Here is a 41,545-nt window from a genome sequence, read left to right on the forward strand (position 1 = left end):
AGAGTTGATATAAAAAATCTTTCCGTGTTTTGTTTAAATGCCTGTTTTTAGTGCTTTTACGCTCTTTTTTGGCGCAAAAAAATCATCACTTCTTTGATCTTGAAATGTGAAAATTAAGAAAAATTTTTATTTTTAGTTTGTGTTCTATGTGTTTGTTTTGAGCGTTTTTTTCTCTTATTTAGCCATTTTTATATTTTATATTTTACTTTTATTCATTTTCCCCCCTTGCAAAAGCCGGATTGTTTAATTACTAATGTAATGGAGAGTTTATTTCTTTTTACATTTTATTTTCTTCTCGGAGTGATCGATGTCGGATGCGTGGCAGGACAATATTGCTTATGCAGAAAGGTTGCGTAAGCATTTGCATGCTCATCCAGAGCTTAGTTGGCAAGAACAAAATACAGCTTCATTGGTTCGTGCTCAACTGGATGAATTGAATATTCCTTGGCGAGCTTGTGCGGCTACAGGCACCCTCGCTTGGCTCAATGGAGAAGCTAAAGGGGCGGCAATTGCACTTCGTGGGGATATGGACGCCTTGCCCATTGATGAGAAAACTGGAAAAGAATGGACGTCGTTAAATACAGGCTGTATGCATGCTTGTGGGCATGACGGCCATACAGCGACTCTATTGGCAACGGCACGTTGGTTGAAGCGGTTTGAGCATGAGTTACCTCAGCCCGTTGTTCTCATTTTTCAGCCTGCGGAAGAGGGCTTTCATGGTGCTCGTGAAATGATCAAAGAGGGAGCATTGGACAACGTTGGTGCGATTTATGGTTGGCACAATTGGCCTGCCTTGCCCTACGGTACCCTAGCTTGCCCAGACAATATTGTGATGTGCGGTAACGGGACTTTCAGCATGTCGTTTAACGGCCATGGAGGTCATGCTAGTCAGCCTGAATTGTGTGCTGATCCACTGTTAGCGGCCAGTGCCGTCAATCTTGCATTACAACAAATTGTGAGTCGACGTCTTGCGCCGCAAGCAACGGCGGTGATTAGTGTGACGCAAATGAATGCCGGTACGGCACCGACGGTGATACCGGAAACCGCTACATTAAGTGGCAGTATTCGTGTACCGGATGAGGCGACTCGACAGCTTATTAATGATCATATAACTCAGGTTGCCACGCAAACCGCCGCTGCCTATGGCGTGGAATGCGTCGTGCAGCATGAGACTCGTTATCAAGCCACTATCAATCACAAAGAGCAGGCAACTCAGGCGAGACGGGTTTGGCAGTCTCTTTATGGCGAGCAAGCGCTGAATCACGGTCAATCCTTACCCATTATGGCCTCAGAGGATTTTAGCTATTACTTACAGGCTGTACCTGGGGCATTTGCCTTGATTGGCAGTGACGACGGCGAAGGTCACAACGTGTCATGTCATAGTCCACACTACGATTTCAATGATCGGTTGATTGCCGATGTCTGTCGTTGGTTTTGCCAACTGGTAGGCCTTGCTGATCAATCACCACCAAAGCGGTAACGCATACAACTCAACACCAAAGCAATTGAATACAGGGTTAATTAGGAGACGTTATGAGTATTTTTGAACAACGAGAATCCAACATTCGAGCTTATGCTCGCACGTACCCAACGGTTTTTGTTACGGCAAAAAACTCACGTCAGGTAGACGAGAGCGGTAAGGAGTACATTGATTTTTTTGCCGGCGCTGGAGTATTGAACTTTGGCCATAATAACCCGCGCATGAAGCAGGCAATGATTGATTACATGGAAAAAGACGGCGTGTTGCACAGTCTTGATATGCAAACGCAAGCCAAATCGGAGTTTATGCAAAAATTTACTGATGTCATTCTTAAACCGCGAAACATGCCACACCGTATTCAATTTATGGGGCCAACAGGCACGAATGCAGTAGAAGCCGCGATGAAGCTAGCTCGAAATGTCACTGGGCGGCATAACATTGTAGCCTTTAGCCAAGGCTTCCATGGCATGACATTGGGGGCATTAGCTGCAACAGCCAATGAATATTTCCGTCAGGCTTCTGGTGTGCCTTTATTGCATGTAAGTCATGAACGTTTTGATCAAGCTCATGACGCTAAAGCCGCCCTTGAAGCATTAGATTCATTGGCTAGCCAATATCGTGATTCTTCCAGTGGCATTAAGCCTCCAGCAGCTTTTATGGTGGAAACCATTCAAGCTGAAGGCGGGGTGAATGTTGCCAGTAAGGAATGGATGCAAAAGCTTGAAAAGCTAGCGAAAGAGTTTGGTTCTGTACTGATCGTCGATGATATCCAAGTTGGCTGCGGTCGCACAGGGTCGTATTTTAGTTTTGATGACATGGGGATTAAGCCAGACATTATTACCCTAGCGAAAGGTATCGGCGGGGTTGGTACGCCAATGGCCATGAACTTGGTGCATCCTGATTTGGATAAGCATTGGTCCCCAGGTGAACACACTGGTACATTTCGGGGCCAGAACTTGTCCTTTGTTGCGGGCGCGGAGGCACTTAGCTATTTTGAAAACGCAGACCTAATGAAGGAAGTGGCGCAAAAAGCCGAGCAAGTTCGCTCTGCTCTAGAGCCATTGGTCGCTGAGAAAAGTGCCCATGAGTTACGTGGCAAAGGGCTAATTTTAGGATTGGATATGGGCAAGGGTGAACTGGCGGCTAAAGTTGTACAGCGCTGCTTTCAACATGGCCTGATGATTGGCGCTTGTGGCAGTGGTGGGCGAGTATTGAAAATCATCCCGCCGTTGACGATTCCTGAAGCAGATTTAATGGAAGGTCTCGATATTCTGAAAAGTGCTGTACGTTTTGTAATGGAGGAAGCCGCATGATTGAACGCGATGATATGACGTTTACCTTTGCTGAATATCAGCGTCGACTAGCAGAATTACGAGCTCGTATTGCTGAGCGCCGTTTGGACGCCGTGGTAGTGACCGATCCGGAAAACATTACTTACTTAACGGATTACCAGACGACAGGCTATTCCTTTTTCCAAGCATTGGTGATTCCTCTTGAAAAAGAGCCCTTTATGATCACCCGGGCATTAGAAGAGTCCAATATATTTGCTCGTACTTGGGTGGAAGTGACAAGGCCTTACCCAGATACGGGGGATGCCATTCAAATGCTGGTGGATGCACTACGTGAGTTTGGTTTAGGTGACAAACGTATTGGCTATGAGCGAAACAGTTATTTCTTTCCTGCTTATCAACAAGATTGCATTCATACCACCTTGAGAAATGCCAAATTGATGGATTGCTTTGGTATTGTCGAGGAAGGGCGTATTTGTAAATCGCAAGAAGAAATTGCGGTCATGCGTCGTGCGGCAATAGCGACAGAAGCTGGTATGAAGGCGGGCATTGAAATATGTCGTCCTGGTATCACAGAAAATGAAATTGGCGCTGAAATTGCGGCAGCCATGTTTCGAGCTGGTGGTGAGACACCTGCGGTTATGCCCTATGTCACGTCTGGGCCAAGAACCATGATAGGTCATGCTTCATTTGAAGGTCGAACCGTACAACCTAATGAACACGTCTTTTTAGAGGTAGGAGGTTGCTACCGCCGTTACCATACCGCGATGATGCGTACGGTGATTTTAGGCGAACTATCGGATGCGATGTATCAATCTCAAGAAATCATGAAGCGGGCATTAAATGAAATTCATCGCCTGGTTCAGCCTGGGATGACCGTCTCAGATGTGGATAATATGGTGCGTAATATCATTATGGATAACCAAGTTGGAGCGAGTTTGATTACTCGTTCCGGTTACTCAATCGGGATTGCGTTTCCACCAAGCTGGGATGAAGGGTATATTATTAGCTTGAAACAGGGAAATTCTGCAGTACTTAAACCGGGTATGACCTTTCACATGATTCCTTGGATGTGGGGGATCGAAGGCAATAAGACCTGCGGTATTTCAGATACAATCGAAATTACTGAAGACGGCTGTCGTTCATTTTTTAGTTTGGATCGTGATTTTACCGTCAAACCAGGCAAGGCAGAGTCTAAGTCGGAAACAAAAACGATAGAGTTATCTGGCACGCCAGCTAAAGAAGACGCGAAAAAGCCCAAAGCGAATGCGAAATCAGCTGACAAGGCCGTCAACGAATAAGAGGTGCGTAATGTTAGAAGTGATTAATCCAACGACAGGCCAAGCTTTGCCTCCTTCTCCCGCATTGACGTTAGAACAAGCCAATGCAGTTATAGACAAGGTGTCTGATGGCTTTGTTTCATGGCGAGGGAAAAGCATGGCAGAACGAGCTGCATTGCTCAACGCCGTGGCCGCTGAACTTCGAGAAGACAAAGCTGTGCTCGCAGACTTTATGGCATTGGAAATGGGTAAACCCGTTAAAGAAGGCCTTGCAGAAGTAGAAAAGAGTGCTTGGTGTGCCGAATATTACGCTGAGAATGGAGCGGCGTTTTTGGCGCCTGAGACACTAGAATCGGATGCCAGCCACAGTTATGTTCAGTATCCTCCTCTTGGTACCGTTTTAGGCATTTTACCTTGGAATGCGCCTGTTTGGCTGGCTCTGCGTTTTTTAGCCCCTGCTTTAATGGCAGGTAACACCTGTGTTATGAAAGCCGATCCAAATGTGCCGACAACGGCAAGTAGATTGGTTGAATGTTTCTATCGAGCAGGCGTGCCAGAAAACGTTGTGGCGAACTTAGCCGTTGCCAATGATGTGGCCAGTAAAATGATTGATCACCCGAAAGTCAAAGCCGTGTCTTTTACTGGGTCAAGTCGAGCTGGACAAACCATTGCCTCTCAAGCTGCAGCAGGTTTAAAACCAGCAGTATTAGAACTTGGCGGGTCGGATCCATGTATTCTCATGGCGGATGCGGATCTCGAGAAAGCCCTTGATGTGATTACTCTGTCCCGGATGATCAATGCTGGACAGTCGTGTATTGCGGTGAAGCGATTATTTGTGGAGCAGAGCATCTATAATGAGGTATGTGAAGCACTTCGTGAACGCTTTAGTAAACTGAAATGTGGTGACCCAAGGGACGAAAGCAATAATCTAGGGCCTTTGGCAAGGGCAGACTTACGGGATCAGCTTCATCAGCAAGTTTCAAAAAGTATTGAAGCGGGGGCTCGCTGTTTAGTGGGAGGAGACTTACCCTCTCGTTCAGGCTTTTTTTATCCACCAACCTTATTAGTCGATATGCAACCTGGTATGGCGGCGTTTGAAGAAGAAACCTTTGGCCCAGTGCTAAGTGTGACCCCCATACAAAGTTTAGAGCAAGCGCTTGAGCTGGCAAACGCGACAGAGTATGGCTTGGGAGCGAGTATCTGGACGCGTAGCCAAGCGTCCATTGATCTGGCTGTCAATCATTTGCAGTCGGGACAGATAGCCGTCAATGGGATTGTGAAAAGTGATCCCCGTTTACCCTCCGGTGGTATTGGCCGCTCGGGGTACGGGCGCGAACTTGGCCCTCAGGGCATTCGTGAATTTGTTAATGTGCAACAGATTTGGATTGCTTAGCGTAAGTTTTGTTATTAGCAAGGGGCCTTATTTGGCCCCTTTTTATTATCTGAATTTCCATCTTCTTTATTCGTTACGTCTTTCAGCTGGTTTAAAAATGTGCCATCGGCACGAAACATGCCTCCTGAATATATGTCCAAATGTATCAATGGTAAAAATATGGACTATTTTTAATTTCTGGGTTGCGTCATACCAGAAAAAATGTGGCTTAAAAGCCACATTAAAAGGGAATGACTGTAACTTAGTAAGTACTTACCACCATGCTTCTACTTGAGCACCAATGGTGAATTGTGAGTTGGATTGTCCGTCATCAAATGGTTTCTCATCATTTGCTTTTAGGTAGGTGGCATAAAAACGAACTTCAGGTCGAACAGTCAGCATGCTTTCGCCAACAGAGATCACTTGTGCAATGGTGAGTTTGCTCCCCGTCAAAGTGGTATTGTCGTTTTCACGTTTGAACACAGATGCTTCAAAAGTGGTTTTATTGTATTGATCCCAAATGTATCCAGGTCTAACGGCCAATGATATCAAGCGCTGATCTTGTACATGGGCACTATTTCCCTGACGAAGATCCAGTGCTCGACTTTCTGGATTAGACAATTTGTAAGCTTGTGCGTAAGTAAATGCGTGGGCTATGATTACATGAGAACTTGGGTAGAACTCCCCTGTGTTGATTAAGCGATAGCCAGTAGCTTGTGAAAAATCTGAGTTTGTATTTAAATCAATACCTAGCCCCGTCATATTAGCCGCCCAACCTTTCGACGCAAATTGTAAGTCAGTCTCATTAAAGCCGTTTAAAAACGGAGTAGTGAAAATCCCAGTTAACATAACGGGATTGTCCACTGGATGAGATAGTCCTCTCGATACATTGGTATCCTGGCTTGTAGTGGTGCTTGGAATACCGTAGTCAGCAATCCACTCAAACTTACTCTTGCTAAAAATAGGGAAGGAGTAGCGAGCGTCGAAGACATTAACGTCTAGTCCATCATTAGTGGTCGATGATGTAGAAGGGCTAATGGCTTTGCTTAGGGATGAGTCAGATCGCACCCAGCTTAACGCTAACTGCCCATCGCCGACTTTAATATGGTCAACACCTACACCAGGTCCGCCAATAGCGACGATTTTGTAATCCATGAATTGGAGTTCTTTTTTGTCGTAATTTCGTTTTCCTATCCAAAGGTGCGCTTTTGGGGCAAATGGTAAAAAATTGATAAAATCAGCGTATAAGTTGGTGAAGGAGTTATAGCTTCTGTCCTGAGCGCGAAGGTTGCCTTGATCTTGTGGTAAACCGTTAGGTTCAAACGCTTTTGTTAACCCGGTATTTCCTTCTAGACCTGCAACTACGTTTACACTACGATTATCTTTATTAAAGACCTCATCGCCTAAAAATAAAGTATACCAGCCTGTATTTTCATTACCATAGCGTCCTAAATCATTGACTCTATAGTCGACTGACTCCCCTTTGTTTGTAGTATCGACACCCGCTCTAAAATAGCCATGAAACTCAACACCCCAAGAAAGGCTGCTGCTTAAAATTAAAGTGAGAGGTAGTGCTTTATACTTGAAAAGATTCATGAAGGTTTCCTTTTGTTTTACTGAAGTATTTTTTTTGAGTGCTTGCCTTTCCCATTTAAAAGCTATGAAAGGTGCTGTAAGCTAGGGAAGAAAGCGCTTTCATTTTTAGTTGTTCTTTTATAATCTCTAGTCTGCAGATATGTGCAGATGTTGTCATACCCGTGCAAAATCTTGATTTTTCTTGGAGCATGCTTTATCTATGACTGCTACATCTTATAATGTGTTTTCTGTAAATTTTTGATTATTTACTTCATACTTTTTGATTATTTGTGTCATTCTTTCTTTTAAAGAGTGGGTCTTGGAAATCGATGTCGTATCATGAGTGGCTGAGAATGAAAAAATATTTTTGGCGTTTACTTTCCTCGCCAACAAAAGACTGTCTCATTAGTTGATAACGATTTACCAACTTGTTCATACTGTTATCTTGTGAGTGTTTGGGGTTGTTTTTGCTTACTAAACCTAGTTTATTAATTTTATGGAGAACCAATGAAACAGCATATTTCTGTGGATGGGCTTTTAGAAAAACATAAATTGGATTTTTGGCGGCAGGTCGTCTGTGATTATTTTGTTCAAGTTTCTTTTGACAAATATCAGCGAAAAGAAATCTCTTTTCACTCTGAACTTATCTACTCTAAGCGCTGTGATATAGATCTTATTCAAGTATCAGGAACGCCACAGCTTGTTGAGCGTACTTCCAAAAAATATCGAGACGATGACTACCTGATTTTCACCATGTTAAAGTCAGGAAGTATGGAGGTTTTACAGGATAATCGTAGAGCTATATTGATGCCCGGGGACATGGTGGTTTATGACAGTCGTCGTCCTTATCAGGCATATCTTAATGATGATTTTGTGAAATATAATATTCGTATTCCTTTTGACTTAATTAGTCATCGTATTCCGAATACACACTACTTAACGGCTAAAAAAATTGGAAAAGAGAGTTTACTGAACAAAATGTTAGCAAATATCGTTGAGAGTAACTTTTTAGAGGAAGGTTGCTTATCTTACACTGAGGAAAGGTCCATTTCTTCAATCTTAATGGACGTATTTTGCCGAACTATGTCGATGTCTGTCTCTCCTGAACAAACGTTTGTCGATTCACGACAAGACATTTTGATCAGTAAAGTGAAAGGTTTTATAGAAGTTAACCTTCGTAAATCCGATTTAAACATTGACTACATTAGTAATGGACTGAACTTGTCAAAAAGCACCTTATACAGACTTTTTAAAAATGAGTCGATGAGTATCAATGAATATATTTGGCATCTGAGGGTAACACGCTGTCAAGAAGAAATTAGTAAGCCTTATAGTGCTTATAAAACACTCTCTGAGGTGGCTTTTGAATGGGGGTTCAATAGCAATGCGCATTTTAGTCGCTTGTTTAAGTCTGAAGTGGGCCAAACCCCTAAAGAGTTTAAACACTCAGTGTTGTCTCAGGGCTTGTGTCCTAAATAACAGGCAAAGACTTTTGCTAAAAGGGTTTTGAGTGTAATAAAATCCAATTTTTTATTCCTAATTTTACCACTTTTTTTAATTGAAAAAGATTAACCTCTAACTTAGCTTTAATAAGAGGTTGATTATGCTTACACAATATAAAGTGGCTGCTGTCCAAGCCGCCCCAGAATTTCTTAATCTCGATGCGGGTATTAAAAAAACCATTCGATTTATTAAAGAAGCTTCCGAATCCGGTGCCAAGTTAGTTGCTTTTCCTGAACTATGGTTAACAGGCTATCCTTGGTGGATTTGGCTTGATACGCCTGCCGCAGCACTTGCCTCGGGTTTTGTGTCCCGTTACTACAAAAACTCCCTATCTTACGATGATCCTCGTGCTAAATTAATCAGTGATGCCGCTCGTGAATACAAGATTAACGTTGTTTTGGGCTTTTCTGAGCGCGAGAACGGCTCTTTGTATATCTCACAATGGTTGATTGATAGTAACGGCGCCACCATTGGGAAACGCCGCAAGCTAAAACCGACTCATGTTGAACGTACTATTTTTGGCGAAGGCGATGGCAGTGATATGGTCGTGCATGATACAGAACTCGGCCGCTTAGGTGCTTTGAACTGCTGGGAACATGTATTGCCCCTCAATAAATTTATTATGTTCTCACAAAACGAGCAAATTCATGTGGCGTCGTGGCCAAGTTTTACAACCTATGAATTTGCTAGTGGTATGTCTTGGGAAATCAATAATACCGTCACTCGTTCCTATGCGGTGGAAGGGGCCTGCTTTGTGGTCGCCCCATCGGCATTGGTTTCACAAGCCATGGTTGATGAACTCTGTGACAAACCAGAAAAGCACGAATTGATCTCGGTTGGTGGTGGCCACTCGGTGATTTATGGTCCAGGTGGCGAACCACTCTGTGAAAAGCTTGATCCGAATGAGGAGGGCATTCTTTACGCCGATGTTGAGCTCGATGCCGTCGATATATGCAAACATTTCTTAGACTGTGCGGGTCATTACTCCCGTCCTGATGTGTATCGAGTATTGTTTGATAAACAGCGAAAACGTTGTGTGGTACCCATTGATCTGGAAGATGAAAGTCGCGTAGAAAACGCAGCATCAGAGTTTGTTCGAGAGGTATCCTTTTCAAAAGACCAGTAATGAATGGCTAATAGATGATATTTTAAAAACCATTCTACTGTTGATTGAAAAAGACGATCTCTTTTCTAGAGATCGTTTCTCATCTTATTATGCTTTATCTAATATTTTTTCTTTCTTTAATGTTTTCATAAGAACTCATTTTTCCTCATAAGAGCGAAAAAATTTTAATAAAAATCTATCTGTGAATCTATTATAAGGTTCTGATCTTATCAATCAAGTTAGATGGCACTATCAGTCAAGACTGTTTTATTATTCTCATTATAATTAAGATTGTAATATATGGTTTTATGATTTTTACACTAATTAATAACGTAAAATAAAAAGCACCTGAACTAATCAAGGTTATTAAAAGGCTCTTTGGAGACAAGGTATGGAGAAAAATCTAGAAATTGATGTTAATAATGTTCCATTTAAAAATAGAATAGGGTACGGTGCAGGAGATTTTGCTAGCAATCTTATTTTTACTGGTTTTTCTTTTTTTCTAGTATATTTTTATACGGACATCATAAACATTCCAGCGGCGATTGTGGGAACGATCATGTTGGTATCCCGTCTCTTTGATGGTGTGACGGATATTATTATGGGAGTGATTGTAGACAGAACCAAAAGTCGCTTTGGTAAAGCAAGACCTTGGCTTCTTTGGATGGCGGTTCCATTCGGGGTTTCGGCAGCGTTGGTTTTTTTTGTACCTGAGTCAAATAACTTAACACTACAAGTAGCGTATATTTTTATCACCTATAACTTAGTGAGTCTATTCTATACCGCTATCAATATTCCTTATGGTGTTCTGAATTCTTTGATTACTAATAATCCATATCAGCGTTCATTACTAAATATTGCTCGTGCCTTTATGGCAAATGTGGGTGTGATTGTAGTGGGTCAGCTCGTGATGCCGTTGGTCGGTTTTTTGGGTGGTGGGAAAGAAGGTTGGCAATATGCGTTTATCATTTTAAGTATCATCAGTACGTTGTTGTTCCTTATTACGTTTTTATCATCCAAGGAAAATGTACAGCCACACAACGCCCAGCAACATGAGCTAAAGCCAGCTCTTGGCGCGTTAGTGCGCAATAGATATTGGTGGCTGGCGCTTTTGTTTGGCATCCTGCTTTTTGTGATTATGGGGTTAACCTTTAACTCACCCGTATATTACGGTAAATACATATTAAAAGATCCAAGTAGCATTGGAACCTTGATTATGTGTCTTATTATTCCACAATTCCCAACGCTGTTTATAATGCCTAAAATTGTTAAGCGATGGGGGAAGCGGCTAACTTGCCAGTTCGGTTTGATTTGCTTGGCTATAAGTTATCTATTAATTCAGATCGACCCCTATAACATGGATTTGGTTTTTGCTTCAAATATTATTAAAGGCATTGGTTTGGCTCCATTAATTGGGTCTTTTTTTGCTATATTGGCAGATACGGTGGAGTACGGTGAATGGAAGACAGGATTGCGTACAGAAGGGTTAGTGTATTCTGCTGGTAGTTTTGGCTCCAAAGTTGGCATTGGCTTGGGGACTGCAATGGTTGGTTGGATTTTAGGTATTGGTGGGTATGTTGGCTCTAGTGCCGCTCAGCCAGAGAGTGCACTCAATGCCATTTTGTCAGTGTCTATTTACTACCCATTAATCATTACCGTATTGACCTTTATTGTATTATGTTTCTATAAATTAGATAAAATTTTCCCCAAGATTTTAGCGGATTTAGACAGTGAAAAAATGGGCTCTTAGTATGGCTTATTAGCTTCATATATACAAAGGCATCGATTAACGGATGCCTTTTTTATTTTCCCAATAAAATACTAAATAATGTTTTAATAGCGGCTTTTCTCTTATCTGTAATGGGATGAAGATAGCTCAATCGCATAAAATTTTTATATTGTCCAGAGGCTGAAAAAAGGGAACCTGGGGTGATAATAATGCCTTGCTCCAATATCTTTTTATAGCTTTGTTGGGTATCAATGGATGCATCCAATTCAACCCACAGGGAAATACCTCCTTGTGCATGGGTGTAGCGAATATCATTGTGCCAGCTTTTCTTCAGTAGATGAATGAGGGTGCTTTGTTGCTGTTTAAGAAGATTGATTTGATACGAGAGATAACGGCGATAGTGACCTTCTTTCAGAAAGGTAGACAATCCTTCTTGGATGGATTCGCTTGAGGCCAGTTGTGTGACTAATTTAAGCTGAGTGATCTTCTCATGCCATTTACCGCCAAGTACCCAGCCAATTCGAAGGTCTCGAGATAAGCTTTTTGAGAAGGAGCTACAAAGAATGACTTGGCCATGAGTGTCGAATTTTTTGAGCGGCTCAGCCACCAATGGTGGAAAGGCTAAATCTCCATAAATATCATCTTCTATAATACAAAACCCTTTTTCTATGGCTAAATTGATTAAAGCAATTCTCGCCTTTTCTGGCATAAAAGCCCCAGTTGGTGTGGCAAAGTTGGGTGATACCACACAGGCTTTAATGGGCCATTCTCTAATTTTTTCTTCTAGATCTTCAAGATTAATGCCGTCTTCAGGATCAGATGCCACCTCAATGATTTTCAGTTGAAGTTGTTCCATGATTTGTAGAACACCATAAAAAGCAGGAGACTCTACGGCAATGGTATCGCCAGACTCGCAAGTTGCCATTAGAGATATAAATAAACTGTGTTGGCAACCACTGGTGATGCATATTTTTTCAGGATCTTGATTTAATCCACGATATTGATAATGCTCCAGAATAGCTTCTTTGAGACGTATGTCACCACTTAAATTATTGTAGTAAAAAGCTTTTTGAGTAGGTTTAGAACGTAAGGCTCTGCCTAGATGTCGGTTAAGTGTTATCAGATGGTTTGAATCATCAGAAACCCCATCACTTGGTAACATATCGAAGGCTGCACTGCGCGACATAATATCTTTTAAGATAGCAGGGACTGTTACCGCTCTAGGAGCCGCTGGGGTTTTCACCTGCTGGATTGGCCGGTCAATTCTTTTATTACTCGTCACAAAATAGCCTGATTTAGGTCTGCAAAAAACTAACCCTTCTGCTTCAAGTCTATGTAGTGCATGCATTACGGTGGCTTTTGAAACCCCTAGTGTGCGGCATAATTCCCTTATAGAGGGTAATTTGCCACTTGGCAAAAAATGGTTTGAGGCAATGTCCTTGCGCAAAATAGCTTCTAGTTCTAAGTACTTATATTGATTCATTAGTTCACCTAACGTGACAATCTGTCCCTATTCTAAATTATTTTTTTGTGCCTGTTCTGTTTTTTTCTAATTAGTAGACTAGAAGAGTGATTTTTCAAGTTTTGCTAGCACTGAGAGGGTAGGCAATACACTATGTTTGATTTTTCCGCTATTGATTTAGCACGGGTACAGTTCGCGTTTACCGTGTCTTTTCATATCATTTTCCCTGCTATTACCATTGGTTTGGCAAGTTATTTAGCTGTGCTGGAAGGGCTATGGCTGTACACAAGAAAACCTATTTATATGACCTTGTGTCGGTTCTGGATGAAGATATTTGCTGTTAACTTTGCTATGGGAGTGGTTTCAGGCATTGTCATGGCTTATCAATTTGGTACCAACTGGAGCCAGTTTTCCAATTTTGCTGGGGCGATCACGGGCCCCTTACTCAGCTATGAAGTAATGACGGCTTTTTTTCTCGAAGCGGGTTTCCTTGGGGTCATGCTGTTTGGCTGGAAAAAAGTTGGAGAACGACTGCATTTTGCCTCAACTATTTTGGTGGCGATCGGTACTTTGATCTCTATGACCTGGATTTTGGCATCTAACAGCTGGATGCAAACCCCGCAAGGCTACGACATTGTTGATGGCCGTGTGGTCCCCGTCGATTGGTTTAAAATCATCTTTAATCCTTCTTTTCCATATCGTTTAGCTCACATGGGGTTAGCAGCATTCTTGGCGACGGCTTTGTTGGTGGGGGCGTCTGGTGCTTGGCATATATTAAAGGGTACTCACGTAGCGGTTTCGAAAAAAATGCTTTCTATGGCGATGTGGATGCTATTAATCATTGCGCCTATGCAAGTGCTTGTTGGAGACCAACATGGTTTGAATACTCTAGAGCATCAGCCCATCAAAGTCGCGGCAATGGAAGGTCATTGGCACAACAGCAAACCGGGTGAAGGTGTTCCGCTTGTTCTATTTGGTTGGCCGAATATGCAGCAGGAAAGAAACGATTTTGCGATTGAAATTCCTCATGGGGCGAGTTTGATTTTAACTCACTCTATGGATGGCACCATCGCACCATTAACGTCTGTTGCACCAGAAGATCGTCCTTATGTTCCGATTGTTTTCTTTAGCTTTCGTATTATGGTAGCGCTCGGTATGTTGATGATCGTGCTGGCAGTTTCCGCCTTGATATTGCGTAAAAAAGGCAAAATTTACGAGAAAAAATGGTTTCTTAAATTTTGTGTGGCCATGGGGCCTGCTGGATTAATCGCCATGTTAACGGGCTGGTTTGTCACAGAAGCAGGACGACAACCTTGGGTTGTATATGGCTTGCAACGCACGGTTGATGCTAACTCGCCACATACGGTTAACGCGATGACCTTATCTTTACTCAGCTTTGTGGTTATCTATATTTGTGTGTTCGGTATTGGGGTGCGTTACATGTTGTCATTGATTAAGAAAGGTCCAGCAGAGAACTACTCTGATGAGAAGGATGATGACCTGAACAAACGTCCATCTCGCCCATTGTCCGCCGCTGATGGCGTAGAAATTTAGGAGACATTGCCATGCATTTTGATTTACCGACTATTTGGGCCTTGGTTATTGGTTTTGGCTTAATGATGTACGTGTTTTTAGATGGTTTTGATTTAGGGATTGGTTTGCTTTTTCCTTTTATTAAAGGCAAACAGGATCGCGATATCATGGTGAACTCCGTTGCTCCTGTTTGGGATGGCAATGAAACTTGGCTGGTATTGGGAGGAGCTGGTTTATTAGCGGCTTTCCCTATGGCTTACTCTGTTATTTTATCCGCTTTATATGGACCGATTTTGCTCATGTTGTTTGGTTTGATCCTTCGCGGTGTAGCATTTGAATTCCGTTTCAAAGCAACCGAGTCTCATCGGCCAATGTGGGACAAATTGTTCTTTGCTGGTTCATTAATGGCGACTTTTGCTCAGGGGGTAGCAATGGGGGCTGTGATCGTTGGTTTTCAAGTGAAAAATGGTGAATTTGCGGGTGGCGGATTGGATTGGTTGAGTCCATTTAGCATCTTCACTGGTTTTAGCTTGTTATTTGCCTATGGCTTGCTTGGTACTACTTGGCTGGTGGTAAAAACCGAGCATGATTTACAGAAAAAAATGCGACGTTTGATTAAGCCATTAACTTTATTGCTAGGGCTTTGCATGCTGGGAATTAGTTTCTATACGCCGCTAATCAACGACAGAGTAAGAGACTTATGGTTTAACTGGTCAAATATTATCTATCTGGTGCCATTGCCTGTTTATACTGCCCTGTTTGCGTTTTTATTAATCGGCTCGGCGCATTCTAAAGAGGATGGTCGTCCTTTTATTTTTGCTTTATGTATGTTGTTTATGGGCTATTTAGGATTATGTGTCAGCCTATGGCCCAATATTATTCCACCTGGTATCAGTATTTATGAGGCGGCTGCACCAGAGTCTAGCCTGATGTTTACCTTGGTTGGCGTTATCTTTATTGTTCCAGTCATTTTGCTTTATACCTTTTGGTCTTACCGGGTATTTCGCGGTAAAGTCCTCGACACAGAGGGTTATCATTAGAAAAAGATGGTAGGACTGGCGCTTACAGAGCGCTAGTCATTCCTATTAGCCAGTAATATTGGAGGGAAGTACGATGAAAAAAAGTCTTCATCGGTTTAAATGGTTAATCATTTATTGGTCTCTAAGTGTTGGCGCTTTATTTTTGGTTTCTTTGGTCATTCACTATGCAATGGACCTAGCAGGAATGAAAAGCCACTAATTAGGAGGCTAAATAGAGTCGCTTATTGTAAAGCTATATTCTGTTTAGGATGAGGCTAGAAAGGTTCTAGCCAGCTCTCTATTTATTAGGGACAGTGTTTGCTAGAAGGCTATTTTGGTTAGATGGGCTGGCTGGCTAATCATTTCATATAGGATAGTCATTTGTTCTTGGCATTCTTTGCGTGACGATGGGCCTCCAAAACAAATTCGTAGTGCTTGTGGCGGATGATTATCTGTCGCAAAGGCCGCGCTAGAAACCGCATTAATCCCTAATGAACGTAATTTAGTCGCTAAGTCCGATGGATTCCAACCTAGGTGTTTCGGCAGTTTTATCCAAAAATGAAAGGCGTTTTCGTCCATCGATACATTGTGTGTTTTTAACGTTTCTTTGATTATCAACTGTCGAGCATTGGCTTCTCTTTTTATCGCTTGGATCATGTGATCTAAAGTTCCTTCATTTATCCATCGACAGACAATGGTATGTGTAATAGGGTTTTCCATCACATTTAAGGAACGTAATGCTCCAGCGGTGTATTCTGCTTTGCGATGGGTTGGACATAATATGAAGCCTGTTCGCATTCCGGGACCAAAGCACTTAGATAAGCCACTGATATAATAAGTTAATTCAGGTGTAAGTGTGGCAAAAGTTGGAGCCGAATCATGGCTGATTAAACCATAAGCATCGTCTTCGATAATGGGAATACTAAAGCGTAAGGCAACGTCTGCTAATGCTTCTCGGCGACTTTTTGAAATACTGGCTGAAGTGGGGTTTTGCATAGTTGGGTTGATGTACAAAGCGGCAACGTCATAGGTTTTACAAGCGTCTTCAAAGGCGTTTACTAATGGTCCATCACTGTCTCTTTCCAAGGAAAATAGGGTTTTACCAAGTTGAGCTGCAATGCTTTTAATGCCTGGATAAGTAAGGCTATCGACACAGATGATTTGCTGATTACTGCACAATTGGGTGACCAGAGCGACTAATCCACTGTGGATGCCAGGGCAAGAAACAACTCTATCTAAGGTGGCATTCATCACGCGTCGTTTTATCAACCCTAAAAAACATTGTTTTGTTTCTGGGCTACCACCAAAATCTTGATAACGAATACTGGTTAATAAGTCTGCTGAGGCAATGCTGCTTAACGCGCCGTCTTTTATCTCTTCTAATAGCGTTGGAATCGATGGCTCAATCACCAAATTCATGGTCATTTCATAGGGTGCAAGGCTCGGTTTTACGGCGGGTACTTTGCCTTTAATGAAGCTACCAGCACCTGTTGTGGTGTCGATGAGTCCACGCTTTTTCGCTTCGCTATAGGCTCGAGAAGCCGTCGAGTAATTAATTCCCAAGGCTGCCGCAAGATCTCGCATAGGCGGCAACTTATCTTGGGGTTGCAGTTTTCCTGACTCGATACTTTCGTTAATCAGCTCGGCAATGCGTTTATAGGCTGGATACTTGCCTTTGTTATCGAGTTCCTTTTTCCATGTAGCCAGAAGTGAGGTTGGCATAGTGACCTCTTGAAAATGAATGAATTGATTGGGTTTTATTATGCAATCAATTTTGTGAGTGTCGCAAGTATTTACTATTTTCTTTGTTAAGACAAAATGCTTTCAAGCACACTTTTTATCGAAGTCACAACGGTTTGAATAAGCGGACTTTGGTCGTCTTTTGCTCGCCAAGCCGCTTCAACTGGGTAGCTTTCTAGCTCAAGAGGGCAGGCTAAAACAGTAAAATCATTCAGTTGTTCTAGAGCGTTTGCAGCGTGGGTTGGAATTGTTGCGATACGATTTTCTTGTTGTAGAAAAAAGGGCAAGGCAGCGAAATGTGTGGTTGAAGCAATGATATGGCGCTTCAAATGATTTCTTGCCAAGGTATTATCGACAATGCCTACGTAACCAGCAGACGACACCAAAACATGATCAAGGCTAAGATAGGCTTCTAAGCTTAGAGGTTGAGATTGCTGAGTATTATAGTGCTTTATAATGCAGCTGTAATGACTTTTTCCCAGCAATTGACGACGAATAAAGCGACTATTGCCTGTGCCAGAAGTGATGGCGACATCAATAACGTTGTCTTGCAATAAGTCCGGCACAATAGCGCTATAGGCTTGGCGAAAAATAGGGCGTAAATACGGCGCATCCAAGGACAATTTTTCAATCAATTTATCAGCTAATGCAATTTCAAAGTCGTCGGATAAGCCAATTGCTATGGTGCGGTTTTGGTAGCAGGTGGTGTTGTGATTGACCAATTGTAGGGTTTCACGAATTTTATCGAGAGCATCAAAAATCAGCGGTTTTAGCTGATGTGCCGTAGTTGTTGGTGCTAATCCCTTGCCTTCTCTTACAAACAGGCGATCGTTATAAAGTGTTCTTAATCGGCGCAAAGAGGAACTCACCGTTGATTGTGTGAGGCCAAGTGTTTTCGCCGCCCTACTGGCACTGCCTTCCATATACAAGGCCTCAAATACCTTTAACAAATTAATGTCAGTCGATGAAATATTGATGTCATTCATAATGCTTAGTCACGGATTGGGATGTTGGAGTGTATCAAAAGACTTTACCCTGCATAGAGGTTTTGTCTCCAATACTTTCATCAAGAAAATGTCGTTAACGAGGTAGTGTATTTATGTCTGTGTTTGTTGTTTCTGCATTACAAATTGGTTCTCATCCAGAGGGTAAAGCTCGCACTTTAGAGCATATCTTATCGTTTGAAGGGCAAATCATCGCATCTCAATCCAAACTGGTAGTGATGCCGGAAGCCTTACTGGGGGGTTACCCAAAAGGAGAAACGTTTGGTACTTACTTAGGTTATCGAATTGATGAAGGTCGTGAAACGTTTGCTGCTTATTTCGATAATGCAGTGACTGTTCCTGGCGAAGAAACAGATGCCTTAGCTGAGTTATCAGCAAGAACCAAAGCGGCGATTGTGATTGGTGTGATTGAGCGCAGTGGCAGCACCGTTTATTGTACATCTTTGTACTTTACCCCCGAGAATGGCCTTGAAGCGAAACATCGTAAACTCATGCCTACTGGGACAGAGCGTCTTATTTGGGGGCAGGGAGATGGCTCAACCTTACCGGTAGTTGAAAGCCAAGCAGGGCGATTGGGCGGCGCTATTTGTTGGGAAAACCATATGCCGTTATTGCGTGCTGCCATGTATGCCAAAGGTGTAGATATTTGGTGCGCGCCTACGGTGGATGAGCGGGATATCTGGCAAAGTACCATGCGACATATTGGTCACGAAGGCCGTTGTTTTGTGGTGAGTGCGTGTCAGATTCAGCCTTCGCCAGAAGCACTTGCTATTGATGTCCCTCATTGGGATAACCAACGCCGTTTAATTCGTGGGGGCAGTATTATTGTCGATCCTATGGGCAATGTTCTTGCTGGACCATTGCAGGATAAAGAAGGTTTGCTCAGTGCGTCGATTGATCTCGGGGATATTCCTAAGGCTCGTTATGACTTGGATGTGTCCGGTCATTACTCGCGTCCAGACATTTTTGAGCTTAAGGTGGATGAGCGCCCAAAGTTCGGTGTGGTGTTCCAGAAATAGTCTAATCAACAATGTTCATTGAGAGGTGGGTTCTGTGAATCTGCCTTTTTTTACTCCTTTCTAACTCTTCTTTGAAAGTGTTTACCACTTCTTTTTATACCGTTTTTTTGGCAAATACCTCTACCAGTGTTTCGCTTCTTGATGAATTGATTGTTGTTTGTTTTTCGCTTTTTTGCACTCAATTGGTGACTTTCTAGACATAATGAAACTTTATAGTGCGAAGCAGGAGCCAGAAATAATCAAGCCTAAAGCCTATTTTTGTCTATGATAAAAAAAATTCTCGCGATTTTTGTCAATCATGTTTTGCTTTATCGCATATTGATTGCTTTTTTAAAAGCAATCATTGGCACTCCGGTTGCAATACTCAAGTTGAAATTGAACACATCGGTTTCCTACGCACAATAACTTGAACGGAGAGAATAACATGCCAGAAGTAACACACGCACTGAACAAAGATGGTGACTTCTTAGTTGATTACGAAGAGAAAGTGTTTGAAGACGTAAAAGCAGAAGCGGGTGAAAAAGCTTTAGTGACTTTTCATACGGTTGCGTTTGAAGGTTCCATTGGTTTTGTGAATATGCTGCAGGCCACTCGTCTACTTCGTAAAGGTTACGAAACCAGCATTCTACTTTACGGCCCTGGGGTGAATTTGGGGGTACAACGTGGTTTTCCTACTTTGGGTGATGAAGCGTTCCCAGGCCACATGAACTTCAACAATCAGTTGAAAAAATTCATGGCAGAAGGCGGGAAAGTTTACGCGTGTCGTTTTGCTCTGCAAGCGCTTTATGGCCACGGCGAACGCTCTTTAATTGAAGGCATTAGACCGATTAATCCATTGGATGTATTGGATCTTAAACTTCTGCATCGTCGTGATAATGCGTTGATCATTGATACCTGGACAATGTAATAGGAGCCGCGGCGATGAGTGATTACCCAATCGTTCGTGCCGCGGCCGCCCAGATTTCTCCTGATTTGGAGAGTTTGGCCGGTACGCTGCGCAAAGTACTGAATATGATTGATGAAGCGGCTGAGAGCGGTGTAGAGCTCATCGTTTTTCCTGAAACCTTCATGCCTTATTACCCTTATTTTTCGTTTGTGCTACCGCCTGTTAGCCAAGGCCCAGAGCATCTACGTTTGTACCAAGAAGCCGTTGTTGTACCAAGTGCGACAACAGAAGCCATTGGTCACAAAGCCAAAGAGTGTCAAATGGTGGTCGTCGTCGGTGTGAATGAGCGTGACAACGGCAGCTTATACAACACTCAATTGGTGTTCGATAAAACTGGCGAGCTGATTCTGAAGCGTCGCAAAATCACACCGACTTATCATGAACGCATGATTTGGGGGCAAGGTGATGCCTCTGGTTTAAAAGTGGTTGATTCTGCAGTAGGTCGAATTGGTGCTTTAGCGTGTTGGGAGCATTACAACCCATTGGCGCGTTACTCATTAATGGCACAGCATGAACAAATTCATTGTGCGCAATTTCCTGGATCATTAGTTGGCCCTATTTTTGGTGAACAAATGGACGTCACCATTCGTCATCATGCCTTAGAGTCTGGCTGTTTTGTGATCAATTCCACCGGCTGGCTCACAGAGGAACAAATTCAAAGCATCACTCCAGATCCAGCCATGCAAAAAGCCCTAAGAGATGGCTGCAATACCGCGATCATTTCTCCAGAGGGCAAGCACCTTGTTCCACCCATGACTCAAGGCGAAGGTTTTATCTATGCGGATTTGGATTTTCGTTTGATCGACAAGCGCAAACGCATGATGGATTCCGTTGGGCACTATGCGCGTCCTGAGCTTTTGAGCTTACAAATGAACGCTCAAGTATCGCAATACGTTGCTGGTTTGCCCCAGTCTATGTCAGACACTTTTCGTACCTCAGTGTTACCTGAATCATTCAATGGAGGAGAGTTACATGACGACACAACTGAAAATGAAAGCATCTCAATTCCTAACTGATTTACAAACTAAAGGCTTGCGTTTGACCTCGTTGGATCAGGAGCACGTTAGCCGACGTGGTGGTGCGGGTCCATCCGATCATCAAGCGATCACAGTGGATGGCACGACGTTAATGGTGCCGATTTATACCCAAACTGCATGGGCATCACCGTTTACCTTGTCTGATGAAAGTATGGGTAAGGTAACCGATGCAGCACAGAATAAGCCTGTCTCTCAATTGTTATCGAACAGTATTCCGCTGGCCGATGTGACCTTTGCCATAGACCCTGAGTTTTACAAATTATCCACTGCTGATGGCATTCCCTATTCACATATTGCTACCTTGCACAGCACCGATGTGCTTGCCACCACGGTATTACAAACGTGTATTCGTTACGAAAGCCGTCGTAAAGCATGTCAGTTTTGCTCAATTGGTCAGTCGCTAAGAGCAGGGCGCACCATTGCTCATAAAACACCGCAACAATTAGCCGAAGTGGCAAAAGCGGCGGTGGAATTAGATGGTATCAAACATATTGTCATGACCACAGGTACGCCAGCGAGTGCAGATCGTGGGGCAAAAGTCATGTGTGAAAGCGCCAAAGGTATTAAAGCCGTGGTTGATGTGCCCATTCAAGGTCAGTGCGAGCCACCGAAAGATCCTGTTTGGTATCAACGCATGAAAGACGCGGGCATTGACTCGTTAGGTATGCATTTAGAAGTGATTACCCCTGAGTTACGCAAAACCATCACACCGGGTAAATCTGAAGTGTCTTTGGAAGAGTATTTTCAAGCCTTTGAGGACGCAGTGGCGGTGTTTGGTCGAGGCCAAGTGAGTACTTATATTCTGGCAGGCCTTGGTGACACGGAAGAAACGATTATCGGCACCTGTCGCAAGCTGGTTGCTATGGGCGTTTATCCTTTTGTGGTGCCCTTTGTACCGATTTCCGGTACGCCGCTAGAAGATCGCCCTGCGCCTACGGCCGCTTTTATGGAAGCGGTATTGCAACCTTTAGCACAAGAATTAGTGAGCCTCGATATGACTTCTGACAAGGTGAAAGCCGGCTGTGCCCGTTGTGGTGCTTGCTCGTCTCTCTCTCGATTTGAAAAGGAGGCTGCCGATGTCACTGTCTAAACAAGGTCGTGTATTCCAAGTGAAATGGGCGACGAATGCTTGGGAAAGAGAGCAAGCCAATCGCATTCGTCGTGAAGTATTCTGCGAAGAGCAAGGCCTGTTCAAAGAGCATGATCGAGATGATATTGATCGTATTGCGCAGCCATTGATTGTCACCACGTCAATTTTAGGGATGCCAGAAGAAGTGGTGGGCACCGTGCGGATTCATCAACCTGAACCAGGACTGTGGTGGGGTTCTCGTTTGGCAGTGAAAAAAGCCTTTCGTCGGCAAGGAGTGTTGGGCGCGAGTTTGATTCGCCTTGCTGTGTCAAGTGCCAATACTTTAGGTTGTCATACTTTTCTAGCAGCGGTGCAAGAACAGAATGAAGTGCTCTTTAAACGGCTGCACTGGGCAACGACAGGGTATCAAGATATTCATGGCATGAAGCACGCCAAAATGCAGGCCGATCTTGAGCATTATCCACCATTGAGCCAGCCATCTTTAGGCTTTTGGGTTTCTGGTCGACCAGTTAAGGCGACAGAAGTCAGCCCGTATTTGTTGGGCTTAGAGCCAAACCTGATCAAATCCGATCTAGCGCACGGTGTTGGGGAGGCGTCTTATGCTTCAACAACTTATTGAGACCGTTCGTAACTACCCTGGTGTGGTATCAAAGGTTGCTTTAGCGCCTGTTATATCTTCATTTGAAAAGCGCAATGAGTCGGGTTTTTCAAATGGCGATGATACAGCGGTGCTGAAAAGCGCCAACGGTTATGACTTATTTGCGATAGAAGGTTTTCTGCCAGATTTTGTCGCAGAGGACCCTTGGTTTGCAGGTTGGTGTGGCGTCATGGTTAACGTCAGCGATATTGCTGCCATGGGCGGTCGAGCAAAAGCGGTGGTGAATGCCTTGTGGAGTGCGCAGGACGAAGTCAGTTCACAAATTTTTGCGGGTATGAACGCAGCATCTACGACTTATGGAGTGCCCGTTGTTGGAGGTCATACCAGTCATAACAGCAAAACCACACAGTTAGCTGTTTCGATTTTGGGTCATGCCAATCAAGTGTTAACCAGTTTCGATGCCAATACAGGGGATGCCATTGTGGTTGCGATGGATCAGCGGGGCGCTTTTCGCGCGCCGTATCTTAATTGGAATGCCACGACGAACGCCCCCGCTGACCGTTTGCGAGGCGACCTTGAATTACTGCCGCGATTGGCTGAAAAAGGCTGGATAACAGGCTGTAAAGACATCAGCCAAGCGGGACTGTTGGGCACCTTAGCTATGTTTATGGATTGCTCACAAAAAGGTGCGGATGTGTTTTTAAAGCAGATTCCCAAACCTGATCAAGTTAGTTGGTCAGATTGGCTGTGCGCTTTCCCAAGTTTTGGTTTTGTTATGACTTGCCCAGTAGACAAGGTAGATGATGTGGTGACGCTGTTTCAGTGTCGAGACATTCATGCTGCCGCGATTGGCCAAGTAACAGATCGACCCTCCATAGAGGTGATAGACGAAGGTCAAAATGTCACCTTTTGGGACTTTAGACAAGCGGCCTTTTTAGGTTTTCGACAAGACAAGCAAGATTCGCGTGAAGAAGAGAGGATGTTATGCCTGTAGTGCAATTTGAAGTGGTTTGGCCGGATGGTAAAACCGAAGCCTGTTACTCCCCATCCAGTGTCATTAAAGAGCACTTTAGTGTGGGAAAGGATTATCCATTAAACGAATTTTTAGCGACCAGCGAAACAGCGCTCAACGCGGCGAGTAATCGTGTTCGTGAGCGTTTTGGCTATGCCTGTTCCAGTGCCATGGATCAGCTCGGTGTCATCAAGACACGCTGCGCCAGCTATGAAACAACACCTAATGCATCTGTGAAAGTTACACGATTTATCGATTAGAGGAAACTATTATGTCTACTGCACAAAACAGCCAAGCCACTCATTATTCCGTATTAATTGTCGGCGGTGGTCAAGCCGGTTTGTCCATGAGTGCTTGCTTGCAAGAGCAAGACATTGACCATCTGATTTTTGAAAAAAATACCATGATGCACAGTTGGAAAACCCAACGCTGGGATTCCTTCACCTTGGTGACACCTAACTGGCAATGTGAACTGCCAAACCATCCTTATGATGGAAATGATCCAAAAGGCTTTATGAAGCGAGAAGAGATTATTGGCTATTTGGATCGTTTCGCGGCCAAAGTTCAACCACCGATTTTGGAAGGCGTGAGTGTTGAAAAAGTCAGTAAACTGGATAACGGTCAATTCCATGTAGTTACCACAAAAGGGGAGTTTACCAGTGACCAAGTGGTGGTTGCCTCTGGTGGTTACTTGAAGCCGATTATTCCTCGCATGGCAGAACGCATTCCAGAAAGCGTACTTCAGATTTACTCCAACCAATATAAAAATTCACAGCAATTGCCTGATGGTGCGGTACTGGTGGTAGGGTCCGGTCAATCCGGGGCGCAAATTGCTGAAGACTTGCATATTGATGGTAAAAAAGTGTTTCTTGCAACGGGCAATGCTCCGCGTGTGGCACGCCAATATCGTGGAAAAGATGTGGTGGAGTGGCTTGATGATATGGGCTACTACAAAATTTCAGTGGATGATCACCCATTGCGTGAAGGGGTTCGTGATAACACAAATCACTACGTCACAGGACGCGATGGCGGCCGAGAAATTGACTTGCGTAAATTTGCCTTGGAAGGTATGGAGCTGTTTGGTTTGATGGAAAACTATCAGGACGGTCAATTGATTTTCAAACCAAATCTAGTGGCGAACTTAAACGCTGCTGACGATACCTACAAAAACATTAATGCACGCATCGATGCTTATATTGAGAAAAATGGCATTGATGCCCCCGTTGAATCTCCATTTCAGCCTGTTTGGGAACCACAAGAGGAGCGTGAAAACTTGGACTTAGCCGCTTCTGGCATCACCAGTATTATTTGGTGTATTGGCTTTTCTCCCGACTTCTCTTGGCTTGATTTGCCTGTTTTCAACGGCATGGGCGCGCCAGTGCATCGCCGTGGTGTGACAAACGAAAAAGGTGTGTATTTTATCGGTTTGCCTTGGTTGTACACTTGGGGGTCAGGACGATTCTCTGGCGTGGCGGCCGATGCGGCGTATCTTAGTAATGTGATTCGTCAGGCTGTAGAAGAAAAAGAATTGACTGAATCTTTGTCTGAGGTGTCTTGATATGACAGAAAAATCAATGGATTTCGTTTCTGTCTTGCAAGACTACTTTATTGGCATGCCACAGCTATCCTTGGGTGGTTTAAGTGAAAACTGGCTACTCAAAGAATGTGGTCATCAACATTGGCTTGCGTTGGCAAAGCGCCTTGATTTACCTGCTCCAAACTTTGTCGACCAACAAGGTCGGCATATGTACGCCGCGTTTCTAGTGGTAAAAATCAGTAATGCGGCATTACATCTAGTGACTGAAAACAGCCGACTATGGATAAAGACATATCTGACGCGCGTCTCACTGTCTCGTTCTTATAGTTGTCATGATCTTTATCTTGAAGGATCTGATATCGAAGAGCAGTGCATTGCTCAAGTGGAATTGTTATCCAGTTTTGTGAGTCGATCCGAGCTTGGCAATAATCAAAGTGCCGCTCGTGGCGAAATGGCGAAGGGCAGTTGGTCTGTCTGCGAGGTGGCAAGCCAAATGATGTCTCTGCACAAAGCTGGGAGAGCCCTGCCTGATGACGCCTTATCAATGGGTAATGGATTTTTTGTTTATCAACCTTGCCCTTATGCGGATTTTAATGGCGCGGATTTTTTATATTTCGCGCAATTTCAAGCCGTAATGGATCGCGCAGAGCGCTTTTTTCAATCTGATTTGCAAGGGCAAAATCATCCTTCTAAACGAAACAGCCTGGCCTTGTGGCAAACGGTTGAGCGCACCATTTGCTACTATGGCAATATCAATTTAGATGATGGAATAGAAGCCAACTTGTATGCCAGGCCATCTACAGATAGAGAGACATCGGTGCTGAGTCATTATGGACGACTTTATCGTCAATCAGATCATGCTTTGATCGCCAATGTCCTCACTCGAAAACGTTATATGGATCATCCTCTCGCTAAGTTTCAAGAGAAGCAAGGTGGCAGTCAATCTTTAGCCGATAAACGCTCCACAAATGTGGGGGCAGAATCATGAAAGTGGCTTCATTTGAAAAGATTGAAGGAGTGTATTCGGTGGCACCCGAAACGGCTGGCTCTTGGCGTAATGCTCATGGCAAAGCACCATTTGTGCGTGGATCTTATGAAAAAATGTATCAACAAAAACTTTGGACGATTCGCCAATATGCAGGGTTCGAAGGAGCTCTGGAAACCAATGCATTTTTTAAGCGCGCCTTGTCACAAGGGCAAACGGGCCTATCGGTGGCGTTTGATTTGCCCACGCATTTAGGCTTTGATTCGGATCATGCTCAGGCCTCTGCTGACGTGGGCAGAACGGGCGTTGCCATTGATTCAGTCGAGGATATGGCGGTGCTATTTGATGGCATTGATCTTGGCAAAGTCAGTGTGTCGATGACGATGAATGGTGCCGTGTTGCCTATTATGGCGTGTTTTATTGTGGCTGCTGAAGAACAGGGTGTTTCACCGGATAAGCTTAGCGGGACCATTCAAAATGATATTCTTAAAGAATACATTGCTCGCAATACATACATCCACTCACCGGATTTTTCCATGCGTGTGGTCTCCGATGTGGTCGCCTATTGTGCTGAACAAATGCCATGCTTTAACAGCATGTCGATTTCGGGTTATCACTTTCAAGAAGCGGGAGCATCACCAGAGCTTGAGCTCGCCTTAACGATGGCCAATGCGCGGGCATATTTAACTCACTTCCGGCAGCAAGGCATTGACCTTGAATTCATTGCTAAACGCTTGAGCTTTTTCTTTGGTCTTGGCATGAGTTTCTATAAGGAGGTCGCAAAGCTAAGAGCGGCGCGCTTATTATGGAGCGAATTATTAGACGAATTTGGCATTCATTCTGACAGTGCGAAACGCTTGAAAATGCATTGCCAGACCTCGGGTGTATCACTGACCGAAAGCTCACCACTCAATAATATCGTTCGCACTACTGTCGAAGCGATGGCGGGCGTGTTTGGTGGGACACAATCCCTACATACCAATTCTTATGATGAAGCGATTTCTTTACCTTCGGATCAAGCCAGTAATGTGGCTCTTGATACCCAGCTAATTTTGCAGCATGAAACGGGCATTGGCGATGTAGTTGATCCTTGGGGAGGCTCCTACATGATGGAAAGTGCGACCCAAAGCATGATCGAGTATGTGCGAAATTTACAAATCAACATAGAGGCTGAAGGTGGTGTTTTGGCGTTGGTGACATCTGGCCAATTAGCCGATTTTATCCACCAACAAGCCTTACAAGCTGCCATAGATGAAGAAGCGTTAAACAAAAAGATTGTGGGTAAAAATTGCTATCTAAGTACGCTAGCATCTTCCCAAAATGTACGAGTGATTGCATCAGATAAAACGCGCGTGCAACAAACAAAAAAACTCGCTCAGTTAAAATTAAAACGAGATGATGGTGTTGTTAAACATGCTTTGCAGGCGTTACAAGCCGCGGCGAGAACTCAGCAAAACCTGATGCCTTTTACTATTGCTGCAATCAGAGTCAGAGCGACAGTTGGGGAATGTATCAAAGCACTAACAGATGAACAATCTCGCTATAAAAAATCAGAACATATCGAAGTGGTCTCATTTTGTACTCATCTTGATATTGATATAGTTGAGCGCTATCAAACCTTGTCTAACCAGTTAGGTCGACCACTCCGATTTCTGATAGCTAAAGTAGGGTTAGACGGCCACGATCGTGGTGCAAAAGTCATTGTCTCACTCCTTCGAGATCTTGGTATAGAAGTGGATTACCTGCCAGTTTTCTCAAGCATTGACGACATTATCCAGCAAGATTCGATGCACTTATACGATGGGATTGGCTTGTCGATTTTATCAGGAGCACATATCCCTTTTATCAGACAAATTAGTCAAACTGTCCGCGATGATTGCCCCATTTTTGCCGGTGGCGTGATTCCTATCTCAGACAAAAACGTCTTAGAAAAGATAGGTGTTGATGCTGTTTTTACGGCAAGGAATAGTCTCAATGATATCGCTGCTAAGCTGTTAACGATTCTTATTAATTCGTTAAAAATCAATGTCAGTCTTAGCTCGCAATGTAGTGTTAGAGGATGATAGATATGAAAGTAAACTCTTTTTTTCATCAAGCTCTTGGTCATCAAGTGATTGAAAACCTATCGTCTCCCGCTTTTATTAATTGCTTAGGGTCAGGCCGAAATAAAGGTTTAGCCTTTGTGAACAGCGCCATGTTGAAGGCATTGGGCTATACATCGGCTTCTCAGTTAAAAGGTAAACACCTTACTACGATTTTAAACGAGGTTCAGCCAGGGGGCAGAACCCGTGATGAAATGATGGAAGAAGGCAAAGTCCAGCTGAAAAAATATCAATATTGGCGGGGAGGCTTAACCTATAAAAAAGCAGATGGAGGCACTTTTACTACATCCGCCATTGTGACGTTAAGTATGGTTGGAAAGACACCGTACACCATTTCAATTTTGGAAAATAAAGAACTGCTGGAAGGTTTTACCAATCAATTTAAAGACGATGTAGAAAGTGTTGCCAATGATATTAATGATTCTGCAGCCAACCTCAATGCGTCATCTGAACATTTAGTGACAGCGATTCAAACAACACTAAAAGAGGCCCAGCGAACCTCACAGATAACCGACACCTCAGCACGTAACATTCAAACGCTTTCAACCTCGGTTAGTGAGCTTTGGGAAGGGTCGCAAGTGATCTCTAACAAAATCTCTCAAGCAACGGACGCTTCTTTAACGGGGGTCGAAGAAGCTGAGCGTTCTGATGCCTTGATTCAGAAAATGTCGTCTGCGGCAGTAAATATTGGTGAAGTGATTGGCTTAATAAAATCCATCGCGGATCAAACTAACTTATTGGCCTTGAATGCGGCGATTGAAGCAGCCCGAGCTGGCGAAGCAGGGCGCGGTTTTGCTGTAGTGGCGTCGGAAGTAAAAAATTTGGCGTCACAAACATCACAAGCCACCGACAGTATTTCGGATCAAATTGAATTGGTTCGCATCACAATAGAGCAAACAATAAAAGGGTTAGAAAGTACTTCGGTGATTATTAATCAGATTAATAATATCTCTCAAGAAGTAGCTGACGATGTTCAGGTTCAAAGAGAGTCGACTAATAATATCCGAGATAGTTTAAAGAGACTGGTTCATCAAGCTGAAGATGCTAAACAGTGTTCCAGTGAAATTTTTCATCAAGCTAAAAATGTCAATGATGAAGCGTTACAGATGAGTAGATCTGTTAAATCTCTTAACAGTCAAGCTAAAAATCTAAGGGATAAAGCAACAGTTTTTGTTAATAAGATTTTGCAAAGTTCATAGGTGTGTGTTTATAGAAAATATTAATTAAAGTAATTTTCTAATTTCATTTTCATTTCTTCGATCAATAATTGAGTCAATAGCGCTAGAAATTAAGGATATGATGGATGGTATTTCTGTTCGATTTTTAGTGCTTTTTGACCATATAAAATACCTAGTTAATCTGATACCTTCGAGCTTATGGAAAACTATGTTTTCATTTTCGAAATGTTCATAAGCGATAGAGTAGGGTAACACAGACCGGGCTAGGCCATTCTTTATTAGGGTGATAATATTTGGAGCTGAATATATTTCATGGTTAGGGGTACCTTTATCTTTATATACTCTGGCGTTATTTTTAATTATATCTCGAATTAAATGGTCTTGAGAGCTGACAATAAGAGGTACTTCTAACTCTTTATTAGTAGGATATATATAATAGAGTGGCTCATCCCATAACCTAACTGAATCATATTTAGCAGGGCTTATGTACCCTGATATTAACGCACCAATAATTTCGCCATCGTCTATTAGATTGCTTAACCCTAAAGTCGTGCCCTCTTGAACCTTCATAGGAAACCTTGATTGGTTATCTCCTATAAGTTTGAACAGCTCTGGTAAAATTAAATTGCTTAAAGATGGTGCAATACCAATACTGTATAGATCTTCTTTTACTGAAACTGTGTCACTTTGTCCATGTTGAAGACCAGAGAACGTACCACTAATCGCATAAGCAAGTTTAAAAAGTTCATTGCCCGAATCTGTCAGCTCAATTCCTTTGGGGGATCTGATAAATAAAGTTGTACGCATTTGAATTTCTAAATTTTGCATTCTTCGACTAAGCGTAGGTTGGCTAATGTGTAATATTTTAGCCGCTTTATTAATGCTCTTATGACGTGCCACTTCTTTGAAATAGCGTAGCTGATGTGCGCCAATGTCCAATTCTTAAATTCCTATATCAAAGTGTGAATCTTTTTAAAAGCAATAAATATGCCATCAATTTTTTGATATTAGGTTTGCAAGTTTTTGCTTTTATTTTTTTGTGCATCTATTTGGTGCGTTGAAATTAATTTTGTTCCAAAATTGGTCGGTTTTGTTTTTTTAGGGTTATGCGCATAAAGAATAACTGATTTATAAAAAATAAATTTATACTCGAAAGCATGTGAAATAAGTTCTAAATTTGAGGTGTGCATTTGAGTCTTACAGATAAATATATAGCAGGAGTTGTTCAGGCGGCACCTATCTATTTGGATAAGGAAAAAACAATAGCCAAATCGCTTGCTTTAATCGAAGAGGCTGCTCAGAAAGGCGTTAAACTGCTGGCTTTTCCTGAGCTTTGGTGTCCTGGTTATCCCTGGTGGGTTTGGTTAGGGGGGATGGCTTGGCAAAGACAGTTTATGATTGATTATTTCAACAGTGCCATCGAGGTTAATGGTCCCGAAATTCAGATCATTAAAGAGGCGGCTAAGCAGTACAATATGATAATTGTTTTTGGCTATTGTGAGCGCGAGCATTACACGCTTTATATTTCGCAAGCCATTATTGGTAGTAACGGAGAAGTATTACTCAATCGACGTAAGATAAAAGCGGCAAGAACAGAACGCCATATTTTCGGTGAAGGAGATGGTTCTGGGCTAAAAGTTCAGCAAACAGAGCTGGGTCGTATTGGTGCTTTATGTTGTGGTGAGCACTATCAACCTCTCATTAAAACTGCAATGTACTCCCAGCAAGAGCAAGTACATATTGCTTCTTGGCCATCCTTTAGCATGTTAAGAGGAAAAGCTTTCAGAACCGGCCCTGATGCAGCGGCTATGGCAAGTCAGTTATATGCAGTTGAAGGCCAAGCTTTTACATTGGTCTCAACTATGGTTGCCGATGAACTAATGGTTAATCGAGTGTGTGACTCCCCTGAACGGCGAGAGGTTATGACGTATTTAGGGCAGGAAAAAAGCGGAGGACGTTCGATGATTTTTTCTCCGGATGGAGAGCCGATGTGCTCATATGAAGAAGAAAGCTTTGAAGGCGTTTTGGCCGCAGAAATAGATCTTAACATGCTGCACTACGCTAAGACCTCGGCCGATACATTGGGGCATTGGGCAAGGCCAGACATCGTAGGCTTAAAACTAGATTTATCTTCACATTCAACATTTGTCGTTCATGAAGAGGTTGAGGCATTAGATGATAAGCAAGGAGCCGACGATGAAAAATAATATAAAAGTGGCAGCAGTTCAGGCTGCCAGTCAATATTTCGATACCAAAAAATGCATTGATAAAGCAATTTCATTGATTCAGCAAGCTTCAGTAAATGGTGCTGAGCTTATTGCCTTCCCAGAGTTGTGGGCACCAGGCTACCCATGGTGGATCTGGTTAGATTCCCCGGGCTGGGGTCTGCAGTTTGTCGAACAATATCGTCGCAGTTCGTTTACGCAAGAGTGTCCAGAGATTATGCAGCTCTGTACAGCAGCACAAGAAGCCAATATTTATGTGGTTTTTGGTTATTCTGAGCTCTCTGGTGGCAGCTTATACATGTCACAAATGACAATCGATAATCACGGTAATATCGTTGCTAACCGCCGTAAATTAAAGCCATCTGGGACTGAGCGCTCTTTGTTTGCGGAAGGAAACGGACACGATTTAGTTGTAGTAGATACTGAACTTGGGCGCTTGGGAGCTTTATGTTGCTGGGAACACATTCAACCACTTTCAAAGTATGCTTTGTTTGCTCAGCATGAAGAAATTCATGTTGCTAGTTGGCCAGCCTTGAGTTTAGGGAGAGGTGTTCGCTATGCAACGAGCCCAATGATGACTTCTTCAATAAACAGTGTTTATGCCCTAGAGGGAGGGTGTTTTGTGATTGCTCCCACTGCCGTGAATGATCAGCATGTAATTGATTTACTAGGTAATGATCCTGAAAAAATTAGCATGATGGGATTATCTGAGATTTGTCCTGGCGGCGGCGCTGCCGCCATTTATGGCCCCGACGGCAGTAAGATAAGTACTGACTTGCCCGAATCAGAAGAGGGGCTGGTGTACGCAGAATTGAAACGGGATTTCATTATCTCTGCGAAAGCGGCAACAGATGTGGTTGGGCAATCTGCCCGGCCGGATGTATTAAGCTTACATCTCCATCGATAACTCGTTTTACCCTTTTAAATAAATCTGAAATCAGAAGAAGGACGGCTTAAATGTATTTGAGCCGCCTTTAACTATTCTTTTAATTTTCATAAAGAGTGAATGATATGGAAGCGACAGTTTTAAATAGAGTCAATTCAGGCTCGTTTGAATCAAGATTGTATCGAAAATTAACATTAAGAATAATGCCCATCATATTTCTAATATTTCTATTGTCCTTCTTAGATAGAGTCAATATAGGCTATGCGCATATCCAATTGAAAAATGAGCTTGGCTTAAGTGATACGCAGTTTGGCATTGCAGCAGGAATTTTCTCATTATCTTATTTGATTTTCGAATTTCCTTTATCAATGCTGTTTCCACGAATTGGTGCAAGAAAAACATTGTTAAGAATAACATTTTTATGGGGGATAACATCTTCACTTGTCATGTTTGTGAACAGCGCTAATCAATTGTATGTCTTGCGCTTCATATTGGGAGCATTTGAAGCGGGATGTTTACCAGCTGTGTTACTTCATATTCGAAATTGGTTTCCTGTTCATAAGCGAGGAAGTGCCACAGGTTTGTTTATGCTGGCAACAGGCGTCGCAATAATGATTGGTGGACCATTATCAGGTTGGGTAATGGTAACATTTGACGGCTATATGGGGCTGAGTGGTTGGAGGTGGTTATTTCCTGTTGAAGGATTGCCAACGGTGGTTGTGGGCATCATTGCTTATTTTATTATCGTCGATAAGCCAAAAGATGCATCATGGCTATCAGATAGAGAAAAGGAATTTTTAATAGCTGAGTTAGCAAAAGAAAAACTTGCGCTGCATGAGAAGTCAGGAATTCTGCATGCTCTTAAAGACAAAAATACTGCGGTATTTCTGTTGATGCTTTTCTTTGCCACGTCGGGTGGCTATGCGATTAGCTTCTGGCTACCTACTATGATTAAAACCTTAGGGGTAGATAGCCTTATAAGTATCGGTTGGTTATCAGCCATTCCTTCTCTTTTCGGCTGCCTTGGTTTTATTTTCTATGGTTATATTTCAGATAAATTTAACAAGCCTAAAAGCATCTTCTCAGTTATTTGTCTTGTGGCAGGTGTTTCATTTATTACATCCTTATTTGTCAGCCAAAACCTAACTTTAAATCTAATGCTTTTATCACTAGCAAACTTCTGTATAAGTGGTGCGATTACGGTATTTTGGACGATACCGACGGCTTATTTTAAGGGAGATAAGAATAGTGGCACAATCGCTTTAATAAATATTGGTAATATTCTGGCGGGTATGTTGAGTCCGGTTATTATCGGATTTGTGAGTGCGTCAATGGGTAATGTCTACTATGGAATTACAGTGATAGGAATTGGGCTTATTATGGGGGCTTTAATGGCCAGGATATTAGATTTGCGAAACTAAGAGATAAAAATATCTTGATTAGGTTACTGAATAAAAGCCTATAGTTACCCCATCATTAACTTATTAACGAATTGTATTTTGAAAATAAAAAACGATTTACATGGAGGATATTTAGCTGGAGTGTGCGCAATGCTAGCGTGCTTAGGTCCACTAAGTATCTCATTTTATACCCCTGCCATGCCAATTATTGCCAAAGAATTACAGGTCTCTTCTAGCATGATTGGCTTATCATTAACGATTTTTTTAATGACTTTTGGGTTTAGTCAGCTTATTTCTGGCTCAATCTCAGATTATAAAGGGCGTCGTCCTGTCATACTTATATCACTTATCTTATATTTCATTGGAAGCATGTTTTGTATTGTATCCTCAAATATTGATTTATTGATGGTTGGGCGGTTTTTACAAGGTGTGGGGGCGGCAGGATGTGTTGTTTTGGCAAGGGCGCTTATATTTGATCTATACGCTGGTCAAGAGGCGGCAAAACTTATTAATCTCACATCACTGATATTGATTGTTGCACCTGCTATGGCACCATTTTTTGGCGGTTTGTTATTAGAGTCAGCTAGCTGGCGAAGTGTGTTTATCGTTTTATGCTTGCTATCACTGTGTTCTTTTCTTGTTGTATATGTTTTTTTGCAAGAAACATTAGCCCCAGAGATGAAGCACAAGAGCAATGAAAAATCGGTAAGTGTGTATATTTCGATTATTAAGCGACGTGGATTTCTATTTCCAATTCTGTCAATTGGCTTGATCACAGCGAGCGTGTATACCTTATCAACAGCATTACCTTTCATCATTATTGATCGGTTTCATGTGTCACCTGTGAATTATGGCTTGATGATGATGTCTCAAGCTGGCTCCTTTGGCATTAGTACCTTTTTAACACGTAAGTTGTTAACTAAGTGGAATGGGGTTGTTATTGCACGTATTGGTTACGTCGTTGTTTCCATCGGTGCCGTCATTTATTTTATTCAATTTGGTCTCATTGATGTTTCACCAGCTTTGCTCATTGTGGGGCTGTCGTTTCTAGCCTTTGGTAATGCGATGGTTAACCCTGGTATGATTGCACAAGGTTTTAGTTATACGCCGGACGCTAGAGGGGCTGCATCGGCACTACTGGGGACTTTTCAAATAGGCGGTGGCTTTATTGGTTCTTTAAGTGTGACGTCTTTATTTGATGATTATACACATGCGGTTACCACTGTTATTCCTATGTTGATTTTCCTTTCGTTTTTACTGTTTCGACTTTCTAACAAACAGACTACATTAGAATGTAACCGATCAGAGGAGCGCAAAGGCTTTAAATAAGAATATTATGGCTCTGAAAGTGCATTCATAATGAGTTCGCGAAACCAACGATGGGAGACGGATTCGTTGTGACGTGATTGCCAATGTAGGGCAACCTCAAAGGTGGGGACCTCAAAAGGCAAATCGTAAAGGGTCAATTGATTATTTTCAGCAAAAAAAAGTGCAATGCGATAGGGGAGTATGGCCATTAAGTCGGCTTTTGCTAATACGGAAGGCAGGATCAAAAAGTGTGACACTTCTAGGCTGATTTTGCGTTTTACTCCCATTTGGGCTAGCACTTCTTCTGAGGCTCCATGGCCTAGGTTATGAGTGACTAGCGTATGTTTGTGTGCCATAAAGCATTCCATCGTTAGCGTACTCGATGGTAGGGCATAACGGTTGTGGAGGACGCAGACATAGTGTTCTTCAAAAAGAGCATACCGTTGTATGTGAGGCCCCTCTAAGGGACGGCTACAAATAACCGCGTCAACTTTTCCTGAAGACATCCACTCGTCGACTTTGTCTATTTCCAGTGGAATGACTTTCATTTCAATATTGGGCGCTTCGATTTGAAGACGAGCCACAATCGCAGGCAATAGCGCCATTTCTCCTAAATCTGTCATGGCTACGCGAAAGCGTTTATGAGAGACCGCAGGATCAAACGTCTGAACATTAGCAACGGTGTTTTCTATCATACTTAAAGAATGACTCAGTTCTTCGTATAGCTGTTGAGCGATTGCCGTAGGTTCCATGCCATTTTTATTGCGAATGAAAAGACGGTCCTTGAATAGATCGCGTAATCGGGACAGCGCGTAGCTAACGGAAGGCTGCGTAACGAATAACTGATCGGCGGTTTTTGTGACGCTCCGTGTCTCATACAGAATCACAAAGGTGCGAATAAGGTTCAGATCAATGTTAGACATAATAAATAGTATCTATTTTTATTAGAAAAAATATCGATTTGTTCAATTAAAGCAGGCGAGCTAAGGTAAATCAATCTTGAATTTTCTCTGAGAGCAGGTCTATGAAAACAGTACACTCAACAACCTATGCCTTATTACGTAAACATGGCATGTTTAAAGTCTTTGGTAACCCAGGTTCAAACGAACTGCCTTTTCTAAAAAATTTCCCAGAAGACTTTGAATACATACTTGCACTTCATGAAGGCGTGGTAGTTGGGATAGCCGATGGTTACTCTTTAGTAAGTCGTCAACCTTCTCTGGTAAATCTACATGCGGCATCGGGCTCTGGTAATGCCATGGGGGCATTGACGAACGCATGGTATTCCCATTCTCCGCTCGTTATTACCGCTGGACAGCAAGCTCGCTCCCTCATTGGTGTTGAAGCCATGCTATCTAATGTGGATGCGGCGCAACTACCAAAACCCTTAGTTAAATGGAGCTATGAGCCATCTTGGTCTGGTGATGTGCCAAGAGCGATTAGCCAGGCCATTCACATGGCAAATCAGCCAGCAAAAGGGCCTGTGTACGTCTCTATCCCTCATGACGACTGGGATCAAGAAATTGAAGATGATGCTATGTTGTTAGCCGAACGCGATGTCACCACAGCGGGTTCACCTTCTCCAGAGCAGTTATCGTTGTTAACCCAGCGTATTAATCAAGCTAATAATCCTGTTCTTGTATTAGGTCCAGATGTGGATGCTTACTTAGCCAATGAGCTTGCGGTTGAATTGGCTGAAAGAATTGCCGCGCCCGTTTGGGTAGCGCCTTCGGCACCGCGTTGTCCGTTTCCAAATCGCCACCCTAGCTTTAGAGGGGCGTTACCCGCTGCGATTGCTGGTATCTCACAAAAGCTAGCAGGACACGATCTGATTATTGTTATTGGGGCGCCGGTTTTCCGTTATCACCAACATGCACCGGGTCGCTATTTACCAGAGGGTGCTGAGCTAGTGCATATTACTTGTGATCTACAAGAAGCAGCACGAGCTCCAATGGGGAGCGCTTATATTGCGGATATTACGGCCATGTTAGAAGGTATTTTGGCACACATCGAGCCTACAGCGCGGCCGATGCCTCAAGCTTTACCTTTTCCAACACCTTATCCTGTGACAACAGCAGGACCACTAGCGCCAGAAGAAGTGTTTGATGATCTAAATGAATTCGCGCCAAAAGATGCTATTTATGTCAAAGAGTCCACGTCTACCGTTACGGCGTTTTGGCAACGAGTTGAAATGCGTTATCCCGGCAGTTACTTCTTCCCTGCATCAGGAGGTTTGGGTTTTGGTTTGCCAGCTGCGGTGGGCGCACAGCTGGCGACAGATCGTCAAGTTATCGCAGTGATTGGTGATGGTTCAGCTAACTATGGCATTACCGCTTTATGGACTGCAGCTCAATATAACGTACCTGTGGTGTTCATTATTTTGAAGAATGGAACCTATGGTGCGTTGCGTTGGTTCTCTCGTTTGTTGGACGCTGAGACTTCCCCAGGCCTTGATGTGCCAGGGTTGGATTTTTGTGCGATTGCTAAGGGATATGGTGTCGAAGCCATCGAAACGAACACTCGCGAAGCATTTAGAACGGCCTTGCAAAATGCTTTGGCAGCTAAAAAGCCTATGTTGATTGAAGTACCGACGACCACCATTGAACCTTGATAACGGTTTTTTAGGTTGTCTACTGGGAGGAATGTATTTGACACCGCGTAACAAACTTAAATGATTGTAACCACAGCGAAAAATAAATCTAACAAAATGAGTAAGGTGTATTATGAAAACACGTCAACTTTTGATTGCAGGCGAAGCGGTAAAAGCTTCTAACGGTGCCACTTTTCAGCGCTGTAATCCGTTAAGTAAACAGGCGGTCACAGAAGCCTCGGCGGCCTCTGTAGAAGATGCGAAAGCAGCCGTTGCTGCAGCGGCTAAGGCGTTTGAAACGTGGTCCGAATCCAGTGTTGGAACGCGCCGGTCTCTGTTATTGAAAGCCGCCGATCTGATGGAGTCATATCAAGACGAATTTATTGCTTGTATGGTAGAAGAAACCGGATCCACTCCCACTTGGGCTGGTTTTAATGTAATGGTGGCGGCAGGAGTGTTACGAGAGGCCGCTTCTCTGACTAGCCAAATAGGCGGAAATGTTATTCCTTCTAATGTACCTGACAATCTTGCTATGGGGGTGCGCGTGCCTTGTGGTGTTGTGGTGGGAATCGCGCCATGGAATGCACCAATTATATTGGCAACACGGGCCATCGCGATGCCGCTTGCCTGTGGTAACTCCGTTATCTTGAAGGCTTCTGAACAGTGTCCGGCGACACATCATTTGATTGGGCAGGTGTTGGTTGAAGCGGGCTTAGCTGATGGCATAGTGAATGTCATTACGAATGCGCCAGAGGATGCATCTGAGGTAGTCGGAGCGTTAATCGATGCGCCTGAAGTGCGTCGTATTAACTTTACAGGGTCAACGGCGGTCGGCCGTATTATCGCTGAGCGAGCTTCGCATCATATTAAACCTGTGCTGCTAGAGCTAGGCGGCAAAGCGCCATTCCTTGTTTTGGAAGATGCAGATATTGATGCTGCTGTGGAAGCCGCCGCATTCGGTGCTTTTTTCAATCAAGGACAAATCTGCATGTCAACTGAGCGCTTGATTGTTGTGGACAGTGTGGCGGATGAGTTTGCACAAAAACTGGCCGCCAAAGCGGCAAGCTTAAAAGCCGGTGATCCTTTGGACAGTCAGAACGCCTTGGGAACCCTAATCTCTGAAGAGGCTGGGCATAAATTAAATAGTCTGTTAACGGATGCCGTCAGTAAAGGCGCTAAGCCACTAAGCGGTGGCGAAGCAGAGGGAGTTGTAATGCAAGCGACTCTTATTGACCATGTTACCCCGCAAATGCGCATTTATAGTGAAGAATCCTTTGGGCCGATTGTCGCAATGATGCGAGTGAAAGACGAAGCTGAGGCAATTCGTGTGGCAAACGACAGTGAATATGGCCTTTCTGCCGCGGTGTTTAGCCAAGACATAGCGCGCGCGATGAAAGTGGCGAAAAAAATCCAAAGCGGTATCTGTCATATTAATGCGCCAACGGTACATGATGAACCGCAAATGCCGTTCGGTGGCGTGAAAAACAGCGGCTATGGTCGCTTTGGTGGCACCGCAAGTATCGAAGAATTTACAGATTTACGCTGGATGACGGTTCAGATGGGACCAAGACATTATCCAATTTAATTAGGTTATCTAAATGACCGTCATGCGACGGCCATTTTATTGATTTAGGAGTAATGCAGAATGCCGACTCAGTCTGTTAGAAACCATGGGGCATTTGGCCAACAACCACACATAGTGGTGGTTGGAGCGGGAGCAATGGGGTGTTACTTTGGTGGAATGCTGATGAAAGCGGGCCATCAAGTGACATTTGTGGATGTCAATTCAGAGCAAATTGCGACAATCAATCAACGAGGTGTGATTCTTGAAACCGACGATGGTTTGTATGAAATGCCGGCAAAAGCAGCCTTAGCGAAAGACGTCAATCGGTCAGCTGACTTGGTGGTGCTTTTCACTAAAACCATGCATACCATGAGCGCTATGGAATCTATTCGTCATATTCTGACGGATAATACGGTGGTCTTATCTCTACAAAATGGCCTTGGTAATGCTGAGCGAGTTGGGCAATTTGTCAATCCTGATCGCATTGTTGTTGGTACCACGTTAGTTCCTGCGGATTTAAAAGGGGCTGGTCATGTGGCTTCACACGGGCCATCAAGCTCTCATATTATGGATTCAACTCTTAACAACCCTGTTTGGTTGACCGATTTATCAGAAATGTTTAATGAGGCGTCACTGACGACCAGTATTGACCCTGAGATTATGACGGTAATCTGGTCAAAAGTGGCTTTTAATGCCGCTTTGAATGCTATTTGTTCGATCACAGGTTCTTCCCCTGGTGGCTTGACGCCAGCGCCAGCGTTTAAAGCATTAGCGCGAAACGTGGTACATGAAACCGTTGTAACAGGTCAAGCGAATGGTGTGTCATTGGATGAAAGTTATATCTGGAACAATGTGGAAATGGCTATGCGAGAGCATCCCAACCATAAACCTTCTATGTTGCAAGATATCGAAGCGGCACGAGCGACGGAAATCGATGCCATAAATGGTGCAATTGTCGCGGCAGCGGAGAAGGTTGGGCTAGATGCTCCTGTTAATCGCACCTTGGCACAGCTCGTTAAACTTTCAGAACAAGTTGCCAAAAATAAAAAAGCGTAATTTTTCGATTGCGCTAGCGCTTGTTAACGGTTAAATAAAAAACCACCTTATTCGATCAATAGTAAGGTGGTTTTTTATTTGAGTGCATTATAGAAAATGGGATTCCTTGGCACTATTTAGGTCATAGTGTTACTTTCTTGCACTAAAAATGCGCTAATATCACTCACCCCAATGGGGGACTATATTATATTAATCATAATAATAAAAAGTTATTGTATTTCAATGGTTTATTTTTATTTTCATGTGATTTTTTTTGGTACATTTATTGCTTTATTTAATAAATGTTTTAAGAGAAGTAAATCATGAATTCTATGACATTAAGCGAATTTGAGCGACGTGTATCTCGCTCTATTTTGAATCTTGAGTGCATTACTGAAAATGACAGTCAGTTTGAAGGTGGATTGGAAGAGAAACGCTTAGGAGAACTGACTATTTGTAACATTAAAGCCCCACGACATCGCGTCACTCATCGTCCTTTATATTCCGCGCAAGATGGGATAGTGATGACGTCGGTTACGTCTGGTCAGTGCTTTTTAGAGCGTCAGTTTGATCAGTTTGAATTTTCAACCGGATCGGCTTTCTTTTGTCGTTCCAGTGAGTTCTATTCCATTGAAACGTCTGATGGGGTTGAATTAAAAACATTATTCATTCCATATCATAAAATAGCAATATCAAAAAAAATATTTTTATCTAAGTCCAATGCTATTTTAAAGCCGCATATTGATTCTTCTTATTTGCCTTTGGTGAAACCGTACTTGGATGCAAAAATATTACATGAAAAAGCCCCGTCTCATTATTTTCAAGAGAGCTTTTTGAGTTTGATTTCGGGAGTGCTGAGCGCGAATGATGTTAATGATATTATTCCAAGTACAGATCATGTTTTTTATCTTTTAAAAGAAATGATTTCTTTGGTGGAAAAAA

Annotated in this window: 35 protein-coding genes; 29 read left to right on the plus strand and 6 right to left on the minus strand. The window is 43.1% G+C overall.

Going from position 1 to position 41,545, the window contains the following annotated elements; genetic code table 11:
- The first annotated feature begins 307 nt into the window (after positions 1-307).
- From doeB2 to JHD45_RS20835, 4 genes are read left to right on the plus strand one after another with little or no spacing between them, the layout of a single operon-like run.
- Positions 308-1,480, plus strand: coding sequence for a N(2)-acetyl-L-2,4-diaminobutanoate deacetylase DoeB2 (gene doeB2 / locus JHD45_RS20820; protein WP_199478463.1), 1,173 nt, complete (start codon positions 308-310; stop codon positions 1,478-1,480).
- 53 nt (positions 1,481-1,533) lie between these two features.
- On the plus strand, positions 1,534-2,793 hold the full coding sequence (locus JHD45_RS20825) for an aspartate aminotransferase family protein (protein ID WP_199478464.1): 1,260 nt from the start codon (positions 1,534-1,536) through the stop codon (positions 2,791-2,793).
- Positions 2,790-4,070, plus strand: a complete 1,281-nt coding sequence (gene doeA / locus JHD45_RS20830; RefSeq protein ID WP_199478465.1) for an ectoine hydrolase — start codon at positions 2,790-2,792, stop codon at positions 4,068-4,070. Before JHD45_RS20825 ends, doeA begins: the two co-directional genes overlap by 4 nt.
- 10 nt (positions 4,071-4,080) lie before the next feature.
- Positions 4,081-5,442, plus strand: a complete 1,362-nt coding sequence (locus tag JHD45_RS20835) for an NAD-dependent succinate-semialdehyde dehydrogenase (RefSeq protein ID WP_199478466.1) — start codon at positions 4,081-4,083, stop codon at positions 5,440-5,442.
- A gap of 252 nt (positions 5,443-5,694) precedes the next feature.
- Here the strand turns inward: JHD45_RS20835 and JHD45_RS20840 are convergent, their stop codons facing one another.
- Positions 5,695-7,017, minus strand: a complete 1,323-nt coding sequence (locus JHD45_RS20840; RefSeq protein WP_199478467.1) for a carbohydrate porin — start codon at positions 7,015-7,017, stop codon at positions 5,695-5,697.
- A 486-nt stretch (positions 7,018-7,503) separates the two neighbouring features.
- Here JHD45_RS20840 and JHD45_RS20845 point away from each other — a divergent pair, with 486 nt between their 5' ends.
- The 3 genes from JHD45_RS20845 to JHD45_RS20855 all read left to right on the plus strand — a co-directional run bounded on the left by JHD45_RS20845 (position 7,504) and on the right by JHD45_RS20855 (position 11,354).
- Positions 7,504-8,475, plus strand: a complete 972-nt coding sequence (locus tag JHD45_RS20845) for a helix-turn-helix domain-containing protein (protein ID WP_199478468.1) — start codon at positions 7,504-7,506, stop codon at positions 8,473-8,475.
- Between the two features lie 124 nt (positions 8,476-8,599).
- The gene (locus JHD45_RS20850) at positions 8,600-9,625 is read left to right on the plus strand and encodes a carbon-nitrogen hydrolase family protein (protein ID WP_199478470.1); all 1,026 of its coding nucleotides are present in this window, start codon (positions 8,600-8,602) and stop codon (positions 9,623-9,625) included.
- Positions 9,626-9,995: 370 nt separating this feature from the next.
- Positions 9,996-11,354, plus strand: coding sequence for an MFS transporter (locus JHD45_RS20855; RefSeq protein WP_199478472.1), 1,359 nt, complete (start codon positions 9,996-9,998; stop codon positions 11,352-11,354).
- A gap of 52 nt (positions 11,355-11,406) precedes the next feature.
- On the opposite strand, the gene JHD45_RS20860 is transcribed toward JHD45_RS20855, so the two are convergent.
- A complete protein-coding gene (locus JHD45_RS20860; RefSeq protein ID WP_199478474.1) occupies positions 11,407-12,816 on the minus strand; it encodes a PLP-dependent aminotransferase family protein in 1,410 nt (469 codons plus the stop codon).
- A gap of 132 nt (positions 12,817-12,948) precedes the next feature.
- Between JHD45_RS20860 and JHD45_RS20865 the strand changes: the two genes are divergently transcribed.
- The 3 genes from JHD45_RS20865 to JHD45_RS20875 all read left to right on the plus strand — a co-directional run bounded on the left by JHD45_RS20865 (position 12,949) and on the right by JHD45_RS20875 (position 15,567).
- A complete protein-coding gene (locus JHD45_RS20865) occupies positions 12,949-14,349 on the plus strand; it encodes a cytochrome ubiquinol oxidase subunit I (RefSeq protein ID WP_199478476.1) in 1,401 nt (466 codons plus the stop codon).
- A gap of 11 nt (positions 14,350-14,360) precedes the next feature.
- Entirely contained in the window at positions 14,361-15,368 is a 1,008-nt protein-coding gene (cydB, locus tag JHD45_RS20870) for a cytochrome d ubiquinol oxidase subunit II (protein WP_199478478.1), read from the plus strand.
- Positions 15,369-15,441: 73 nt separating this feature from the next.
- Positions 15,442-15,567 carry a DUF2474 domain-containing protein gene (locus JHD45_RS20875; RefSeq protein WP_199478480.1) on the plus strand — a complete coding sequence of 42 codons (126 nt, stop codon included), beginning with the start codon at positions 15,442-15,444 and terminating at the stop codon, positions 15,565-15,567.
- Between the two features lie 101 nt (positions 15,568-15,668).
- Here the strand turns inward: JHD45_RS20875 and JHD45_RS20880 are convergent, their stop codons facing one another.
- Both JHD45_RS20880 and JHD45_RS20885 read right to left on the minus strand, forming a co-directional pair.
- Complete coding sequence (locus tag JHD45_RS20880) at positions 15,669-17,069, minus strand: PLP-dependent aminotransferase family protein (protein WP_199478482.1); 1,401 nt, start codon at positions 17,067-17,069, stop codon at positions 15,669-15,671.
- 86 nt (positions 17,070-17,155) lie between these two features.
- Positions 17,156-18,073 (minus strand): LysR family transcriptional regulator, encoded by a 918-nt coding sequence (locus JHD45_RS20885; protein WP_199478484.1) that lies wholly within the window; start codon positions 18,071-18,073, stop codon positions 17,156-17,158.
- 113 nt (positions 18,074-18,186) lie between these two features.
- On the opposite strand from JHD45_RS20885, the gene JHD45_RS20890 reads away from it, so the two are divergent.
- From JHD45_RS20890 to JHD45_RS20940, 11 genes are all read left to right on the plus strand, one after another.
- On the plus strand, positions 18,187-19,110 hold the full coding sequence (locus tag JHD45_RS20890) for a carbon-nitrogen hydrolase family protein (protein ID WP_199478486.1): 924 nt from the start codon (positions 18,187-18,189) through the stop codon (positions 19,108-19,110).
- 424 nt (positions 19,111-19,534) lie between these two features.
- Complete coding sequence (locus tag JHD45_RS20895; protein WP_199478487.1) at positions 19,535-20,017, plus strand: MSMEG_0572/Sll0783 family nitrogen starvation response protein; 483 nt, start codon at positions 19,535-19,537, stop codon at positions 20,015-20,017.
- 14 nt (positions 20,018-20,031) lie between these two features.
- Positions 20,032-21,072 carry a Nit6803 family nitrilase gene (locus JHD45_RS20900; protein ID WP_199478489.1) on the plus strand — a complete coding sequence of 347 codons (1,041 nt, stop codon included), beginning with the start codon at positions 20,032-20,034 and terminating at the stop codon, positions 21,070-21,072.
- Complete coding sequence (locus JHD45_RS20905) at positions 21,029-22,183, plus strand: MSMEG_0568 family radical SAM protein (protein ID WP_199478490.1); 1,155 nt, start codon at positions 21,029-21,031, stop codon at positions 22,181-22,183. Before JHD45_RS20900 ends, JHD45_RS20905 begins: the two co-directional genes overlap by 44 nt.
- Positions 22,170-22,802 carry an MSMEG_0567/Sll0786 family nitrogen starvation N-acetyltransferase gene (locus tag JHD45_RS20910; protein WP_199478492.1) on the plus strand — a complete coding sequence of 211 codons (633 nt, stop codon included), beginning with the start codon at positions 22,170-22,172 and terminating at the stop codon, positions 22,800-22,802. Before JHD45_RS20905 ends, JHD45_RS20910 begins: the two co-directional genes overlap by 14 nt.
- Positions 22,783-23,775, plus strand: a complete 993-nt coding sequence (locus JHD45_RS20915) for a sll0787 family AIR synthase-like protein (protein ID WP_199478493.1) — start codon at positions 22,783-22,785, stop codon at positions 23,773-23,775. Before JHD45_RS20910 ends, JHD45_RS20915 begins: the two co-directional genes overlap by 20 nt.
- Positions 23,766-24,053: an MSMEG_0570 family nitrogen starvation response protein gene (locus JHD45_RS20920; RefSeq protein ID WP_199478494.1), complete on the plus strand. Its 288-nt coding sequence runs from the start codon at positions 23,766-23,768 to the stop codon at positions 24,051-24,053. Before JHD45_RS20915 ends, JHD45_RS20920 begins: the two co-directional genes overlap by 10 nt.
- A gap of 11 nt (positions 24,054-24,064) precedes the next feature.
- Entirely contained in the window at positions 24,065-25,351 is a 1,287-nt protein-coding gene (locus JHD45_RS20925) for an MSMEG_0569 family flavin-dependent oxidoreductase (protein WP_199478495.1), read from the plus strand.
- 1 nt (position 25,352) lies between these two features.
- The gene (locus JHD45_RS20930; protein ID WP_199478496.1) at positions 25,353-26,318 is read left to right on the plus strand and encodes a Pnap_2097 family protein; all 966 of its coding nucleotides are present in this window, start codon (positions 25,353-25,355) and stop codon (positions 26,316-26,318) included.
- Positions 26,315-28,378, plus strand: coding sequence for a methylmalonyl-CoA mutase family protein (locus tag JHD45_RS20935; protein ID WP_199478497.1), 2,064 nt, complete (start codon positions 26,315-26,317; stop codon positions 28,376-28,378). The genes JHD45_RS20930 and JHD45_RS20935 overlap by 4 nt, the downstream gene beginning before the upstream one ends.
- Positions 28,379-28,383: 5 nt before the next feature.
- Positions 28,384-29,616: a methyl-accepting chemotaxis protein gene (locus tag JHD45_RS20940; protein WP_233407976.1), complete on the plus strand. Its 1,233-nt coding sequence runs from the start codon at positions 28,384-28,386 to the stop codon at positions 29,614-29,616.
- A gap of 24 nt (positions 29,617-29,640) precedes the next feature.
- Here the strand turns inward: JHD45_RS20940 and JHD45_RS20945 are convergent, their stop codons facing one another.
- A complete protein-coding gene (locus JHD45_RS20945) occupies positions 29,641-30,534 on the minus strand; it encodes a LysR family transcriptional regulator (RefSeq protein ID WP_199478499.1) in 894 nt (297 codons plus the stop codon).
- 251 nt (positions 30,535-30,785) lie between these two features.
- Here JHD45_RS20945 and JHD45_RS20950 point away from each other — a divergent pair, with 251 nt between their 5' ends.
- The 4 genes from JHD45_RS20950 (at position 30,786) to JHD45_RS20965 (ending at position 35,435) form a co-directional block, all read left to right on the plus strand.
- Positions 30,786-31,802 carry a carbon-nitrogen hydrolase family protein gene (locus JHD45_RS20950; RefSeq protein ID WP_199478501.1) on the plus strand — a complete coding sequence of 339 codons (1,017 nt, stop codon included), beginning with the start codon at positions 30,786-30,788 and terminating at the stop codon, positions 31,800-31,802.
- Positions 31,792-32,727, plus strand: coding sequence for a carbon-nitrogen hydrolase family protein (locus tag JHD45_RS20955; protein ID WP_199478503.1), 936 nt, complete (start codon positions 31,792-31,794; stop codon positions 32,725-32,727). The genes JHD45_RS20950 and JHD45_RS20955 overlap by 11 nt, the downstream gene beginning before the upstream one ends.
- Before the next feature lie 104 nt (positions 32,728-32,831).
- Positions 32,832-34,127 (plus strand): MFS transporter, encoded by a 1,296-nt coding sequence (locus JHD45_RS20960; RefSeq protein WP_199478504.1) that lies wholly within the window; start codon positions 32,832-32,834, stop codon positions 34,125-34,127.
- A 129-nt stretch (positions 34,128-34,256) separates the two neighbouring features.
- Entirely contained in the window at positions 34,257-35,435 is a 1,179-nt protein-coding gene (locus tag JHD45_RS20965; protein WP_199478505.1) for a multidrug effflux MFS transporter, read from the plus strand.
- Between the two features lie 5 nt (positions 35,436-35,440).
- On the opposite strand, the gene JHD45_RS20970 is transcribed toward JHD45_RS20965, so the two are convergent.
- The gene (locus tag JHD45_RS20970; RefSeq protein WP_199478506.1) at positions 35,441-36,337 is read right to left on the minus strand and encodes a LysR family transcriptional regulator; all 897 of its coding nucleotides are present in this window, start codon (positions 36,335-36,337) and stop codon (positions 35,441-35,443) included.
- A gap of 101 nt (positions 36,338-36,438) precedes the next feature.
- Between JHD45_RS20970 and mdlC the strand changes: the two genes are divergently transcribed.
- The 4 genes from mdlC to JHD45_RS20990 form a co-directional block, all read left to right on the plus strand.
- Positions 36,439-38,025 (plus strand): benzoylformate decarboxylase, encoded by a 1,587-nt coding sequence (gene mdlC / locus JHD45_RS20975; protein ID WP_199478507.1) that lies wholly within the window; start codon positions 36,439-36,441, stop codon positions 38,023-38,025.
- 112 nt (positions 38,026-38,137) lie between these two features.
- Complete coding sequence (locus JHD45_RS20980; RefSeq protein WP_199478508.1) at positions 38,138-39,589, plus strand: aldehyde dehydrogenase; 1,452 nt, start codon at positions 38,138-38,140, stop codon at positions 39,587-39,589.
- 60 nt (positions 39,590-39,649) lie between these two features.
- The gene (locus JHD45_RS20985) at positions 39,650-40,624 is read left to right on the plus strand and encodes a ketopantoate reductase family protein (RefSeq protein WP_199478509.1); all 975 of its coding nucleotides are present in this window, start codon (positions 39,650-39,652) and stop codon (positions 40,622-40,624) included.
- A gap of 302 nt (positions 40,625-40,926) precedes the next feature.
- On the plus strand, positions 40,927-41,545 hold a 619-nt coding region (locus tag JHD45_RS20990; RefSeq protein WP_199478511.1), incomplete at its 3' end, for a hypothetical protein.

It is taken from the genome of Marinomonas spartinae, assembly GCF_016461715.1.
GTDB classification, from domain to species: Bacteria; Pseudomonadota; Gammaproteobacteria; order Pseudomonadales; family Marinomonadaceae; genus Marinomonas; species Marinomonas spartinae_A.

Bases quoted from the DNA above. Each gene is read 5' to 3' on its own strand.
- JHD45_RS20970 (WP_199478506.1), bottom strand. From the start codon at position 36,337: ATGTCTAACATTGATCTGAACCTTATTCGCACCTTTGTGATTCTGTAT.
- JHD45_RS20965 (WP_199478505.1), top strand. From the start codon at position 34,257: ATGCTAGCGTGCTTAGGTCCACTAAGTATCTCATTTTATACCCCTGCC.
- JHD45_RS20880 (WP_199478482.1), bottom strand. From the start codon at position 17,069: ATGCCAACCTCACTTCTGGCTACATGGAAAAAGGAACTCGATAACAAA.
- doeA (WP_199478465.1), top strand. From the start codon at position 2,790: ATGATTGAACGCGATGATATGACGTTTACCTTTGCTGAATATCAGCGT.
- JHD45_RS20915 (WP_199478493.1), top strand. From the start codon at position 22,783: ATGCTTCAACAACTTATTGAGACCGTTCGTAACTACCCTGGTGTGGTA.
- JHD45_RS20865 (WP_199478476.1), top strand. From the start codon at position 12,949: ATGTTTGATTTTTCCGCTATTGATTTAGCACGGGTACAGTTCGCGTTT.
- JHD45_RS20895 (WP_199478487.1), top strand. From the start codon at position 19,535: ATGCCAGAAGTAACACACGCACTGAACAAAGATGGTGACTTCTTAGTT.
- doeB2 (WP_199478463.1), top strand. From the start codon at position 308: ATGTCGGATGCGTGGCAGGACAATATTGCTTATGCAGAAAGGTTGCGT.
- JHD45_RS20845 (WP_199478468.1), top strand. From the start codon at position 7,504: ATGAAACAGCATATTTCTGTGGATGGGCTTTTAGAAAAACATAAATTG.
- JHD45_RS20930 (WP_199478496.1), top strand. From the start codon at position 25,353: ATGACAGAAAAATCAATGGATTTCGTTTCTGTCTTGCAAGACTACTTT.
- JHD45_RS20875 (WP_199478480.1), top strand. From the start codon at position 15,442: ATGAAAAAAAGTCTTCATCGGTTTAAATGGTTAATCATTTATTGGTCT.
- JHD45_RS20890 (WP_199478486.1), top strand. From the start codon at position 18,187: ATGTCTGTGTTTGTTGTTTCTGCATTACAAATTGGTTCTCATCCAGAG.
- JHD45_RS20900 (WP_199478489.1), top strand. From the start codon at position 20,032: ATGAGTGATTACCCAATCGTTCGTGCCGCGGCCGCCCAGATTTCTCCT.
- JHD45_RS20940 (WP_233407976.1), top strand. From the start codon at position 28,384: ATGAAAGTAAACTCTTTTTTTCATCAAGCTCTTGGTCATCAAGTGATT.
- JHD45_RS20980 (WP_199478508.1), top strand. From the start codon at position 38,138: ATGAAAACACGTCAACTTTTGATTGCAGGCGAAGCGGTAAAAGCTTCT.
- mdlC (WP_199478507.1), top strand. From the start codon at position 36,439: ATGAAAACAGTACACTCAACAACCTATGCCTTATTACGTAAACATGGC.
- JHD45_RS20905 (WP_199478490.1), top strand. From the start codon at position 21,029: ATGACGACACAACTGAAAATGAAAGCATCTCAATTCCTAACTGATTTA.
- JHD45_RS20935 (WP_199478497.1), top strand. From the start codon at position 26,315: ATGAAAGTGGCTTCATTTGAAAAGATTGAAGGAGTGTATTCGGTGGCA.
- JHD45_RS20855 (WP_199478472.1), top strand. From the start codon at position 9,996: ATGGAGAAAAATCTAGAAATTGATGTTAATAATGTTCCATTTAAAAAT.
- JHD45_RS20860 (WP_199478474.1), bottom strand. From the start codon at position 12,816: ATGAATCAATATAAGTACTTAGAACTAGAAGCTATTTTGCGCAAGGAC.
- JHD45_RS20955 (WP_199478503.1), top strand. From the start codon at position 31,792: ATGAAAAATAATATAAAAGTGGCAGCAGTTCAGGCTGCCAGTCAATAT.
- JHD45_RS20960 (WP_199478504.1), top strand. From the start codon at position 32,832: ATGGAAGCGACAGTTTTAAATAGAGTCAATTCAGGCTCGTTTGAATCA.
- JHD45_RS20985 (WP_199478509.1), top strand. From the start codon at position 39,650: ATGCCGACTCAGTCTGTTAGAAACCATGGGGCATTTGGCCAACAACCA.
- JHD45_RS20925 (WP_199478495.1), top strand. From the start codon at position 24,065: ATGTCTACTGCACAAAACAGCCAAGCCACTCATTATTCCGTATTAATT.
- JHD45_RS20835 (WP_199478466.1), top strand. From the start codon at position 4,081: ATGTTAGAAGTGATTAATCCAACGACAGGCCAAGCTTTGCCTCCTTCT.
- JHD45_RS20885 (WP_199478484.1), bottom strand. From the start codon at position 18,073: ATGAATGACATCAATATTTCATCGACTGACATTAATTTGTTAAAGGTA.
- JHD45_RS20840 (WP_199478467.1), bottom strand. From the start codon at position 7,017: ATGAATCTTTTCAAGTATAAAGCACTACCTCTCACTTTAATTTTAAGC.
- JHD45_RS20850 (WP_199478470.1), top strand. From the start codon at position 8,600: ATGCTTACACAATATAAAGTGGCTGCTGTCCAAGCCGCCCCAGAATTT.
- JHD45_RS20920 (WP_199478494.1), top strand. From the start codon at position 23,766: ATGCCTGTAGTGCAATTTGAAGTGGTTTGGCCGGATGGTAAAACCGAA.
- JHD45_RS20910 (WP_199478492.1), top strand. From the start codon at position 22,170: ATGTCACTGTCTAAACAAGGTCGTGTATTCCAAGTGAAATGGGCGACG.
- JHD45_RS20825 (WP_199478464.1), top strand. From the start codon at position 1,534: ATGAGTATTTTTGAACAACGAGAATCCAACATTCGAGCTTATGCTCGC.
- cydB (WP_199478478.1), top strand. From the start codon at position 14,361: ATGCATTTTGATTTACCGACTATTTGGGCCTTGGTTATTGGTTTTGGC.